At 58.7% G+C, this 57,671-nt stretch carries 48 protein-coding genes (2 of these 48 cut by a window edge); 28 read left to right on the top strand and 20 right to left on the bottom strand.

All coding sequences use genetic code 11. From position 1 onward, the window contains the following. The 4 genes from efeB to WC811_RS08290 form a co-directional block, all read left to right on the top strand. Positions 1–966, top strand: the 3' portion of a protein-coding gene (gene efeB / locus WC811_RS08305; RefSeq protein ID WP_372642937.1) for an iron uptake transporter deferrochelatase/peroxidase subunit. 366 nt of this gene lie to the left of the window's left edge; 966 of the gene's 1,332 nt are visible here — the last part of the coding sequence; its start codon lies off the left edge, out of view; the stop codon is at positions 964–966. Between the two features lie 41 nt (positions 967–1,007). Beyond that, positions 1,008–1,811, top strand: coding sequence for an iron uptake system protein EfeO (efeO, locus tag WC811_RS08300; RefSeq protein WP_372642935.1), 804 nt, complete (start codon positions 1,008–1,010; stop codon positions 1,809–1,811). Between the two features lie 352 nt (positions 1,812–2,163). Continuing rightward, positions 2,164–4,485, top strand: a complete 2,322-nt coding sequence (locus WC811_RS08295) for a TonB-dependent receptor domain-containing protein (protein ID WP_372642932.1) — start codon at positions 2,164–2,166, stop codon at positions 4,483–4,485. Between the two features lie 112 nt (positions 4,486–4,597). Next, the gene (locus WC811_RS08290; RefSeq protein WP_372643715.1) at positions 4,598–5,680 is read left to right on the top strand and encodes an energy transducer TonB; all 1,083 of its coding nucleotides are present in this window, start codon (positions 4,598–4,600) and stop codon (positions 5,678–5,680) included. Here the strand turns inward: WC811_RS08290 and cydX are convergent. From cydX to WC811_RS08250, 8 genes are all read right to left on the bottom strand, one after another. Further along, positions 5,668–5,811 carry a cytochrome bd-I oxidase subunit CydX gene (gene cydX / locus WC811_RS08285; protein ID WP_372642929.1) on the bottom strand — a complete coding sequence of 48 codons (144 nt, stop codon included), beginning with the start codon at positions 5,809–5,811 and terminating at the stop codon, positions 5,668–5,670. The genes WC811_RS08290 and cydX overlap by 13 nt on opposite strands. Before the next feature lie 24 nt (positions 5,812–5,835). Next, positions 5,836–6,993, bottom strand: coding sequence for a cytochrome d ubiquinol oxidase subunit II (gene cydB, locus WC811_RS08280; RefSeq protein WP_372642927.1), 1,158 nt, complete (start codon positions 6,991–6,993; stop codon positions 5,836–5,838). A 4-nt stretch (positions 6,994–6,997) separates the two neighbouring features. Further along, a complete protein-coding gene (locus WC811_RS08275) occupies positions 6,998–8,575 on the bottom strand; it encodes a cytochrome ubiquinol oxidase subunit I (RefSeq protein WP_372642925.1) in 1,578 nt (525 codons plus the stop codon). 76 nt (positions 8,576–8,651) lie between these two features. Then, positions 8,652–10,340 (bottom strand): thiol reductant ABC exporter subunit CydC, encoded by a 1,689-nt coding sequence (gene cydC, locus WC811_RS08270; protein ID WP_372642922.1) that lies wholly within the window; start codon positions 10,338–10,340, stop codon positions 8,652–8,654. Further along, positions 10,337–12,046 carry a thiol reductant ABC exporter subunit CydD gene (gene cydD, locus WC811_RS08265; RefSeq protein ID WP_372642919.1) on the bottom strand — a complete coding sequence of 570 codons (1,710 nt, stop codon included), beginning with the start codon at positions 12,044–12,046 and terminating at the stop codon, positions 10,337–10,339. Before cydD ends, cydC begins: the two co-directional genes overlap by 4 nt. A gap of 224 nt (positions 12,047–12,270) precedes the next feature. Further along, positions 12,271–13,173 carry an efflux RND transporter periplasmic adaptor subunit gene (locus tag WC811_RS08260; protein WP_372642916.1) on the bottom strand — a complete coding sequence of 301 codons (903 nt, stop codon included), beginning with the start codon at positions 13,171–13,173 and terminating at the stop codon, positions 12,271–12,273. Next, a complete protein-coding gene (locus tag WC811_RS08255) occupies positions 13,170–13,379 on the bottom strand; it encodes a DUF1656 domain-containing protein (protein WP_372642914.1) in 210 nt (69 codons plus the stop codon). The genes WC811_RS08260 and WC811_RS08255 overlap by 4 nt, the downstream gene beginning before the upstream one ends. Beyond that, entirely contained in the window at positions 13,376–15,451 is a 2,076-nt protein-coding gene (locus WC811_RS08250) for an FUSC family protein (RefSeq protein ID WP_372642911.1), read from the bottom strand. Before WC811_RS08250 ends, WC811_RS08255 begins: the two co-directional genes overlap by 4 nt. Before the next feature lie 156 nt (positions 15,452–15,607). Here WC811_RS08250 and WC811_RS08245 point away from each other — a divergent pair, with 156 nt between their 5' ends. From WC811_RS08245 to WC811_RS08235, 3 genes are all read left to right on the top strand, one after another. Beyond that, the gene (locus WC811_RS08245; protein WP_372642908.1) at positions 15,608–16,276 is read left to right on the top strand and encodes a TetR/AcrR family transcriptional regulator; all 669 of its coding nucleotides are present in this window, start codon (positions 15,608–15,610) and stop codon (positions 16,274–16,276) included. Between the two features lie 97 nt (positions 16,277–16,373). Then, the gene (locus tag WC811_RS08240) at positions 16,374–17,417 is read left to right on the top strand and encodes an Atu2307/SP_0267 family LLM class monooxygenase (RefSeq protein ID WP_372642906.1); all 1,044 of its coding nucleotides are present in this window, start codon (positions 16,374–16,376) and stop codon (positions 17,415–17,417) included. 85 nt (positions 17,418–17,502) lie between these two features. After that, entirely contained in the window at positions 17,503–17,817 is a 315-nt protein-coding gene (locus WC811_RS08235) for an EthD family reductase (protein ID WP_372642903.1), read from the top strand. Between the two features lie 113 nt (positions 17,818–17,930). On the opposite strand, the gene WC811_RS08230 is transcribed toward WC811_RS08235, so the two are convergent. Continuing rightward, positions 17,931–18,872 carry a hypothetical protein gene (locus tag WC811_RS08230; RefSeq protein WP_372642901.1) on the bottom strand — a complete coding sequence of 314 codons (942 nt, stop codon included), beginning with the start codon at positions 18,870–18,872 and terminating at the stop codon, positions 17,931–17,933. A 712-nt stretch (positions 18,873–19,584) separates the two neighbouring features. Here WC811_RS08230 and WC811_RS08225 point away from each other — a divergent pair. Together WC811_RS08225 and WC811_RS08220 are read left to right on the top strand one after the other, a co-directional pair. Then, positions 19,585–20,454 carry an ABC transporter permease gene (locus WC811_RS08225; protein ID WP_372642898.1) on the top strand — a complete coding sequence of 290 codons (870 nt, stop codon included), beginning with the start codon at positions 19,585–19,587 and terminating at the stop codon, positions 20,452–20,454. Between the two features lie 21 nt (positions 20,455–20,475). Next, positions 20,476–21,735, top strand: a complete 1,260-nt coding sequence (locus WC811_RS08220) for an ABC transporter ATP-binding protein (protein ID WP_372642895.1) — start codon at positions 20,476–20,478, stop codon at positions 21,733–21,735. 22 nt (positions 21,736–21,757) lie between these two features. Here the strand turns inward: WC811_RS08220 and WC811_RS08215 are convergent, their stop codons facing one another. Next, positions 21,758–22,879, bottom strand: a complete 1,122-nt coding sequence (locus WC811_RS08215; protein WP_372642892.1) for a class I SAM-dependent RNA methyltransferase — start codon at positions 22,877–22,879, stop codon at positions 21,758–21,760. Positions 22,880–23,052: 173 nt separating this feature from the next. Here WC811_RS08215 and WC811_RS08210 point away from each other — a divergent pair, with 173 nt between their 5' ends. Further along, the gene (locus WC811_RS08210; RefSeq protein WP_372642889.1) at positions 23,053–23,505 is read left to right on the top strand and encodes a cupin domain-containing protein; all 453 of its coding nucleotides are present in this window, start codon (positions 23,053–23,055) and stop codon (positions 23,503–23,505) included. 21 nt (positions 23,506–23,526) lie between these two features. Here the strand turns inward: WC811_RS08210 and WC811_RS08205 are convergent, their stop codons facing one another. Further along, positions 23,527–23,814 carry a hypothetical protein gene (locus WC811_RS08205; protein WP_372642887.1) on the bottom strand — a complete coding sequence of 96 codons (288 nt, stop codon included), beginning with the start codon at positions 23,812–23,814 and terminating at the stop codon, positions 23,527–23,529. A 268-nt stretch (positions 23,815–24,082) separates the two neighbouring features. Next, complete coding sequence (locus WC811_RS08200) at positions 24,083–24,211, bottom strand: hypothetical protein (protein WP_372642885.1); 129 nt, start codon at positions 24,209–24,211, stop codon at positions 24,083–24,085. Positions 24,212–25,001: 790 nt separating this feature from the next. On the opposite strand from WC811_RS08200, the gene WC811_RS08195 reads away from it, so the two are divergent. Both WC811_RS08195 and WC811_RS08190 read left to right on the top strand, forming a co-directional pair. Next, a complete protein-coding gene (locus WC811_RS08195) occupies positions 25,002–25,580 on the top strand; it encodes a cytochrome c (protein ID WP_372642883.1) in 579 nt (192 codons plus the stop codon). A 359-nt stretch (positions 25,581–25,939) separates the two neighbouring features. Then, the gene (locus WC811_RS08190; RefSeq protein ID WP_372642881.1) at positions 25,940–27,580 is read left to right on the top strand and encodes a Na+/H+ antiporter; all 1,641 of its coding nucleotides are present in this window, start codon (positions 25,940–25,942) and stop codon (positions 27,578–27,580) included. A gap of 67 nt (positions 27,581–27,647) precedes the next feature. Here WC811_RS08190 and thiS read toward each other — a convergent pair whose 3' ends face one another. After that, a complete protein-coding gene (thiS, locus tag WC811_RS08185; RefSeq protein WP_372642879.1) occupies positions 27,648–27,845 on the bottom strand; it encodes a sulfur carrier protein ThiS in 198 nt (65 codons plus the stop codon). A gap of 134 nt (positions 27,846–27,979) precedes the next feature. Then, positions 27,980–29,254: a formyl-CoA transferase gene (gene frc, locus WC811_RS08180; protein WP_372642877.1), complete on the bottom strand. Its 1,275-nt coding sequence runs from the start codon at positions 29,252–29,254 to the stop codon at positions 27,980–27,982. 330 nt (positions 29,255–29,584) lie between these two features. Between frc (WC811_RS08180) and WC811_RS08175 the strand changes: the two genes are divergently transcribed. The 8 genes from WC811_RS08175 to WC811_RS08140 all read left to right on the top strand — a co-directional run bounded on the left by WC811_RS08175 (position 29,585) and on the right by WC811_RS08140 (position 38,532). Beyond that, positions 29,585–29,722, top strand: coding sequence for a hypothetical protein (locus WC811_RS08175; protein ID WP_372642874.1), 138 nt, complete (start codon positions 29,585–29,587; stop codon positions 29,720–29,722). Positions 29,723–30,207: 485 nt separating this feature from the next. Continuing rightward, complete coding sequence (gene oxlT / locus WC811_RS08170; RefSeq protein ID WP_372642871.1) at positions 30,208–31,509, top strand: oxalate/formate MFS antiporter; 1,302 nt, start codon at positions 30,208–30,210, stop codon at positions 31,507–31,509. 94 nt (positions 31,510–31,603) lie between these two features. Further along, a complete protein-coding gene (locus tag WC811_RS08165) occupies positions 31,604–32,947 on the top strand; it encodes a porin (RefSeq protein ID WP_372642869.1) in 1,344 nt (447 codons plus the stop codon). Positions 32,948–33,186: 239 nt separating this feature from the next. Further along, positions 33,187–33,927, top strand: a complete 741-nt coding sequence (locus tag WC811_RS08160) for a GntR family transcriptional regulator (protein ID WP_372642867.1) — start codon at positions 33,187–33,189, stop codon at positions 33,925–33,927. Between the two features lie 457 nt (positions 33,928–34,384). Continuing rightward, positions 34,385–36,307: an oxalyl-CoA decarboxylase gene (gene oxc, locus WC811_RS08155; RefSeq protein WP_372642865.1), complete on the top strand. Its 1,923-nt coding sequence runs from the start codon at positions 34,385–34,387 to the stop codon at positions 36,305–36,307. Between the two features lie 55 nt (positions 36,308–36,362). Next, positions 36,363–37,613, top strand: a complete 1,251-nt coding sequence (gene frc, locus WC811_RS08150; protein WP_372642863.1) for a formyl-CoA transferase — start codon at positions 36,363–36,365, stop codon at positions 37,611–37,613. A 100-nt stretch (positions 37,614–37,713) separates the two neighbouring features. Beyond that, positions 37,714–38,169, top strand: a complete 456-nt coding sequence (locus WC811_RS08145) for a PAS domain-containing protein (protein ID WP_372642861.1) — start codon at positions 37,714–37,716, stop codon at positions 38,167–38,169. Positions 38,170–38,196: 27 nt separating this feature from the next. After that, a complete protein-coding gene (locus tag WC811_RS08140) occupies positions 38,197–38,532 on the top strand; it encodes a DUF2251 domain-containing protein (RefSeq protein ID WP_372642859.1) in 336 nt (111 codons plus the stop codon). Positions 38,533–38,691: 159 nt separating this feature from the next. On the opposite strand, the gene WC811_RS08135 is transcribed toward WC811_RS08140, so the two are convergent. From WC811_RS08135 to WC811_RS08120, 4 genes are all read right to left on the bottom strand, one after another. Then, entirely contained in the window at positions 38,692–40,836 is a 2,145-nt protein-coding gene (locus WC811_RS08135) for a family 2A encapsulin nanocompartment cargo protein cysteine desulfurase (RefSeq protein WP_372642857.1), read from the bottom strand. Beyond that, a complete protein-coding gene (locus tag WC811_RS08130) occupies positions 40,823–41,734 on the bottom strand; it encodes a family 2A encapsulin nanocompartment shell protein (RefSeq protein WP_372642855.1) in 912 nt (303 codons plus the stop codon). The genes WC811_RS08135 and WC811_RS08130 overlap by 14 nt, the downstream gene beginning before the upstream one ends. Positions 41,735–41,827: 93 nt before the next feature. Further along, the gene (gene epsC / locus WC811_RS08125) at positions 41,828–42,760 is read right to left on the bottom strand and encodes a serine O-acetyltransferase EpsC (RefSeq protein WP_372643712.1); all 933 of its coding nucleotides are present in this window, start codon (positions 42,758–42,760) and stop codon (positions 41,828–41,830) included. Between the two features lie 72 nt (positions 42,761–42,832). Then, positions 42,833–43,837 (bottom strand): sulfate ABC transporter substrate-binding protein, encoded by a 1,005-nt coding sequence (locus WC811_RS08120; RefSeq protein WP_372642853.1) that lies wholly within the window; start codon positions 43,835–43,837, stop codon positions 42,833–42,835. A 227-nt stretch (positions 43,838–44,064) separates the two neighbouring features. On the opposite strand from WC811_RS08120, the gene WC811_RS08115 reads away from it, so the two are divergent. Then, entirely contained in the window at positions 44,065–44,997 is a 933-nt protein-coding gene (locus tag WC811_RS08115) for a CysB family HTH-type transcriptional regulator (RefSeq protein ID WP_372642850.1), read from the top strand. Between the two features lie 271 nt (positions 44,998–45,268). Here WC811_RS08115 and WC811_RS08110 read toward each other — a convergent pair whose 3' ends face one another. Continuing rightward, positions 45,269–46,624: a hypothetical protein gene (locus WC811_RS08110; RefSeq protein ID WP_372642848.1), complete on the bottom strand. Its 1,356-nt coding sequence runs from the start codon at positions 46,622–46,624 to the stop codon at positions 45,269–45,271. Positions 46,625–47,267: 643 nt separating this feature from the next. On the opposite strand from WC811_RS08110, the gene WC811_RS08105 reads away from it, so the two are divergent. The 5 genes from WC811_RS08105 (at position 47,268) to WC811_RS08085 (ending at position 53,828) form a co-directional block, all read left to right on the top strand. Next, positions 47,268–47,870 carry an NAD(P)H-dependent oxidoreductase gene (locus WC811_RS08105; protein WP_372642845.1) on the top strand — a complete coding sequence of 201 codons (603 nt, stop codon included), beginning with the start codon at positions 47,268–47,270 and terminating at the stop codon, positions 47,868–47,870. A 197-nt stretch (positions 47,871–48,067) separates the two neighbouring features. After that, positions 48,068–48,403, top strand: coding sequence for a hypothetical protein (locus tag WC811_RS08100; RefSeq protein ID WP_372642843.1), 336 nt, complete (start codon positions 48,068–48,070; stop codon positions 48,401–48,403). 4 nt (positions 48,404–48,407) lie between these two features. Further along, entirely contained in the window at positions 48,408–50,645 is a 2,238-nt protein-coding gene (locus WC811_RS08095; protein ID WP_372642841.1) for a N,N-dimethylformamidase beta subunit family domain-containing protein, read from the top strand. A 24-nt stretch (positions 50,646–50,669) separates the two neighbouring features. Beyond that, on the top strand, positions 50,670–51,413 hold the full coding sequence (locus WC811_RS08090) for a type 1 glutamine amidotransferase (protein ID WP_372642839.1): 744 nt from the start codon (positions 50,670–50,672) through the stop codon (positions 51,411–51,413). Between the two features lie 402 nt (positions 51,414–51,815). Next, a complete protein-coding gene (locus WC811_RS08085) occupies positions 51,816–53,828 on the top strand; it encodes a DEAD/DEAH box helicase (protein ID WP_372642837.1) in 2,013 nt (670 codons plus the stop codon). Between the two features lie 159 nt (positions 53,829–53,987). Here the strand turns inward: WC811_RS08085 and WC811_RS08080 are convergent, their stop codons facing one another. Further along, positions 53,988–54,530, bottom strand: a complete 543-nt coding sequence (locus WC811_RS08080) for a flavin reductase family protein (protein WP_372642835.1) — start codon at positions 54,528–54,530, stop codon at positions 53,988–53,990. A gap of 235 nt (positions 54,531–54,765) precedes the next feature. Here WC811_RS08080 and WC811_RS08075 point away from each other — a divergent pair, with 235 nt between their 5' ends. Both WC811_RS08075 and rbbA read left to right on the top strand, forming a co-directional pair. Continuing rightward, positions 54,766–55,878, top strand: a complete 1,113-nt coding sequence (locus WC811_RS08075) for an HlyD family secretion protein (protein WP_372642833.1) — start codon at positions 54,766–54,768, stop codon at positions 55,876–55,878. Continuing rightward, positions 55,875–57,671, top strand: partial view of a ribosome-associated ATPase/putative transporter RbbA gene (rbbA, locus tag WC811_RS08070; RefSeq protein WP_372642831.1) — the 5' portion only. 960 nt of this gene lie beyond the right edge of the window; 1,797 of the gene's 2,757 nt are visible here — the first part of the coding sequence; the start codon lies at positions 55,875–55,877; its stop codon lies beyond the right edge, outside the window. Before WC811_RS08075 ends, rbbA begins: the two co-directional genes overlap by 4 nt.

The following is a 57,671-nucleotide window of genomic DNA, read 5'->3' as shown; positions in this document are numbered from 1 at the left end:
CCGAAGCTACCGCCCGCCGATTCCGGCATCCTCGGGCCTGATGTGCTTCCCGATAACCTGACCATCACGGTCGGTCTCGGTGACTCGCTATTCGACACGCGCCCGTGGCTCAAGCCGTTGAAGCCCCGCCATCTCCAGCGCATGACTCAATTCAAGAACGATGCGCTCGAAGCCGAGTGCTGCCACGGCGATTTGTCGTTGCAGTTTTGCTCGAACACCGCCGACACGAATATCCACGCGCTGCGCGACATTCTGAAAAACATGCCGGAATATCTCCTCCCGCGCTGGAAGCAGGAGGGCAGCGTTCCGACCATTCTGCCGGATGCTGACGGCAAGGTGCAAAGCGCGCGAAACTTTCTTGGCTTTCGCGATGGTTCTGCCAACCCCCATTCCGGCGATACGGCGCTGATGGATGAGATCGTATGGGTCGGCAAGGGCCACGACGAACCCGAATGGGCGGTGGGCGGAACCTATCAGGCCGTCCGTATCATTCGTAATTTCGTCGAGCGTTGGGACCGCACCCCGCTCGGAGAACAGGAACGCATTATCGGCCGAGAGAAAATGTCCGGCGCGCCGATGGACGGCACAACGGAAACTGATGTTCCCAATTACGCAAAGGATCCTGAAGGGAGAATCACACGTCTAGATGCGCACATCAGGCTCGCCAATCCGCGCACGCCTGAATCACATAAGAATCTTATGCTTCGTCGGCCGTTCAATTATTCCAGCGGCATCACGAAGAACGGACAGCTCGATCAAGGGCTGCTGTTCATTGCCTACCAATCAGACCTCGAAAGAGGGTTCATTGCCGTGCAGACGCGGCTCGATGGCGAGCCGTTAGAGGAATACATCAAGCCAATTGGTGGTGGTTATTTCTTCGTTCTTCCAGGGGCGCGGGAAGCTGGTGACTATCTGGGCCAAGAGTTGGCCAAGGCCGCGGCGGCGGTACCGCCAACACGATCCTAAAACCCCATAGAACGGAGAGACGACCAATGAGGCGACACTTCATGGCCGCGACAGCACTCGCCGCGGTGCTCGGATACGCAGGGACGGCGTATGCGGAAGAAGACTCCAAGCTCGTAGAGCCGCTTGCCGCGTACAAGAGCTACGTGGCCGACAACACGGAGAAGCTTCTCGCCAACACGATGAAGTTTACCGATGCCATCAAGGCCGGTGACGTCGCGAAGGCCAAGGCTCTCTTCGCTCCGACGCGCATGAATTATGAAGGCATCGAGCCGATCGCGGAACTCTTCTCCGACCTCGACCACACCATCGACGCGCGCGCCGACGACTTCGAAGGCAAGGAGAAAGACCCGAAGTTCTCGGGCTTCCATCGCATCGAATATGGCCTGTGGACTGACAACAGCACTAAGGGGCTCGAGCCGTATGCCGAACAGCTTCTTGCTGACGTCAAGGATCTCAACAAGCGTATCGAGAACCTGACGTTCCCGCCGGAAACAGTTGTCGGCGGTGCAGCCGCTCTGATGGAAGAAGTCGCGGCGACCAAGATTTCGGGCGAGGAAGATCGCTACAGCCACACCGACCTGTGGGACTTCAAGGCGAACTTCGACGGATCGCAGAAGATCTACGAACTCGTGAAGCCGCTGATCGAGAAGGACAACGCCGACTTCGTGAAGAAGGTCGACGGGAACTTCAAGGTCGTCGACGAGACGCTCGCCAAGTACAAGACGGCTGACGGTTACGAGCTTTACGACAAGTTGACGGAAGAAGACCGCAAGGTGCTGGCCGCCAAAGTCAACGCGCTCGCGACCGACCTCTCGACGCTGCGCGGCAAGCTCGGCCTGAACTAAGGTCCGAACGAACCCAACACCGGCGTTCGAAGCAAGACGCTGTTTGCGGCCCTCGGTCATCGGCTTTCGCGCCAAGCGAATCCGATGCCAGGGCCGTAATCGCGTCGGTGCCGGATTGCGCGATGCAATCGATCGATTTTGTGTCCGCAATGCCACAACTTAACAGCGCCTCATTGTTGACTCATAACGTAGACTTTAATAATGTTCGCATCAGCCCGGTAAACGCATCGGGATCTTCATTGTGAGCACCTCCGGGGGAGGATCCGCGAAGAAGAGGCAAGCCCGCCAATGTGCGCTTAAGCGCCCAGCCAGCCAGCCCCGTAACAACTTTGGAACCACGGGGGACGATGGAATGGCTGTGCGCGGCGTTGACGATTTTAAGAGTGCGGATTCGCTAACGACAGGATCGCGACAAATCCCGGTTTGCGGCGGCTTCAGCAAAGCCGCGCTGGCGCTGACCGTTTCGGCGGCCGCGTTGGCATTGACCGGAACCGCATCGGCGCAAGAAACGCAGCTCCCGGGTATCGACGTTCAGGGCGCGAAAGCAAAGAAGAGCAGCGCCGCGAAAAACAAGCCGAAGCCCGCACCTGCTCAAGCCGCCGCGCCTGCCGCTCCGCCGCCTGCGACAACGAATGGCGGCAATCAAGCCGCGAAGATCGATGCGCCATATAATACGCCAGCAAGCGTGAGCGTTGCCGGACAAGGCGAGATCCAGACATTCGGTCAAACGAACGTCCAGGATGTCCTTCGCGCTATGCCCGGCGTCTCGACGGGAAATGATCCGAATAACCCGGGCTTAGCCATTAACATTCGCGGCTTCGAAGGTCAGGGTCGCGTGAATATGATGATTGACGGAGTTCGGCAGAACTTCCGCTTCACCGGACACGATGCCTCTGGCTTCGCCTACGTCGATCCGCTGCTATTGTCGAGTATCGAGGTCCAACGCGGAGCGGTCTCTGGAGTGGGTGGCGCAGGCGCACTCGCGGGTACTGCTGATCTGCATACGCTCGATGTTGACGATATCCTGAAGCCTGGGAGCAACTACGGTGCGCTCACCAGCCTGTCATGGGGAAGCAACGGCGTCGGATTTTCCGAAATGGGTGCAGGCGCCATTCGAAGCGGAGCCGTCAGCGTCGCCGGTGCCATCAGCAAGCACAACGTGGATGATTACGATAACGGCCTCGGGCAGCGAGTGCCGTTCACCGATCAGGACCTGATCTCCGGATTGGCGAAAGTCCACATCCAGATCGACCCGACGCAGCAGCTGTCGTTCGGTACCGTTCTCTACAACAACGACTTCACCGCGAACTCATACAATCAAAGCATCGATTCCAAAATCTATAAGGTCGGCTACGAATACAATCCCGGAAGCGATTTGATCGATTTTCGCGCAAACTTCTCCGGAAGCGATCTGAATATGGCATATCTCAGCCCTGCCAGTGGGCTGACACCAGGTCAAAGTTCCGACTCTTCTGGGCGCCGAATTGAGGATGTCGGATTAGGGTTTGATGTATCCAACACATCCTTATTTGACTTAAGCGGCATTCACGTCAAATCGAACTACGGATACGAATATTTCCACGACGACGTCAGTGCATGGAACAAGCTCGATCCGGATAAAAAGGGCGGTGTGAATCAATCGGGTGACTCGACGATCCGGGGTGCGTTCTCAGAGACGACCTTCTCCAAGAGCATCTTCGATTTCATCGTCGGCCTTCGCTACGACGACTATAATCTCAAGGGTAACGGCACCGTTTTCGTGGATACCCTCAATTTTGGCCCCGGATTTTCATACACTCCGGTGCTTCCGCCGTTTCTTACAACGGGTCCGTATAGTGTTGACAAATCGGATGGTGGATTTAGCCCGACGCTGACATTGGCAGCAAAACCCGCTGAATGGTTTCAGCCATATGTGAAGTGGTCCAATTCGTTCCGCGCGCCATCGGTTTCTGAGACGCTGCTCGGCGGCGTCCATCCGGACACAGGGGGAGATCCCACTCAGTTTGCCCCCAATCCGTACCTGCAACCTGAATCACAAAAAGGTTGGGAGTTTGGCCTCAACTCAAAGTTTGAAGGCCTCTTCCAGCCCGGCGATTCATTCCGTTTCAAGGGCGATTACTACACGATGGATGTAGAGAATTACATCACAGCCAGCACCGTAGATCCTTTGGGCCTACTTTGGTTCTACGCGAACAATCCAGGCATCTCAAAGGTTGAAGGCGTCGAACTTCAAGGTACTTATGATGCTGGATACGTTTTCGCAGGCCTGAGCTATAGCCATAATCACACAACGCTTCCGTCGCAGTTGGACGGTCTCGGCATGCACAGCTATTTGCCGGGCGATATCGCCACCGTTACGGGCGGTTTGAGGTTCTTCGATCAGCGTCTCACCGTAGGTGCGCGCGCGTATTTCACGTCGAAGAGCCAATCCGGCGATCTTAATACAGAGTCGTTCGGTGGGCCTGCATTCTATGATGGCTACTCCACCTACGATCTCTTCTCCGATTACAAAATCACCAACGACATCAACGTCGGGCTGACGGTTACCAATCTCACGGATGTGGCCTACTCACCGGCGCTGAGTGCCGGAGGTACTGGGGGGACCGTAAACAGCGTTCCCGACGACACCGGCCGCGGCCGCACGTTCCTGCTCACCACGAGGGCAAAATTCTAACCCGCGCGACAGTGCGGCTGCACATGACGAGTTAGTTCGGCATCGGCGGAGAAATCCGCCGGTGCCATCACGATTAAAGTTAGTCGATGTCAACGGAGGCGCGCGAAGGGTGATGCTCATCGATCGCAACGACCGGCCCGCGCGGCACGCGCAATCGATAGGGTCGAATCCCTCCGCGTTCGACTCGCGCACGAACGTCGTAGCGATCGACTTTGGCAAGGCGAAGGGCCACGTCGAAGGCGCCGCCGACCGGGCAATCGCTCAACCGAAATTCAAGATCGCCCAAGCGACGGGCGCCGCGAAACCAGCGGTGCAAGTACTTCTCTTTGCCGCGATCGTTTTCTCGGCAGCGCTCCATGGCGGTCTGATCTATTCGATGCTGATGCGCGACTCCGGCGAAGAGTTCGGCACGCTCGCCGACAAGACCGATACGTTCAGTCTCTCGATGGAGCAATCGGTCGTCCTGGAATCGATCTCGACCGAGACGATGCAGACGGCCTCCGCGGCTGCCGCGGCCTCGCAAGCCGGAAGCGTTCAATCCGCTGAATCGAAGCCGCAGGAACTGGCCGAGGTCGAAAACGATCCCGTCTCCGATGAGCCGCCGCCGAAGCCGATAAAAGTGGCCGATGTCACCCCTACGGCAGTTACCCCTACGGACGATCCCTTGCCGGTCATTCGAGGCGGTGGCGCACCCGACGCAGTAAGCGAAATAAAGGCCGACGAGATCTCGGAGACGCCCGTCGAGGAGATGCCGGAGGCGGTCGAGACGAAAGAAGACACGCCCGCGAAGGCCGAGCGGAAAAAAGAAGTCGAGAAGGAAAAGAAAACGCCGCAACAGGAATCGCATCAGCAGGTTGCGGGAAGCTCCACATCGCGATCGAACGCGTCCCAGGCCGCCGCCGAAGGCCGTGTCTCTGCAAGTCGCGGAAACGCCTTAAGCTACGGCGCGAAGATTCGCGCGCAATTGGCGCACAACAAACCCATGGGTAACGGGCTTCGAGGAACCGTCATGGTATCTTTCGGCATCGCGGCCGACGGTGGCATCCTCTATTTGCGGGTTTCCGAAACCTCGGGAAGCGCGACGCTCGATAGCGCCGCGCTTGCCGTCGTCAAGAAATCAGCGCCCTTCGGTGAGCCGCCGCCGGATCTGACACCAAGTCAGCTCGCGTACGTCATTCCGTTTTATTTTCGCTGAGAACTGTCAGTTGCCGGCACGGTCCGCGCACGGGCAACCGCCGCATCCTCCATCAGCTCGTACCACATGGCGTTGAGAACAGCGAAAGCGGCAGCGAGCGGCAGGCCGAGCAGCCAAGCAAAGTACCACATGATCAATCTCTCCTTTCAGGTGCGTTAGTAAGCATGGCCGCTGTCTTCACGAATGGCCTTCTCGTCAACCTTGCCCCACATCACATGATAGACCCACGTCGTGTAGGCGATGATGATCGGCACGAAGATTACCGCCGCGACGAGCATGATGAAAAGCGTCATGTGGCTCGACGAAGCATCCCAAACCGTGAGGCTCGAACGGGGATCGACCGATGACGGCAGGATGAAGGGAAACATTGATACCCCGACCGTCGTGACGATCCCGGCGATCGAAAGCGACGACGCCAGGATTGTCGCGATCTCGCGCCGCGCGCTCATGAACGCGTAAGCCGCGCCTGCACCCACAAGTCCGAACAATGGCGCAAGCATCGTCAACGGATGCGAGCCGTAGTTTTCAAGCCACGCACCCGGCGCCACCGCTGCGGTTTTGGCGAGCGGATTGGACGGCCCGACGGGATTGACAGTGCTCGTGATGTGATAACCGTCGACGCCGATCCAGAGAAAGATCCCTCCGAGAAGAAAGAGCGCGACTGTCGCGAGCGCCGCGATGCTTCCAAACGCCCTTGCCCGATCGGCGACGGGACCTTCGGTCTTCAGCACGAGCCATCCGGCGCCGTGCATCACGAGCATCGCGACCGATACCAATCCGCACAACAGGGCAAATGGGTTTAGAAGCTCGAATAAGGTGCTGCCGTCGTAGAAGATCCGAAGATCGCCGTTGAAGTGAAACGCGACGCCCTGCAGCACATTGCCGACGGCAACGCCGAAGATCAGCGCCGGAACCGCGCCGCCGACGAACAACGCCGCGTCCCACGCCTTGCGCCACGTCGGATTATCGCGCTTCGAACGATACTTGAATCCAACTGGACGCAGGATCAATGCAAACAGGATCGCGAACATCGCGAGATAGAAGCCCGAGAACGAGACCGCGTAGAGCGGCGGCCACGCGGCGAAGATCGCTCCGCCACCCAAGATCAGCCAAACTTGGTTGCCCTCCCACGTCGGCCCGATACTGTCGATCACCACGCGCCGTTCGACGTCCGTTTTCGCAACGAACGGCAACAGCGCGGCAGCGCCGAGATCGAACCCGTCCATGACGGCAAATCCGATCAGCAGGATGCCGAGCAGCAGCCACCAGATGATGCGGAGCGTGTCGTAATCGATGAATTGATGCAGGATCATTGGTCTACTCCGCGGCGACGAGTGAAGGGGAAACGAGAATGGCGTCGGGCGCATCGTCGGGCTGAGGTCCGGCGCGGATGGCTCGGATCATGAGGCCCATCTCGACGATGAAGAGCACGGTATAAAGCGCGATGAACCCGAGAAGCGTGAGGAGAACCGTAAACGCGCCGAGGCTCGAAACGCCGGCGGCTGTCGGCAGAATACCCTCGATGATCCAGGGCTGACGTCCAAACTCCGCAACCACCCACCCCAACTCCGCAGCGATCCACGGAAGCGGAATGGCGAAAACCGCGAGACGAAGCAACCACGGATGCTGGTCGAGCCGCCTCCGCGCCGACAGATAGAAGAAGGTCGCCATCAACGCGATGAAGAAGAAGCCGAGGCCGACCATGATGCGGAACGACCAGAACAGCGAAGGCACGTTCGGCACCGTATCCCAGGCAGCCTGATCGATTTGGGCATCCGTCGCCTTGCGCGGATCATCGACATAGCGCTTCAGAAGAAGTGCATAGCCCAGATCGTTGCCATTCTTTTCCAGCGCATCGGTTGCGGCCTGCGGCACGGTCGCCGGATCGTTTGCCGCGCGAATCTGCTGCAAGGCGTCGAAAGCCACTATGCCTTGCCGGATTCGATCCTTCGCGCGCGCGACCAGATCCTCGATGCCTGGAATCTCGGTCGTCAACGAGCGCGTGCCGATCAAACCCATGACCCAGGGAACGTGAACCGCGAAATGCGTCTCGCGCGCTTTCTGGTCCGGGAAGCCGAACAGCGTGAAAGCGGCCGGCGCCGGTTCAGTTTTCCACATCGCCTCGATAGCCGCGAGCTTCATTTTCTGATGCTCGGTCGAGAGGTAGCCGCTTTCGTCCCCAAGCACGACAACCGAAAGGGCCGACGCAAGACCGAACGAGGCCGCGACCGTCATCGATCGTTTGGCGAGCGCCGTATGCCGATGATTGTACAAATACCAAGCCGAAACGCCGAGAACGAATACTGACGCAGTCACGTATCCGGCGGAAACGGTGTGAACGAATTTCGCCTGCGCGACGGGATTGAATACCACGTCGAAGAAGTTCGTCACTTCCATGCGCATCGTCTGCGGATTGAAAGCAGAGCCGACCGGATTTTGCATCCAGCCGTTCGCGATCAAGATCCAAAGCGCCGAGAAATTCGAGCCGATGGCGACACACCACGTCGCGACGAGGTGCCCGACCTTCGACATTCGGTCCCAACCGAAGAAGAAAAGCCCGACGAACGTCGCTTCGAGGAAGAACGCCATCAATCCTTCGATGGCTAGAGGCGCACCGAAGATGTCTCCGACATAATGGCTGTAATAACTCCAATTCATCCCGAACTGGAATTCCATGACAAGGCCGGTGGCGACGCCGATCACGAAATTGATGCCAAACAGCGTGCCCCAGAACTTCGTCATCTGTCGCCAGATTTGGCGCCCGGTCATGACATAGACCGTCTCCATGATCGCGAGGAGAACCGAAAGCCCAAGCGTCAGCGGAACAAACAAGAAGTGATAGAGCGCTGTCGTCGCAAATTGCAGGCGCGAAAGCGCCACGATATCGAGTTCCATTTTGCCTCTCTCCGACTTTCGGTCGGTCTCATTCTCAGGAAGAAGCGCTGTGATGACGCCGCCCCGTCGTCTATCGTTAGTCCTGTCTTAGTGTTGCAAGCATCACGTCGAACGCCATCTCTCCCCGAGAAGCAGTCGCGATGATGCGTCCGTCTTCGATCGATATCAGTCGATCCGCCATTTCGGCCTCGCGCCGGATATGCGTCGCGATTAGCAGCGTGTGATCTGCGGATTTTGTCGAGAGGCGCTCGATGACATCACGTGCAGTGCTATCATCGAGTCCTTCGGTGGGCTCGTCCAACAGCCAAAGCCGCGTATCACGGAGAAAAAGGCGCGCCATCGCGAGACGGCGCGCTTCGCCGCCCGAAAGTCCGAATCCGCCTTCGCCGAGGCGTGTGTCGAGGCCGTTGGCGAGGCTTGCTACGTACGGGGCGAGCCCAGCGGATTCGATCGCCAGCAACAGTTGCGCATCGTCCGCTTCGGGATCGGCAAGTCTTAGATTGTCGCCAAGCGAGTCCGCAAAAAGTTCGGTGCGCTGTGTGAGAAGCGTGGCAGGCACGGTTTGCACAATGCCTTGCTCGGGCGAAATTTCACCGGCAATGATGGAGATCAGCGTCGTTTTTCCCGAGCCGCTGGCGCCAATCAGGGCCACACATTCACCCGTTCGAAGCGACAGCGAAAGATCATGGATGACCGGTCTCGACGCGTCCGCATGGCGAACCGATATGCCATCGAGCGCACAAGCCGTGCCGTCGGGCGGCGATGGCATCGGCGACCCAGATATTGGCGCGAGACGGGAGCCGACGCGTCGCGCGGCGATGCAGGTTCGTCCGAGTTCGACCGCGCCACGTCGCAATGCCGTGAACGGATCAAGCGCCGCTACCGCCACCAAGATAGCGAGCGCCGCAACCGGCGCGCCGATTTCGCCGTGCCGGACAAGAGCCATGGTGACGAGAAGCGCGGCGGCGATCAGAGCGGAACTCGCTATACCGAACGCTGCTCCGGAGATGGTTTCAATGAGGTTGAGCCGGCCGTCGGCATCGGAGAGTTTTTGATCGGCCGTGGCGATGGCATGTCGCTCCGCATCTATTCGCCCGGCCATGACAAGTTCCGTTTGGCCGGAGACGAGATCGATGACGCGTGCACGTAGGCTTTCGAGCGCGCGAGACCGGCGTCGCGCGAAGCGCTGGGCGAAGCGCGCGGAGACGATCGGAATGCCAAGTCCGAAAAAGAGAAGAAAAATTCCGGACGCAATCCCGGCAATGGGTCGAATGAATCCGAACGTGACGCCAGTTGCCAGCGCAGCGGCGATTGCGGCACCCATGGGTACGATCACGCGGAGATAAAGCGAGTCGAGCGCATCGATATCCTGCGTGAGCCGGAACAGGAGTGCAGCGGGGCGCATGCGCAATTTCTCCGCTTCCCGCATGGCAGCCGAGCCGCGAAACAGCCGCTCGCGAAGGTCAGCGAGCAGACCGAGTGTCGCGTCGTGCGTGACGAGCCGCTCCCCGTATCGGCTCGCCGTTCGCGCCAATGCAAAGAAGCGGATACCCGCCGAGGGCGAAAACACATCGAATGATAATGCCGCCAATGCGCTCAGACCGGCAATGGCAGTCGCCGTGATGAACCAGCCCGACAGGCCGAGCAAAGCCAGCCCGCTGAGCACGGTCGCGGCGCTGAGCGCCAATCCCGAAAGAAGCTTCGCGCGCGGGCCGCGCCAAAAAAGTGCGAGGACGGGCCGAAGATCTTTGAGAATCGCGATCATGCCGCCTTCTCCAGATCCAAATCGCCCAATCGGATGATGCGATCCATGCGCCGTGCGAGTGTCAGATCATGCGTCGCGACGATCATCGTCTTGCCGCGTGCGAGAGCGAGAAGATTGTCCGTTACGTCGCGTGCTGTTTCGGCATCGAGGTGAGCCGTGGGTTCGTCCGCCAGGATCAGTCCGCTATGGGGGTGTGCCGCGACACGAGCGATAGCGAGGCGAAGCGTCTCTCCACCGGAAAGCCCGATGCCGTTTTCCCCGATCGCATCCAGACCACGCGCATGGGCGATGTCGCCGAGTTGGGCAAATTGCAGCGCCTTCGAGACGACCGCGCGATCGGCTGTTCCCCCAATCACGACATTGCTCGCGAGCGTCCCCGCGAAGATGTGCGGACGCTGGCCGATCCAGGCGATATTGCCGCGCAATCCCGGCGCACTTTGAGCCGTAACGGCGTGCCCGCCGATTGCGATGGCGCCCGATGTCGGCGATGCAAGTCCGGCCAAAAGCGCCAGAAGCGTCGACTTTCCCGAGCCGCTCGGGCCGAGAAGAGCAACATGCTCACCCGGCGCGATCGCAAGATCGAAGCGATCGAAAACCAAGGCATCGATATTGCGATATCCGAAGCAAAGACCTTTGACCGAAACTGCGGGCGCATGACGAAAGACGATTGGCTCATGCTCGCTGCCACCATCTGCACCGAGCAAGGAATGATCGAGCGCGGCAAGACGATTGAGTTCTTCGATAGCTGCCTGCCCCGACGCGCGATCATGCCATACGGACGAAAGTTCGCGGAGCGGTTCGAAAAACGCCGGTGCGAGAAGAAGAATGAACAGCCCTTCGCCCAAACTTAGCGGCCCGCCCCAAGTGCCGAAATTCAGTTGTCCGAGCAGATGAAAGCCGACATAAACGGCAACCATCGCGACCCCAAGTGCGGAAAAAAGCTCCAGAACCGCTGAAGATAGGAACGCAATTCTGAGAACGGCCATCGTGCGCGAGCGCAGGGCTTCCGCCGTCGCCCGAAGTCGCTTCGCCGTCACATCCACGGCCCCGAGTGCGCGGATCGTGGCGATTCCACGCAGCCGGTCGAGCAGGAAGGCGTTCATATCGCCGGTCTCGGCGAGTTGCGCTTCGCTTGCCGCTTTCGCACGCCACCCGATCAATGCCATGAAGATCGGAATGAGCGGAGCGGCGACGAGCAGAACGAACGCCGCCGTCCAGGACAGCGACAGAATAAAAAGAAGAATGACGCCGGGCACGACGACGGACCGTAGTCTCGCAATCTCGAAGCGGGCCACATACGGCACGATCATCTCAGCCTGCTCGGCGACGATACTGCCGGCGCGTCCGGATTGGGAGCGTTCGGCATCGAGCGGCGAGCGCGCGGCGAGGCCAGCTACGGCAAGCTCCCTGAGGTGCGTCGCGGCATCACGTCCAGTGCAAAAAGCGAGGCGGCTTCCGATGCCGTCGAGGATTGCTCGTAGAACCCCGATCGACAGCACGCCGAATGCCGCCCACGCGCTCCAGTTCGATATGCGCCCGCTCGCGGCGTCGTTTACTGCGGCGCCAATGAATGCCGCCTGTGCGATCCACAGCAGCGACGCCCCGATCTGAAGCGCCGCGCTCGTTCGATAGGAGATGGACTTTGCGACCGCCGACTGCGACGGTAGTCGCACATTTTCGACAGCCACGGTGGCTTGTGACGCCATTCCTTTGGCCCTTCCCGGCAAAGCCCGGCGGATCATTGGCGTGCAAGCAGCGCAGGAACATTGATCGACGTCAACATGCGCAGCGGGGAATTTTTTCGCCGACAGCAAACATCGGCGGCACGCCGGAGCCCCATCTCGCTTCGATTTGCGATGGACGAGGTTGGCGGCCATGCGCCCCCGTTGTCAACGAGGCAGGACGACAAAACGCCCGGCTTCCGGTCCCGCTACTTCGCGTCCGTGACGCGAGGGGCATTTTCGTCTGGAACGATAACGACCGTCGACGTACGCCCCGCCACCAGACGGACGCCATCCGGAACGTGGTCGAGCGCGATGCGGACCGGTATGCGCTGCGCGAGACGCACCCAACTGAAGGTTGGATTGACGTCGGCAAGCAGGTTTGCGCCGGCGCTGCGGTCGCGGTCCTCGATACCCCCAGCGACGCTCTCGACATGGCCGAGAAGCGGCCTGTCCTCGCCCATCAGGTGAACGACGGCTTTATCGCCGACGCGGATGAGAGGCAGCTTTGTCTCCTCGAAGTATCCTTCGACGCGGAGAGAATCCTGGTCAATCAACGCCGCGACGCCCTTGCCGGCGGTGACGTAGTTCCCGGGCCGCAAATCGAAGTTCGTAATTGGACCGTTGACCGACGCGCGGACTTCTGAACGCTCGAGATTGAGTTTTGCCACATCGCGATCGGCCTCCGCGCGATGCAGGTCCGCCGCGGCTTGCGCCGCCGTCGCGGTAACCTGCTCGACCTTTTGCTCGCTGACGGCGATGGCTGTCATGTTCTTATAGCGAACGAGATCTTTCTGAGCGGCATCAAGTACGGCAACCCGTCCTTCGAGGTTCGCCTCCGCCTGCTTCAGCGCGAGATTGAAGCGGTCGCGGTCGATCCGGAAAAGAACGTCGCCCTTGTGAACGATCTGGTTGTCGTGGGCCGGCACATCGGTCACGAGCCCGGAAACGTCCGGTGCGATCTCGACGATATCGGCGCGCACCCGCCCGTCGCGAGTCCAAGGCTCGAGCTCATAATGAGCCCACAGACGCCATCCCGCATAGATTGCAACGACCGCAAGCGCCAGCGTAACGCCATAGCGCGCGACAATTTTCAGCTGAGTATTAGTCATGGATGAGCCTGAGAAAATAAGAGGACGGTCGCGCCGAGCAGGCAAACGAATATCGATAGATTGAAGAGCGATCTATGCCAGATATATTGATAAGCGCCAGCGGCGCGAAGAACGCGTGAGGCAGCGACCATCAGTATGTAGGAGATGATGGAGCACGCGAGAATGGACGGCACAAAAATGCCGAAAATGCTGATTTCCTCGTTCATTGCGCAGCCTCCAGATATTCCGGCGCGTGCGGCAAGTGAGGGGGTGAGCGATCAGGGAATAGGCTGCGCCGCAGTCCGACGAGGCCAAGTAGGGCATTGCGTGCCGAAGCGCTCCGCTCATTCCGCACGACCGCGAGCGCTCGATTGATCGCCGCAAGTACCAAGTCCGATGCGGACGCATTGGCATCCGATTGGTAGAAGCGCTTCAGCATAAGAAGAACGGCATCGACACGCCGTCTTGAGTAGGGTGTGAGCCCGACGCGAGACCGGCGCAGATCGAGAATATTGAATCCTTCGCGCAATTCACCGATCGCGCCGGGAATCCTATGACCGGCGGCCTTGGCCCTTGGCGCGAGAAGAACCAGCCTGTCGAGCATGAGGCCGGTCAGCCGCGCGTCATCTCGCGAGTTGCTAGCATCTGCGATGTCGGCAAGCGTCGTTCTGTTGGCGTTCGCGAGGCGTCGAATGCTCCACTCGGCTCCAAGCGTGCGAAGCAAGGACGCCGTGACCGCAGCGATGATGACGCCAGCTGCTGTTGCCATGCTGCTATTCCAAAACATTGCCGTATCAACCGCAAACGTCACCTGCAGTCCGATCATCGCGGCCATGCAGATTGCCAAAGCCAATCCGATCAGCAGCGTTTCCGGCTTCGAAATGCACAGCCCAAAGACAACGAGTGCCGGCGCCAAAACCAACGCTAAAGTCTCAAAATTGTGGACGTGAGGAAGAATGGCGAAGACGTAAAGCGCGGAGAGAATGACGGATACCACCGCCCACTTGGCGAACACGACGATCGACGGGACTGGGTTGTCCTGAGCTGAAAAGAGATTGCCGGACACGGCAGCCATCAGGACGGCGAAACCGCCTTCCGGCCAAGCCGTCAAGATCCAGAACGCGCAGCAAATCGATATCGTGGAGAAGCTGACGACGGCCGAAAGAAGTGCGAGGCCGTGATCGTAATGGCGAGTCAGGGTCGCGCGCTCACCAATCGGATAGGAAAACGGCCTTGGCGGTTTGGCCGGCGTTCCCTCGACGCTCCTGAGAACATCGAGGCAATCAGACCGGATCGCAGCTAGATCGCTCAATCGCATTAGAAGACTGAATTCGACGAGTTCTCTCCAACTGCGGTGACCACGGTTTTTTTCTTCAATGCAAGCTTCGATATCCGCCTTCAGGCGATCGAGTTCGTCGATGTTCTCGGAGTTGCCGGTCTCAAGCCATGTGTTCAACCGGTCGACGAGCTTCTGGGCCGCGCTCGATGGCCCTCCGAGCAACGAAAGCTCGTGAAGTCGATCCGCGATCGACGAAAGAATCGGAATTAACATCAGCATTCGCGGCCGAACATCGCGCACATTCTGAAGAAATTCGGGATGTCCGCCCGCGTCGTAGATGAGATGAGTGCCGAGGTTTTCGATTTCGCCCGTGTCACCGGCAAGTCGCAAGCGATGCGCGTCGGCTTCCGGACCCGTCTTCAGTTGCAGAGCGTCGCGTGCGCTAAGGTCGGCGTTGGTGAGCCACGCTTTGAGTCTCTGTGCGATAACCGGAGCGACGCTTCGTGGAAGGATAATACTCGATACAACCGCTGCGCATAAGATGCCGACGATGATTTCTTCTGTCCGCGCTAACGCCACGTCGAATATTGTGCCCGGCACGTCTACGGTCGGAAAACCGATGAGCGCCGCCGTGTAGCCCGCAAGCATGAAAATGTAGCTTCGCGGCGTGCGGTCGAGCAGCGAAATGTAGAGGCAGACAGCCGACCAGCTTGCCAACGCGATGACCAGCATCACAGGTGCGTTCGCGAGATTGGGCACCATCACAATGGCGGCCGACGCCCCGAGCAAAGTTCCGATGACGCGAAAGATGGCCTTCGATCGGGTCGCACCGGATAGCGGATTCGACGCGATGTAGACGGTTGCCAGCGACCAGTACGGATTGGGCAGCGGAATCCAAAGACTGATCAGCAGCGCCAGCAACGCCGCGATCATCGTTTTAAGTGAAAAAATCCACTGATACGGCGCCGGAACGGCCATCGCACGACCTGTAAAGGAGGCAATCACGTTGAGAGCCGACAATTATTCGAACTTGAATATTGCCTCGGTCAGGTATAAATGACTCAGCAGTCACTTTTGTCAAGATAAACGACCATCGCTGAGAATGCGTTGGACGCATGGGTCACCATCGAAATTGGAAGGTATGGATCGCGAAAGCCGAGTCCGAAGAGAGGCGACATGCATAAGAGTACACAATCCGCCGCTACCCGCGTCCTTGAGAACGATCAACCGGTCGTTCGTCGGCGCGGCGCCAGCCCGGAGAAGACGGCGCTGACGCGGCAATCCATCGTCGATGCAGCGTTGGCCGAGTTTCTCGAAAAAGGGTTTGCCAACACCACGATCGAGACCGTTGCGAAGCGCGCCGGTGTCGCCAAGGGGCTGATCTACCGCTATTTCGTCGCCAAGGAAGCGTTGTTCTCCGCGGTCGTGCAGCAGGAAATCGTGAACGCACACATCGACGTTGATGACGCGAAGCGGGCACCGAACGAGAGCGTCGAAGACTTTTTGCGAAGAACGCTCGTCGTTTCAATCTACGCCATCGAGAAGAAGAGCCGCGCCGATATTGCGCGCATGGTCATCGCTGAAGGCTCGCGTTTTCCGGCAATCGCTGAGATCTATCGCCGCGACGTGATCGATCCGCTCCTGCAAAAGGTCAAACGCTTGGCGACGGCGGCACGGAAATCGGGAGAACTTGAGAACGATCGACTAGTCAAGAATCCTTACCTGCTTCTGGCGCCGATCTGGGCGGGCATCGTGATCAACAAGTTTCTTGATCGGGCTCACCCAGTCAACATCGGCGAGTTGTTCGAAATGCAACTCGATGCCGTCTTTGCCAAAGCGCCTTGACCCAGGCAGCACTCAGGGCCGTGATCTGTTAGAGGAGTGGCCACGGCCCCGCACATGCGAGCGGTTCGATGAACGAGGCCTCCCGGAAAGAACCTGAATGGAAATTGGCGTAGACAGTTTTGCGGCGATCATGCCGGGAGCGACCACGGACGCGACGGTCTCACCTGCTGATCGCCTTGCGAATTTGCTTGAGGAAGTCGAAATCGCCGACAGTGTCGGGCTCGATGTGTTCGGCATCGGCGAGCATCACCGTCCCGAATTCCTCGATTCAGCACCCGCCGTTATTCTTGCTGCGGCTGCGGCGCGCACAAAATCGATCCGATTGACGAGTGCGGTAACGGTATTAAGCGCCGCCGATCCCGTCCGCGTGTTCCAGGAATTCGCTACGCTTGATCTGATCTCGAAGGGACGCGCCGAGCTTGTCGTTGGACGGGGATCGTTCGGCGAAGCGTATCCGCTCTTCGGCATGCGCTTTGAAGATTACGACGCGCTGTTTGCCGAGAAAATCGAGCTTCTTCTCCAGATTCGTCAGACGAACGACGTGCATTGGTCGGGAAAATTTCGCCCGCCACTGTCTGGTCAGGGGATATATCCGCGACCCTATCAATCCGTGCTGCCCATTTGGCTCGGCGTCGGCGGAACTGCGAGGTCGTTCGTGCGCGCGGGCGAGCTTGGGCTGCCGCTCATAGTTGCGATCATCGGCGGCGAATTTCGCAGATTTCGTTCACTCATCGATCTCTACCGCCAGGCGTACACGCGCGCCGGGCATCCCGAGGACGGCATGCGAGTCGGCGTCCACGCGATGGGGTTTGTCGCGGATACCACCGCCGAGGCGAAAGACATCTTCTTTCCGGGTTGGGCTCGGATGTTCACTGAGATCGGCCGCGAACGAGGATGGTCTCCGGTCTCCCGCGCGCAATTCGAAGCCCAGTGCGGACCGGGAGGCGCCTTCCTAATCGGCGATCCGGAAACTGTCGTAAGGAAGATCATCGACGCGAGCGAAGCGCTCGGCGGCATCTCCCGTTTCACTTTCCAGATGAGTTCGGCTTCGCGGGAATATAAAGAGATGAAGAGATCCATCGAACTTCTGGGTAGAGACGTTGCGCCAGCCGTTCGTTCCCTGCTCGCTGAACGGACGTGACGACACGATATTTCCCGGAATGCCGGATCGAGCCGAGCGTGCTATCAAGCCTTGATATCCAAGCCGTAAATGAAAGGAATTCCCCGTGATCAAAGTCAGTGTCATGTATCCGAACGAGTTGAACGCACGGTTCGATCACGACTATTATCGCGACAAGCACATGCCCATGGTGAAAGAGAAGATGGGTGATTTCTGTAAGTATTATACCATCGATAAAGGCATGTTCGGCGGAGCGCCCGGCACGCCGCCGACCTATATCGGCATGTGCCATCTCTTCTGCGACTCGGTCGAGGCGTTCCAGGCGGGTTTTGGCCCTCACGCCAAAGAGATTCTGGCGGACATTGCCAATTACACGGACCTGACACCTATCCTCCAGACCAGTGAAGTTGTGGTTGGCTGAGTCTTAGGTCCGCATCGCCTCTCGATCGGCAGGCGTCGGTGAAGACGTCGGAGATTGAATTCGAAATCCACGACGGATTGGGTGGCGCCGCCGCTTCGGGAGACTGAGCGCCGCTACGGCTGCTGGGACTGCGGTGGAGGCGGCGCTCCCAGGAAGAAGAGAATAGGCGGCGGCGGCAAGTTCGGTTCTTGTTGTGTGATCGTCGGTTGAGCCGCCGCCGATGCCGTCATCTGATTGACCGGCGCGGGGCGCCGCTTCTTTTGCGCAACAACTTTCTTGCGTCGTGGAGCTTGTATCTCTTTCGCCGTCGGTGCCGGAGTGACCACAGGGACATCGTTCTGGGCGACGGTCTGGCGAACGTCCATTAAGTCGGACATCGCGATTTCGGCGCGGAATGAGCCTCCGGGCGTTTTTGGAAAGTCCGCCGGCGCATAGCGCTGACTGCCGAAGGGCAAGCTCCACTTTCGATCGTCCAATATGACTCGCGGTGGTACCGGTGCATCCGCATCCGCCACAGTCGGCGGCTGGCTCACGATTGGTGGTGCTTCGGAGCGCCCGCCATCTGTGTCGAGCGGAACTGGGCCCTTTAAGCTCAGCGCGATGGCATTCGAGAGCAAGCGATCGCGAAGTCCCTGGGCAAACGCGAGGCGCACTTCCTGGTCGAACACCGGCGGCGTGGGCAACGATACGTGAACGGGACGCGGTGCTGGCGTGTCGGTTGGAGGCGCGCGGCCGGGGGTCGCGAGAAGCAGCAGCGGCGCAACGACGGCGATGAGCGCTATCCGCGAGGTTTGCTCTCTCATGGTATGCCGTTGCCAAATGCCGGGTAGATCGCGCGATTGCTGCCCGAGCGAATTCAATCGATCCTTGGCATCGAGATAGCGGGCCGACAGCGATGCGGACAATTCCCCGGTGGCGAGCTTAATCCGGCTTTGAAAGTCGGCTGCGGGAGCGGGCGTTTCTTCAATAAGCGGCTCAGTCCGGTTGGAATTAACCAGAAATGCCGGCCAGTCGTGAGATCGCGCTTCGATCGAACGCAATTTCTGCGGTTGCAAAAAACGCGTCTTTCGCAATCGGCGCGCTGCGGCGCTCCCGCCGCCGTTATCACTCTCGCCCACCACGATGAATGCGTTCCTATTGATGAAAATGCTCAATTCACGAGTAAATTATGAGAAAATGCGACGCTCTCTCTCAGCCTTAGACTGGCAAAATCAACAGTGCAGGCGAATTATCCGTCAATGTTGACGTATCGTTTCTAGGTGTCCGACAAAGACCAGATACGGGTCTGATTTGTTAAAATCGATTACCTTGATCGATCTTGGCCGAATGGTTTTGCCGCTCTAAAGTTAATTCCGCCGCGCCTCGGATTATCGAGGATAAAAAAGTGTATACGGACAATATGTACAGGGAGAATTGGCTTTGCGAGACGCAACGCGATGACGTGGTAAACATCGCCGAATAGTGGCGTTGTTCTTGCCGCCAGAAAAGGCCGCCCGCAAGGTTCTGATGCGCGGTCGCCGGGGCTGAAGTTCTTTGCGATATTCGCTGTCGCGGAAAAAATTATTGACGGTACGCGCTATCGTCTGCAACAAATGCAACTGTAGGCTGTGCATCGATTCCACCGCGGGAATTCGCGGAGCATTGTAGCCTCGACGTCAAGCCGGGTGAAGTGATTCACCCGCAGTTCGGTAGATTTTTCATTAAATCAGCGAATTCGCTCTCCGGCATCCCCGGGGCATCGGCTGCGCGCGCCATCCCCGATCCAGAATGACTTCAAACAGAAAGAATCGCGTCATTTCCCCAACCGATAGAACGACGCGTCTGCTCGTCCTCGAAGCCGGACGTGCCGAGCGCAACTACTGGTCCGACCTCTGGCACTATCGCGAGCTGTTCGCCATCCTCGCGTGGCGCGACATCACCGTACGATACAAGCAGACCGTCATCGGTGTCGCGTGGGCGATCATCCGCCCGCTCCTGACGATGATCATATTCACAGTCGTTTTCGGGAAGCTCGCAAAGTTGCCGACGGACGGCGACGTTCCTTATCCGATCCTGGTATTCGCGGGTATGCTGCCTTGGTTTCTGTTCTCAAGCATCCTGAGCGAGGCGTCGAGCAGCATGATCGGCAGCGCTCACCTCATCAGCAAAGTCTATTTCCCGCGCCTGATCGTACCGGCATCCGCTGGTGTCGTGGCGCTGGTGGATTTCCTCGCCAACTTGACCATCCTCTTCGCCCTCATGGCTTGGTTCCGGTATCTGCCGAATTGGCACGTCGTGTTTCTGCCGTTGTTCATTGCCTTGGCAATTCTGGCGAGCCTTGGTCCGGCGCTGCTGATCACCGCCCTCAACGTCAAATACCGCGACATGCGGTATGTCATACCGTTCGTGGTCCAATTCGGGCTTTACGTTTCGCCGGTCGGCTTTTCGAGCGAGATCATCCCGGAAAACATCAGGATTTGGTACAGCCTCAATCCGGTCGTCGGCGTTATCGACGGCTTCCGCTGGTGCCTCCTCGGCGACGCCAGTAGGCTTTACGTCCCAGGATTGCTGGCAAGCCTCGCCATGACCGCGCTTATGCTCTGGATCGGCGTTAAATACTTCCGCGGAACGGAGCGCTCATTTGCCGATCTTGTCTAAAGCTCCAGGAAAAACGAATCTATGAGCAACACCGTCATTCGCGCCGAGAGGCTGTCGAAAAGATACGTGATCGGCCGTCATCGGCAGGAGCGCTATTCGGCGCTGCGCGACGTCGTCGTCCGGAGCGTGACGCAGTGGGCACGCACGGGTTTAGACGCCGCACGAGGCCGACCATTAATTTCCGGCGACGAAGTCGAAGATTTCTGGGCCCTTAAAGACCTTTCCTTCGAACTCAATTGCGGCGACGTCGTCGGCATCGTTGGGCGCAATGGTGCCGGAAAATCGACGCTGCTGAAAATCCTGTCGCGGATCACCGAGCCGAGCGCGGGCAGGGTCGAGATCAAGGGCCGTGTCGCAAGTCTCCTTGAAGTCGGAACCGGCTTTCATCTCGAACTTACAGGCCGCGAGAATATCTATCTCAACGGCGCCATTCTCGGGATGAAGCACGCCGAGATCCGCCGCAAGTTCGACGAAATCGTCGCATTTTCGGAGGTCGAGAAATTTATCGATACGCCCGTGAAGCGCTATTCGAGCGGCATGTATGTCCGCCTCGCGTTCGCGGTGGCGGCACATTTGGAGCAGGAGATCCTCGTGGTCGACGAAGTTCTCGCCGTTGGCGACGCAGAGTTTCAGCAGAAATGTCTCGGCAAGATGAAGCACGTCGCAGGACAAGGTCGAACGGTCCTCTTTGTCAGCCACAATCTCGCTGCCGTCAGGGCACTTTGCAACCGAGCCCTGTTGCTCGCGGATGGAAAAATCGTCGCTGACGGTCCAGTCGAAGCCGTCGCCCGGCGGTATATCAGCACAAGCAACTCCACCGATGCGATCTCGTTTGCCTCGAACCCCGCGCAGCCATCGATCACCTCGATCGTCGTCGATCGCGAGGCCCTGAGCACAGGAAACCTGATTGTCGATATCGCCTTCGTCGCCCCGAGGCCGCTTCCAACGGCAGTCGGCGGAATAATGCTTCGTGCCGATACCGGACAGCCATTATGGGGCTCCAACAGCCGCTTTCATTCGAGCGGCGAAATTGCGAAAGGCCTTACTTCCGGAATATTGCGATGTGAGGCGCCGGGCCTGCCGATTACGCCGGGCACGTACCATCTGTCGGCGTGGCTCGCTGACTGGCATGAAGAACTCGATTCAAAGCAGGATGTTCTGAGTATCCAACTCGGAGGGGAATCCGCCGATCCGCTCAGGCTGTCGTCCTCTCTTGTCGGCCATGTCGATTGGCCAGCGACGTGGCGATCCGTCCGGAGAGAAGATGCTTCGGCGGCCTGATCCGCGAATTGCATTTCCGCCGCTAAGGTTTCAGCGGGGCCGTGAGATAAAGCGTAACGCGTAACCCCCCGTGCGATATCGGACCTATCGGGGCGGCAAACGGCAGGCCCGTGGCGGAGGCCAGCGACTTTTCATTCGAGATGATGCCGACACGCCATCCGGCGAAGCGTGACTGCAGCGTCTGCCCCAGCGAACGATAAAGCGAATTGAGATGGTTTTTATCGCCAATCCGATCTCCATAGGGCGGATTGACGATCACGAGTCCCGGCGGGCCATCGGGCGCGATAAGATCGCTGATCGCATGTTGTTGAAACGTGGTGAGTTCAGTTACGCCGGCGCGCTCCGCGTTGGCGCGGCTCATGCTGATCGCGCCAGCATCACGATCGCTGCCGTAAAATCGCACGGTGGGCTTCGTCGCAGCCCGGGCGTCGCGCAGACGTTTCCACGCAGCGCCGTCGAAGTTCGCTAACTCCTCAAACGCGAAATGCCGAGAGCGGCCTGGCATAAGCCCCGCAGCGATCTCAGCCGCCTCGATGACGAATGTTCCCGATCCGCACATCGGATCGACGACTGGCTCACGGCCGCTATATCCACACAGCTGCAAGAAGAGCGCGGCAAGCGTTTCCCTCATCGGCGCTTTATTGACCGCCTGCTTGTGTCCGCGCTTATGCAGCAGATCGCCGGACGTATCGATGCCGATCGTGCAGATGTCGTTCTCAATGCGCGCCCTGACGCAAACCTCCGCATCGGGATCGAACGGAGCGCCAAGCTCCTCGCGAATGGCACGCTCGACGCGTTGCTCTGCGGCGCCGGAATGATAGATGCGGGAACTCGCGCAGGAAGCCTCGACGCGGAACGGTCGATCGCGGCGCAGAATGCTGCCCCATGCAACTCGCCGCGCACGTTTGTCGAGTTCCGAAAGATGCGAAGCTCTGAACGCGGCGACGCGCGCGATCACGCGGCTGGCGCCCCGCAGCTCCAGATTAGCCCGCCAGACATCGTGCCAGCCGCCGCGCACCGTAACGCCGCCTTTGGTGATGGCCGCCTTCTTGAAGCTATTTGCCCGCGCTTCATCGCGAAGTGCCGGCTCAAGGCCCGGTGGAACGATAAGAAATATCTCGAAATCGCCGTCAGTGATGGTCATGCGGCCTGCATATCGGGAAGCCATGCGGGTATCGACACATTTTTTTCGGTCCCAAAACGGCTCGGCCGCCGGATCGCGCTAACTCTCGCAGGATAAGGACTGGCAAATTGCGGCCTTGCCCCATAGATTCGTCAAATAGCCGGCGCGGATCTTGAGATAAGGAGACGGTTGAGATGGGCAATTCTTCGGAGCAGACCTGCTACCTTGTGCGGCCCAGCGATACCTATGACGGCAAACAGGGGCTCACCTATTTCTGCGGTATAGCCACCGAGACCGTCGGCTCAAAAAGTATTTGCATGCATTTACTCACCATACCGCCGGGCGGCAGGGCCAAGGCGCATATGCATGAGAACCACGAAACCGCCATCTACGTTTTGGAGGGCGAGGCGATAGCCCTGTATGGCGACAAACTTCAGCATCACACCGTAACGAAAGCCGGGGACTTATTTTATATTCCGGCGGGCATTCCCCATCTTCCCGTCAATCTTAGCAGCAAACCCATATCGGCGGTTATTGCCCGTACGGATCCGAACGAACAGGAGAGCGTCGTGCTCTTGCCGGAACTCGAAGCGTATGCCGACAAAGAGATCGCCGGACTTACGGCGATGTTGCCCGCCACGTCCTGACGACGGCGCCGCGCGGGAATTCTAAGCTTCTGGTCTCAAAGGGCCGGGGGGATGGCTCGGTTCTTTATGAAAATATTTGAGGGTCACATAAGCGCCGACCCACGATCCAACGACCGCAAATCCGACGTACACCCAATTGTTCGTGTAGCTGATGACCGCAAACGACGACAGCATATACCAAACGCCGCTCCAGTTGGCGGCGGAGAGGGGGCGTCGGGCGATGACGGATGACGTGAACATAACATAGGCCGCATCGGTCGCGGCTGTCGCGATCAGAACTCCGGCGCCGATCCAGATATCGAAACTCATCGAGAAACTCCCATGAGAGCGTGTGGAACCGTTGTCGTTCTTACGACCGGCGCCGGGCAATATCTCTCAAGGAAGTCGCAAACGGATCAAAAACAAAGCGGAAAAGATTTGCCGTTAAGCTTTATCAATCGAGGTTTCGTGCCGTCTGAAAGACGCGAAACGGTGCGAGCCATGCTTCAACGAGCTAGAATAATACCGGCAGGAGTCCCGCACGCACCTGCCGGTACACAGCCTCTTCGCCCCAATGGGGATACGAAGGCCGATGGCATCAATTGCCGTACGAGTTGCCGCCGAATACGCCGTGAACGGAAAGAGCGCTATTGTCGGATGGAGCAGCAATGGCGGCAGTGCTGACAGCCGAGAACGCGACGACGATTGCGATAGCGATAGATTTCATGGTGAGTCTCCTGAGGGTTTGTGTTCAAGTTTTCAGATCGGCAAGAGCGAGTGCTCTCGGTGTTTCCGATGATGATTTCGTAAGGGCGCTGCAAAACGTTACCCGCGACAAACCGACCAAGGATCTAACTCGCGCGTCGGGCCTCTAGCTGAAAGCTCAGGCCAATGCCCTCGTCGCCGTCGCATTTCTGTCTCTCGGAGTCGGTTGGCATTCAATGCACGCGGCCCCGCGCAAATCGGTTCACCGCGGAGGCAGCCGGACCGGCCGCTTCGTGTAACGACATCCATTCGCAAATGGAGGGGATTGAAATTTCGCCCCAAGGAAGGAGCCAAGAACGCTCCCGTCGCAAAGGGTCGTCGGCGTGCCGAGCGGGTAGGGCGACGGTGAACGCAAGCGGCGAGCCGGAACTCGCATCTCAGGCGGTAGCCCTGCCAATTTTTTCCACATCGCGGTCTTTCGAAATATGGGAAAAAAAACGGCATCGCGCCCTAAGCCGGAGCAATAGGCGCCAAGCCGCGCCGGGGGGCGTGGACTCCAGTGATGCACGGGGATGACGGTGCCGGAACGCCTTTGCACGCAACCGCCAACAATTCCTGGCCACCTGGCGACAGCGCGATAAACTGTGTCTATAAGGTGCTCACAAACACTCGCAAAAAGAGGATGGCCGATCGGCGGTCACACACAGCAGATGATGGCATTCACCCGTTGGCTGAATTATCCCGAAGCGCTTCATGCGCGCCCGATTCGTTCTTCACTCTCTCGCTTATCGAAATTGGCCTTGGCGGCGTCGATGATAGCGCTGCCACTCGTCTCGGCGCCGCGCTCAGCGCTTGCCGATTCGGTCGAGGATACCGCGCAGGTCTGCTCCGGCTGCCATGGCGAAGCCGGTGTTCCGATTGACAAGACGATTCCGGTCATCTGGGGGCAGCGTCGCGAATATATCCTGAAAGAGCTTTGGGATTTCAAAACCGGCCATCGCAAGAACGAAACGATGGCGGGGATCGTCGATTCATTGACGAGAACCGATATGGAAGCTCTCGCGACGTATTATTCCAAGCGGACGTGGCCCAACCTCGGCCAGCCGGCGGCCACCGAAGATGTAAAGGCCAAGGCGATCGACATCATCGGCCAAGTGAATTGCAGAGGCTGCCACCAGGACCATTTCCAGGGTGACTACGTCAGGCCAAGCCTTCGCGGCCAGCAGGAAGAATACCTCGTCAAGACGATGACGGATTTCCACTCTGGCGAGCGAGCGAATTTCCCTCCAATGCAGGCGCTCATGAGGTCGTTGAGCGAGGACGACTTCAAACCGGTCGCCACTTATCTTGCGGGCCTTAATCCTGAAGTTCCGGTCATCGGACAGAAATAAAGACACGACGTTCGATCGTGGGAGGCCGTGCACCGGCCTCCCACGCGTCGTACACCCAATCATTGGCTGTCCCGAAGGTTGGGCCATTCATTCATAACAGCATTGTTCCCGCCCTCGTCGGAATCGCTTCCCACGCCGCGACGACGTTGAGAAGAGCCCGTGGGGTGCACGGCGCGGGACCGTGACCACCAGCGCTTCTGACGTATTAGGTGGGCAAAGATACCTAGGCCGCATCATGCGCGCCTCCGTGGTATCAGCCCTGAGCGAAACAGCGCTATTTCAGCGCGAAATCGATCATTGAGCGCCTTGCTTCTGTCCCGTTCGCTAGAGAAGCGCCGTCAAGTCCGTTGGAGTCCGCATTGGAAGTCGTCATCATCATTTTGCTCTTTCTGGCTGCGGTCGTCGTAAGCAGCGTGATCCAACGCGCAGCGCCGATTTCATTGCCGCTTCCCCTGGTTCAGATAGCGCTCGGTGCATTGATTGCTTCGACGCTCGACTTCCACATCGCGCTCGATCCGAAGGTGTTCTTGCTGCTCTTCATTGCGCCTTTGCTGTTCCTCGATGGCTGGCGCATTCCCAAGCAAGGCCTTTTTAGGGATAGGTGGACGATTTTGGCGCTCGCCTTCGGTCTCGTCCTGTTCACGGTCGTCGGCGCCGGGTTTTTCATTCATTGGATGATTCCCGCCATGCCGCTGGCAATTGCCTTCGCACTTGCTGCGGTTCTGTCTCCGACCGATGCCGTCTCGGTTTCCGCCATAGCCGCGCGCACGCCCATCCCCAAAAGACTGATTCATATTCTCGAAGGGGAGTCGCTCCTCAACGACGCTTCGGGCCTCGTGTGCATGCGCTTTGCGGTCGCCGCTGCGCTCACCGGAACCTTCTCGATTGTCGACGCGACCGGAACCTTTCTTTGGCTCGCGATCGGCGGAACGGCGATCGGCGTCGCCGCAACCATGCTGGCGAACACGGCAAAGGATTGGATCTCGAAACAATTCGGCGAGGAGACGGGGTCGCAAATCCTGATCAGCCTGCTCATTCCATTCGCCGTCTACGTCTTGGCCGAGCATCTGAATGCGTCGGGAATCCTGGCGGCCGTCGCCGCCGGAATCGTGATGAGCTATGAGGAGCGCACCGGCCGAGCCCTGGCGGTTACGCGCATTCGCCGCGCTGCGGTGTGGGATGCCGTCCAGTTCGCTGGCAATGGCGTGATCTTCGTGCTTCTCGGGCAGCAACTTCCCGGCATCATCGCCGGCGCGGGACGGGTCGTCCGCGATACCGGGCATCGAGACGAGCTTTGGCTGCTTGTCTATATTTTGGCCATCAGTTGCGTTCTAGCAGCTCTGCGGTTTCTCTGGGCGTGGACTTCGCTCGGTCTCATCTTATTTCGCTCGTCACGCCGCGGGCAAAAGCTCGAGTCGCCCGGCTGGCGCCTGATAGCCGTCACGTCGTTGGGTGGCGTGCGTGGCGCGTTGACGCTCGCCGGCGTGATGACGCTCCCTCTGACATTGCTGGACGGATCCGCTTTTCCCGCGCGTGATCTCGCCATTCTTCTCGCGTCGGGCACGATCGTGGTGTCTTTGATCGCTGCGAATGTCGGGCTGCCTTATCTTATGAAAGGCGTCCGGTTGCCTCCTGAGACGACGAGTCAGCAGGAGGAGGACGACGCACGCCTCGCAGCGGCGCAAGCCGCGATCGCGGCGATCGACCGAAAGCTTCACGAGGCGGAAAAGGAAGGACATGACGCCGATCTTTACGTGCAAGCCGGCACCCGGATCGCCGCGAATTACCGTGAGCGGATCGAGGTGCGGTCCACCAAACGCAAAGACCTCGATCTCGCCCGCAAAATCGATGAAATCGAGCGAAAATTGCGCCTTGTCGCCCTCAATGCCGAACGCGATGAGCTTTATCGCTTTGCTCGTACCGGCAAGCTGACGGACGACCTCACCCGGATGCTGGTCCGTGAGGTCGACCTGCAGGAGTCACGCTTCAGAACCGTCTAGCCGGTGGTTGTCGACGGCTGCCTTGACGTCAGTGTCGTAATGCGATGCACATGCCTCTATCTCTTTCTCAGCCGCCCTGCCTAGGCGCCACGACTTCGAGCATATCGCCTTCCTTTAATAAAACAGAAGCGCGTTTCCGTACCGGCACGAAGCGCCCGTTGACGGCCGTCGCGATCGTTAACTGTCCGTAGCCGAGCTCGATGAGAATTTGCGACAGGGCGAGATTATGAACTTCGTGCTTTCTGCCGTTGCAGACGATGGTCATTCGTTACTCCGCTGCGGCCTGTCGTTGATGAAATTCATGGAGGCAAAGTAAGCTCGGCGTGCGGATGACGGCTCTCGAAAGCGGCGGCGGAAGTCCGGAGGACGTACTTCCACCGCCCAAGTCCTTGCAGACGGTCACTCGGCGGCGATCGGAACCCACTCACCGAGGGCGCCGCTCGCTTCGATCTCGCGAATGCGACGCTCATCGAGCTTGAGCACGTCCCGCAAAATTTCTTCCGTGTGCTCGCCGAGAAGAGGAGAGCGCTCGACCTCGGTGGGGCTATCGGACAGTTTGATCGGATTGCCCACCGACAGATATTTGCCTCGAATAGGATGATCGACTTCGACGATGGTTCCGGTCCGCCGCAGCGACGGATCTTCTGCGATTTCCTTCATCGACAAGATCGGCCCACATGGAATGTGGTAGGTATTGAGGATCGCCATGACCTCATATTTGGTCTTGGTCACCGTCCATTCCTCGATTGTCGAGAAAATGCTTTTGAGGCGCGGCAGGCGCGAGGCCGGCGTCGCATAATCGGGGTGAGCGATCCATTCTTCCTTGCCGATCACCTTGCAGATGTCGGCCCAAACCGGTGCCTGCGTAATGAAGTAAATGTACGCGTTGGGGTCGGTCTCCCAATCTTTGCACTTGAGAATCCATCCCGGCTGACCTCCGCCCGAGGCGTTGCCCGCGCGGGGCACGCTGTCGCCGAATGTGCCGTTGGGATACTGCGGATATTCGGTTAGCGGACCATGCTCGATGCGTTGCTGGTCGCGGAGCTTGACGCGGCAGAGGTTCAGCACGCCGTCCTGCATGGCGGCATCGACGCGTTGTCCGCGGCCCGTGACCGTACGCTGAAACAGTGCCGTGACGATGCCGAGTGCGAGATGAAGGCCTGTGCCCGAGTCGCCGATCTGCGCTCCCGTGATCAACGGCGGCCCATCATCGAAGCCAGTTGTCGAGGCGGCGCCGCCAGCACATTGCGCAACGTTCTCATAGACCTTGCAGTCCTGATACGGACCCGGCCCGAAACCTTTGATCGAGGCAACGATCATGCGCGGATTGAGCTCTTGGACGCGCGACCAGGAAAACCCCATTCGGTCGAGCGCGCCGGGAGCAAAGTTCTCGACGAGCACGTCGCAAGTCCGGATGAGTTCCTCAAGTACGGCCTTGCCCTCGGGGTTCTTGGTATCGAGCGTAATCGACCGCTTGTTGTGGTTGAGCATCGTGAAGTACAGGCTGTCGGCATTGGGCACGTCACGCAATTGCGTGCGCGTCACGTCGCCAATGCCGGGCTTCTCGACCTTGATGACGTCGGCGCCGAACCACGCCAGAAGCTGGGTGCAGGCCGGGCCAGATTGCACGTGTGTGAAGTCCAGGATGCGAACGCCTTCAAGCGCCTTGCCCATCGGGTCTTCCTCCTAGGTCGTCTTCTTCTTGTTGGACCGGCATTCGCACCTGGGGCGAGGAGTCCCTTGCGAAGCGTCGTGTGCGCCCAGCCGCTTTCATCGGAATGGCCAAGCCGCCGCACATCAAATCTGGCATACCAAATACCAGACTGTCAAACAGAGACGCGACGTTTGGTCCTACATTTTCGCGGGGCAATCGTCTGAACTCATGCATTCAGCGCATCGCTGCGATGCAGCAGAAAACTGGAAATACCGTATCTGGTATGTTAAATACCACTCGTGAGTTCAGGCCGGTAGGAGCCTTTGACGGCGATTGAGGAGATAGAAATCATGACTGCCACTGTATTGCGCCGCACCATCGCACAGCGTTCGTTGTCTTCCAGAGTTTGGGCCGCAATCTCGGCCTTTCTGGAGAAGATCGCTGAAATCCAGAGGCGCAATGGTTCGGTTGAACCATTCGGACTGTGATGAACGAGCACTGATGGCCGGCGGCATTTCTCGCCGGCCCATATTTTATTCGGACCCGCATTCCATTTCGACGTGTGCTGAGCGAATCGGCTGCTTCAACATCAGATAGCCGGAAACGAGCGGTTATCCGCACGCGCATAAGCAGCCGCCTAACCGCAATCCAACCGCTTCACGGCGGGGCGAGGTGGGCGTTTTGCTCACCCCCCGCAGTAGATTCCAAATTTTTTTTGAAGTTTTTTTTGGGCTGCGCGGCCTCAAATGAGTTCGCGGCGGATAGTCGTGACTTATGAGCTTATTGCAAAACCGGCGGCCGGCGTTTTGACGTCCATCGCGCACGCCATTTCAATCCAATTTCTGAGCCGAAAACACCTGCCGTGAGATTTCCCGTCTTGCCTTCTGGTATTCAATATACCAGAATGACGCTGTGACATCTTAGACTTCGGCAACCCTCAACAACCTCCAACAACAACACAAGGGGGAAGTAAATGGCAGGAACTCAAGGAGAAATTGGTGTTCAACCGGTAGCTGACAGCTACCGCTGGCGCCAGCTCGCAATCGGCGTCGTCTGCATGGTGATGATCGCCAATCTGCAATACGGCTGGACATTCTTCGTCCCAGACATCCAACAAAAATTCGGTTGGGATCGCGCCGCGATCCAATGGGCTTTCACGCTCTTTGTATTGGCCGAGACGTGGCTCGTGCCCGTCGAAGCATGGTTCGTCGATAAGTATGGTCCACAACGCGTGGTCTTATTCAGCGGCTTTCTTTGCGGCGTCGGTTGGATCGTAAATTCTTACGCCGAAACACTGCCCATGTTCTATCTGGGCCAGATCCTGGCGGGTATCGGCGCGGGCGGCGTATACGGTACCTGCGTCGGCAATGCTCTGAAATGGTTCCCGGACAAACGTGGTCTTGCGGCAGGTATCACTGCGGCTGGCTTCGGTGCCGGTTCCGCTCTCACCGTCGCGCCCATCCAATGGATGATCGGCACGCACGGCTTCCAGCATGCATTCTTTTATTTCGGACTGGGTCAAGGCTTGGTCGTCATGATCTTCGCGATGCTGATGGCGTCGCCGAAGCGTGGCCAGGTACCGGAAGTCACCACCAACCAGAATGTCCTCCAGACGAAGCGAAACTACGCACCGACAGAAGTGCTGCGCCAGCCGATATTCTGGCTCATGTACTTCATGTTTGTCATCGTCGGTGCCGGTGGCCTCATGGCGACAGCCAATCTGAAGCCGATCGCCCTCGACTTCGGCATCGACAAAGTTCCTGTCACGTTGTTCGGCCTCACGATGACGGTCATCACGTTCGCCGCGACGATCGATCGAATTCTCAACGGCTTGACCCGGCCCTTCTTCGGTTGGGTTTCGGATCATATCGGCCGCGAGAACACGATGTTTATTGCCTTCGCGATGGAAGGCGTCGGCATCTACTTGCTTCACTTGTGGGGTCACGATCCGATCTGGTTCGTGATCCTGAGCGGCTGCGTGTTCTTCGCCTGGGGTGAGATTTACAGCCTCTTCCCGTCGACCTGTACGGATACGTTTGGCAGCAAGTACGCCGCCACAAACGCCGGCCTGCTCTATACCGCAAAAGGCACAGCCGCATTGCTCGTTCCCTTTGCCAGCACGCTGCAGGAATCGACAGGCTCCTGGGACGCCGTGCTGATCATCGCCGCCAGCGCCAACATTCTAGCCTCGGTACTCGCGATCGCGGTCCTGAAGCCCTGGCGAGCAGGCGTCGTTCGCCAGAACGGAATCCAGGAAGGACGCGTCCTGGCCTGATCTCTCCAGAGACGCGGACGGATGGCGGTGAATTGCCGCCATCCGCAATTGAAAACACATAAATCCGGTCAAGCAGTTGGGGGACTGAAACCAAATGAAACTCGCATCGGGAATGATGGGCGCGTGGCGATACGCGACAGCGGCACTTTTAATTGGCGGTTGGGCGATGCCTGCGACCGCTGCGGATCTCGGGGGAGATTGTTGCGCCGATCTCGAAGAACGCGTTGCGGAACTCGAAGCAACGACGGCGCGCAAAGGCAACCGGAAAGTCAGTCTAACGATATCCGGTTGGGTCAACGAAAACGTACTTTGGTTCGATGACGGCTCTGAATCCAACACCTACGTCGGCACGAACCCCGTCGAGCAATCGCGCTTCCGCTTCGTCGGCGAAGCAAAGATTACACCCGACTGGTCGGCGGGCTATGTGCTTGAGATCGGCGTCTGGGGTGGCAATTCGACGGCGTGGAATCAGGACAATCCTGACGGTTCGCCCTCGAACAACACGCTCTTGGTTCGCAAAAGTAGCTGGTACCTGAAGAGCAGTACCTACGGCAAGCTGACCGTCGGACAGGATAGCACCGCGACATATCACTTGCTCGACGACGCAGACACGACCATGACGCGAAACTTCTACGATGCCGAAGGCGCGCCCGACTATGCGCGGCCCTTCTTTCTTCGCGACAAGTCAGGGGGCACCATCGGTTCGGGTGCCGGACTGAAATGGAGCGACGTGCTGCGTGGCTTTACCAACTCGACGCCCGGAGACAGCGGCCGCCGCAACATCGTTCGCTACGACACTCCGACCTTCGCCGGCTTCAGCATCGCGACGACGTGGGGCGAAGACGATATGTGGGACATGGCCCTCGTCTATAAGAACAAGTTCAACGACTTCGACTTCAACGCCAGAGTTGGCTACGGCGCTTCAGGCGATGGTGTCGGTTCGGCTTGCCACGGCTCGACGTCGTCGCCCGACAACGCCATCGATTGCGAATGGTGGGGTGTGGCGGCCTTCGTCCAACACACGCCAACTGGTCTCTACGCGTATGCCGGTTACGGCGACCAGAACGACGGTTCGAAAAACGCCGCGGTCAATGCCGCTCTGGTCGACAAGGATTCCCGGACTTGGTTCATCCAAGGCGGTATCGAGAACAAATGGTTTGCGCTCGGAAAGACCAACCTCTTCGGCGAGTACCGGCGTGACGAAGCGGGATCGAATGTCGGCATCAGCGGCACGACGGGGGCCCCGACCTTGGTCACCGACGGTGCGAACGTTGATTTCTGGGCCGTCGGCGCGGCTCAGAGCATCGAAGCCGCGCAAGCGACTCTCTACCTCGTCTACCAGCACGTCGACGGTGACGTGACGCTGGCAGGCGCTTCAACGGCAACGGATATTCATGCGCTCCAGCAAGTCATCGGCGGCATGAAGATTAACTTCTGACGCGCTGGGTTGCCTTAGGCCACAACGGCATCTGCCACGCCCGTCGAAACTGCGAGAAGGGTGACCGTCGCGTCCACCTTCTCGCGGCGGGCAGCTCTCTAGATCGTTACTCGGAGCCTGACGCTCTCCTGCGATACTCAGCCGCTACAAGATAGCGGCTCAGCCGATTGGGATATGGTCCCGCGCTGGTCTATAGTATACCAGAATCGTATGCGACGCGTTTGGAAAGAGAGAAAACCGTGGCTGAAAAAGCCGAAGCACGAGCAAGCTGGGCGCTCGCTGAAACGTCCACGCCGGATCTTGTCCTTAAGCCTTTTGCGCAAGAGGAAACGTATAAGGCCAAAGCCTACAAGGCTCTCAAGCGCGCCATCATCGACATGGACATTTACAGCTCGCCCGAGCAGGCGTGGCTCGACGAGCGCCAATTGTCGGAACAACTCGGCGTGAGCCGGACTCCGGTGCGCGAAGCGATCCTCATGCTTGAGCAGCAGGGCTTCGTAAAATCGATGCCGCGCCGCGGGATCATGGTTATCAAAAAGACCAAACGCGAAGTCATCGAAATGATTCAAGTTTGGGCGGCGCTTGAGGGCATGGCGGCGCGCCTTGTTTCGCAAAGCGCCAGCGATGCCGATATCGCGCGGCTGCGATTGCTTTTCAGAGAATTCAATTCGAGCCACAAGCCCGAGGATTTTCTCAGTGAATATTCGACGGCAAATATCCGCTTCCATCAAACGATCATAGAATTAACCGGCTCCGCGCTTCTTGCCGAGATGACCGAGAATCTTCTGCTGCACGTGCGCGGCATCAGGCAAATAACGATCGGACGCGACGACCGCGCGGCGCGCTCCATCGAAGATCATCTCAAAATCATCGAAGCTCTGGAAAAGCGCGATACGGAACTCGCCGAAAAGTTGGCGCGTGACCATACATTGGGCCTTGCGGCATACGTCGAAGAGCACAGCGAAGGCATTTTCGATTAAGCGCGGACGAAAATTTCACTGCCGCTCCCGATGATCGAAAGACGATCCTTGCGCGAGTGATCATCGGAGACAGCGGTCGTGCGCACCCCCTACGATCAGAGCCGTTGCCAAGAAAAAATCAAATCAGGTGAATTGCTTGGTTGCCGTGCCTCGTGCCCACCGCGCGATCGCGCTGGGGCGGCATCCGGACTGGGCGTTTACGCCGAAGCATAGCCCCGCTCGGTTCAGGCGCGTGTGGGTCTGACGGTCAACAGGCCTCTCTCCAAAACGATCGCAAATTTTCCACGGCGTACGCCCACCGAAACCTTGCGTCCGTCTGCGTATCTGGTATATCATATGCCAGATAACAAAGACCACGTGCCTAGAAGCGAGCAAGCAGCAAGGGCCCGCGACCGTCGTCGCGGAAATTCTTCAGGTCTCGACTGGCAGGAACACGTCCAAAAAAGGGAGGAATGCCATGAACATTCTTACGGCGATGATTCCGAGGAAATCTGCTTCGGCAAGCGTGGAGGAATCCGTTTCCGCGCCAATTCCCGCATCTACACCCCCCGCTTATCTTCCTGCGTCATACCCGCTCGGCATCTCGAAGCCAGCGTCCGGTGACAAGGCCCCGGCCTTCGTGCCGGCCGCGTATCCACTCGGCATCGAGGCTAAGGCGCCGGCGGCCGCCACGCCGGCGGTGACGGAAGTATCCGAGCTGACGGATGGCTTTCATCTCGTCATCGACGCGCTGAAGCTCAATGGCATCGACACGATCTACGGCGTGCCGGGCATTCCGATCACGGATCTCGGTCGCCTCGCGCAGGCCCAGGGAATGCGCGTGATCTCGTTTCGCCACGAACAGAACGCAGGCAACGCCGCCGCGATCGCCGGCTACCTGACGAAGAAGCCGGGCATCTGTCTTACGGTTTCAGCTCCCGGCTTCCTCAATGGCCTCACGGCTTTGGCGAACGCCACGACCAACTGCTTCCCCATGATCCTGATCAGCGGCTCGTCCGAACGCGAGATCGTCGATCTGCAGCAGGGCGACTATGAGGAGATGGATCAGCTCGCAATCGCCAAGCCGCTCTGCAAGGCGGCCTTTCGCGTTCTGCACGCCGCCGACGTCGGCATCGCGGTCGCGCGGGCGATCCGCGCCGCAGTCTCGGGGCGCCCGGGCGGCGTCTATCTCGATCTTCCCGCCAAGCTGCTGTCTCAGACTTTGGCCGCGACGACGGGACAAAAGTCGCTCGTCAAGGTCATCGATGCTGCACCGGTCCAGATTCCGGGCAGGGACGCCGTCAACCGCGCGCTCGATGTGTTGAGAAGCGCCAAGCGCCCGCTGATCATTTTCGGCAAGGGGGCCGCCTATGCACAAGCGGACGACGCGGTCCGCTCGTTCGTCGAAAAGAGCGGCATTCCCTTCCTGCCGATGAGCATGGCCAAGGGCCTGCTCCCCGATACGCATCCGCAATGCGCCGGTGCGGCGCGGTCGACGGTATTGAAAGACAGCGACGTCGTGGTGCTGGTCGGCGCCCGGCTCAACTGGCTCTTGTCGCACGGCAAGGGCAAGACCTGGGGCGATGCGCCGAAGAAATTCATTCAGATCGACATCGAGCCCAGGGAAATGGACTCGAATATTGAAATCGCCGCGCCGCTGGTCGGCGATATCGGTTCGTGCGTCGCTGCCTTGCTCGATGGCATCGAAGGCGGATGGCAGCAGCCGCCGGCCGAATGGATCAGCGCGGTCAAGGCCAAGAAGGAAGAGAATATCGCCAAGATGGCGCCGCGGCTGATGAACAACAAGTCGCCGATGGACTTCTACGGTGCGCTCGGCGCACTTCGCACGGTCATCAAAGAACGGCCCGATGCGATCCTCGTCAACGAGGGCGCGAATACCCTCGATCTCGCACGCGGCGTCATCGACATGTACCAGCCGAGGAAGCGCCTCGATGTCGGCACCTGGGGCATCATGGGCATCGGCACGGGCTTCGCCGTTGCGGCCGCCATCGAGACCGGGAAGCCCGTGCTCGCGATAGAAGGCGATAGCGCCTTCGGCTTCTGTGGCATGGAGGTCGAGACCATCTGCCGATACGAGCTGCCGGTGTGTATCGTCGTCTTCAACAACGATGGCATTTATCGCGGAACCGACGTCGATCCGACGGGCCGTGACCCGGGAACGACCGTCTTCGTCAAGGGCTCGCGCTACGACAAGATGATGGAAGCCTTCGGCGGTGTCGGCGCGACGGTCTCGACACCCGACGAACTGAAGCGTGCCGTCGACACCGCGATGGACAGCGGCAGGCCCACTCTCATCAACGCGCTCATTGATCCCGCAGCCGGCACCGAGAGCGGCCGTATCGGCAATCTCAATCCGCAAAGCGTCCTGAAGAAGAAATAGGTCCGGATCATCCGGGTCATTCCAAGAAACTTGTCTACCAAGGAGATACGCACCGATGACCAAAGCTCTTGAAGGCATCAAGATCATTGACTTCACCCACGTGCAGGCAGGGCCCGCATGCACGCAGCTCCTTGCCTGGTTCGGCGCCGACGTGATCAAGGTCGAACGCCCGGGCTCAGGCGACGTGACACGCGCTCAGCTTCGCGACATCCCGGAGGCCGACGCGCTTTACTTTACGATGCTGAATTCCAACAAGCGATCGCTGACGCTCGACACCAAAAAGCCCGAGGGCAAGGAAGTCCTCGAGAAGCTGATCAGGGTCTCCGACGTGATGGTCGAGAACTTCGGTCCCGGTGCTCTCGATCGCATGGGCTTCACTTGGAAGCGCATTCTCGAACTCAACCCGAAGATGATCCTCGCCTCCGTGAAGGGGTTCTCCGACGGCCACCACTACGATGATCTCAAGGTTTACGAGAACGTTGCCCAGTGCGCGGGCGGCGCGGCTTCGACGACCGGGTTCTGGGACGGCCCGCCGACCATCAGCGCCGCTGCACTCGGCGACAGCAACACCGGCATGCATCTCGCTATCGGCATCCTGACCGCGCTTCGCCAGCGCGACAAAACCGGCAAGGGCCAGAAGGTTGCGGCGTCCATGCAAGACAGCGTGCTCAATCTCTGCCGCGTCAAGCTGCGCGACCAGCAGCGCCTAGACCGGGTCGGCTATCTCGAGGAATATCCGCAGTATCCGCACGGCTCGTTCAGTGACGTCGTTCCGCGCGGCGGTAATGCTGGCGGCGGCGGTCAGCCAGGCTGGATTCTAAAGTGCAAGGGCTGGCAGACCGATCCCAACGCTTACATCTACTTCACGATCCAAGGCCATGCGTGGGAGCCGATCTGTGACGCTATCGGTAAGCCCGAATGGAAGACCGATCCGGCTTATACGACAGCGCGGGCTCGACAACCGCATATCGTCGAAATCTTCGAAACGATCGAGGCGTGGCTTGCCGACAAGACGAAGTTCGAAGCCGTCGACATCCTGCGCAAATTCGACATCCCCTGCTCGCCGGTGCTGTCGATGAAGGAGCTCTCCGTCGATCCGTCGCTGCGCGAGAGCGGCACGATTGCCGAGGTCGACCATAAGGTACGCGGCAAATACCTGACGGTCGGTAGCCCAATCAAATTCTCCGACATGAAGATCGAGATCACGGGATCGCCTCTGCTCGGCGAGCACACCGAAGAGGTGCTGTCCGAGCTTGGCTACACCAAGGACGGAATCCAGCAGCTCCATACGGCGAATGCCGTCTAATCCTTCTACCTAGCGCGTGCCTATCCTCCCCGACCACTGGCGACGCCCGCAAGGGCGTCGCATTTTTCCCAAGTTCTGTTTCCGATTGAGGAGACCGAATATGCAAACGACGGTTGATCTCAGCGAACTCGTTTCGGCGGTGGGCGATGCTGTTGTCGTCAGCGACGTCAACGGTGCGATCACGTTGTGGAACAAGGCGGCCGAACGGATGTTCGGCTATACCGAGGCCGAAGCGCTCGGCAAGTCTCTAGACATCATGATCCCGGAGCGGCTGCGCCAACGGCACTGGGAGGGCTACGACAAGACCATGGGGACCGGCGTCACACGCTACGGCACGGAGGTGCTGCAGGTTCCTGCGGTCGACAAAGCCGGGCGTTCCTTCTCGATCGCATTCACGGTCGCTCTGCTCCATTCGGCTGACAACAAGGTTTCCGGCATCGCGGCCGTCATTCGCGACGATACGCGGTGGTTCGAAAAGGATCGCGCACAGCGTAAGAGAATTTCCGAACTCGAATCTCAAGCCAATCCGGCAAGCAAGTCGGCGGTCCTGAATTGAAGCGGCAGGCAACCAGGAGCAAGCACCATGGAGAAGGACATATTCGAAAGTTCCGTGCGCTCTCTTGGAGACCTTGCGGGCGTCTTTGAATGCGATGGCGATGACGGCTACTTTTTTCTATTCGACTTGAAGAAAGCGAGCGGAACGCAGGGTTCCGGAGTCATATACGTCAATTCGGCGAGCGCGGATTTTGGCGCATCCGACGTCTCCATCAAATGGAGCAAATCCGAGGACGTAGTTGGCCTGTATATCCGCGGCATCTTATGGGCCGCGTTCGATCAGCAGGGCAGAAAATTTGGCGGCGACTACGGAACGCAAATAGCGCCGAAGATTCCTAACAGAGTCGTTGATCAGTTTAATTAGCGCGCGCCGCCAGCCCGGCGGACGACCGGGATCGAGCCCGCGACTGGAGAAAGTGCCGGATGCTCAACGCCGTCGACGCGGAGCACCCTTCGTGTCAACGAGTTCATGCACGAGCTTGGCTATCCGCGGGGCTGGCATGCCGAAGCGCAAGTTAGGCGCTTAAAGCTGAGGCATTGAAATTTCTGCCCGGATATCCTTGAGCGCGCCGACCAGCACGTCGATCTCTTCGCAGGTATTGTAGAATGCGAACGACGGCCGCACCGTCGTCTCCTGGCCGAAGCGGCGCAGGATCGGCTGGGCGCAGTGATGGCCGGAGCGGACGGCTATTCCATATTTATTGAGCCGTGAACCAACCTCTTCGCTTGGGATGCCTTTGAGAGTCAGCGAAATGACGCTCGCTTTTTCCGGCGCCGTTCCAATGATGCGCAAACCCGGAATTTTCTTGAGCCGTTCGGTCGCGTAGACGAGAAGATGGTGCTCGTAGTCCGCGATATTATGCAGGCCGAGCCGCTCGACATAATCGATCGCGGCGCCGAGGCCGACCGCATCGGCGATATTGCCCGTGCCGGCTTCGAATCTTTGCGGCGACTTATGGAACTCTGTCCTCTCGAACGTCACGTCGCGGATCATGTTGCCGCCGGTTTGATAGGGCGGAAGCGAGTCCATGAGATCTTTCTTCCCGTAGACGACGCCTATACCGGTCGGCGCAAAGAGCTTGTGGCCCGAGAAGACTAGGAAGTCGGCATCGAGGTCCTGCACGTCGACTTTCATATGCGAGACCGACTGCGCGCCATCGACGAGCACCCGGGCACCGACGCGATGCGCCATTTCTATGATCGTCTTCGCAGGTGTGATCGTGCCGAGAGCGTTTGAGACCTGCGTGAATGCGACAAGCTTCGTGCGAGCGTTTAACAGCTTGCCGAATTCATCAAGGAGCAGCGCGCCGAAATCGTCGACCGGCGCAACGCGGAGCTTAGCCCCCTTCTCGAGGCAGAGTTGCTGCCAGGGGACGATGTTCGCATGGTGCTCGAGATGCGTAATGACGATCTCATCACCGGGTCCGATATGCTGCCGACCAAATGTTGCAGCGACGAGATTGATCGATTCCGTCGTTCCGCGCGTGAAGATGATTTCTTCTGCCGATCCCGCGTTTAGGAACCGCGCAACTTTATTGCGCGCCCCTTCATAGGCGTCGGTTGCTCGCGCTGCCAACTCGTGGGCTGCGCGGTGAATATTGGAGTTTTCATGCTCGTAGAAATATTTAAGCCGCTCGATGACTGACCGAGGTTTTTGTGTCGTTGCGGCATTGTCGAACCATATCAGCGGACGCCCGTTGACGGTCTCGTTGAGGATCGGGAAGTCGCGTCGGACAGCATCGACGTCGAGGCCGCGCCCGCCCGCAGGTGCGGATGTCGGTGCGGTGGCGCCGTCTAGGTTCACGTCTTTGCCCGTAGGAACTGGCGTCGAGTTGAGAAAATAGAATGACGATCCCGTCTCGCCTAAGAATGCACTCACCGGATCGGCTGCAAGCGGCGCGAGCAACGACCTTAGCTCCGCCTCAAAGGGAATCCCGATAAGATCGAGATTGTAATCGGTTCCGGCCGAGCGCGGCGCTTCAATGCCCGTGTGGTCATTGAGGATTTGCGGCGGCGGCGTCGCGGCTGGCGGTTGCGGAGGCGATGATCGATCAACACCGGGAATCGCGTTCGCGGAACTCGTGGTTTCCGGGCGCGCAGGAATGCCTTTCGACGCCCCATGGCCGGAAAGAGACGGACCAGCGTCGACGCTCGCAGGAAGAGAGCCCGTCGGTGTTCCGAGTAGGGCATTAACGCTCGCGAGATCGACCACAGAAACATCTCGCGTCGGCATCGACTCGGCAGATGCCGCAGGCGCTGCAATGCCCTGGGTGCCAGAGTCGATGGGTAGCGACGACGGTGCGACCTGCCCGCCTCCTCCGATCAACCCCACGAGTACCCCCTGGTCCAACGACGGGACGTTCGATGGCGAAGAACCGGCGATCGACGTCGCGCCGGGAACGGGTGCGGGCGAAACCGCAGCTGCCGCGATATGCGGAGTTGCGCTGCCGCCGACGTCCGTCGGCGACGCGCCGAAGCCACTATTCGACGGCCCCGCCGGATAGGGAACCGATTGTCCCGGCAGCGCGGCGAACAACTCATTCGCGAGCTTGGTCAACGTCGCGACGTCGGGCAACCCTGCGGGCGGCCGAGCACCATCGCCTTGACCGAGCGCGGCAGCAGCGAGCCCGTCGAGGCTCGCGCTACGTCCGAGATCAGCTATAGGCATGATACTTCGTCACATCCACGTTCTCGAGAACACCTACGGCGTCGTCCGTGAGGATTGCGAGCGAGCAATAGAGCGACACGAGATACGATGCGATCGCCTGATCGTTGATGCCCATGAAGCGAACGGAAAGGCCTTTCGACAGCTCGCCGGGAAGGCCCGGTTGGAACAGTCCGACGACGCCCTGCTTGGCTTCGCCCGTCCGGATCAAAAGAATGTTCGTCTTGCCCGCCTTCACCTCGATCTTATCCGATGGGACCAGCGGAATTCCCCGCCACGTGAGGAAGGGCGAGCCGAACAACGTGACCGTCGGCGGCGGAACGCCGCGACGCGTGCATTCGCGACCGAAAGCGGCGATCGCCTGTGGGTGGGCAAGAAAGAACGCCGGCTCCTTCCAGACCCTCGTAATGAGCTCGTCGAGATCGTCCGGCGTCGGCGCGCCGCTACGTGTCTTCATTTTCTGCGAGGCCGCAGCGCTCGGAATGATGCCGTACTCTTTATTATTGAGAAGTTCGCTTTCCTGACGTTCCTTCACCGTTTCGATAATCAATCGCAGCTGCTCTTTGATTTGATTATGCGGAACGCTGTAGAGATCGGAAACGCGCGTGTGGATGTCGAGAACGGTCTGTACAGCGCTCAGCAAATACTCGCGTGGATTGTCGACGTAATCGACAAAGGTCTGCGGCAGAACGCGCTCGTCGCGCAACGAGCATGCAACTTCAACGCTGTCGGCATCCTTGACTTTGTTCACACGGTAAATGCCCGCCTCGACCGGAACCCAGCTGAGAAAATGCACCAGCCATCGCGGCGTGATGCTCGACATTTGCGGGACCGTTTTCGTCGCGTTGGCCAATTGCCGGGCGGCGATATCACCCAAGGCTGTTTGAACTGCGTCTGCCATAGCCTACCTATCGTCTGCTAAAATGGAGAATTAAATTCTTCATATATGCTTATTCACAGAAGTAATAAACGCGTCAACGACGTTATATTAGAATTATATACCGGCGCCGTTGTCGAAGGTTTCGCTGCGCGCCTGCGCTTGCACGATCGTGCTCCAAGGCGGCACGCTCCGCGTCAGCCATACGTTCCCACCGATCGATGAGCCGCGTCCGATGGTGATCCGCCCCAGGATGGTCGCGCCCGCGTAAATCACGACGTCGTCTTCAACGACCGGATGGCGGGGTTCGCCTTTGACGAGCGCGCCCTGCTCATCGACGGAGAACCGCTTCGCTCCCAATGTCACTGCCTGATAGATTCGTACGCGCTCACCGATGATCACTGTCTCGCCCATAACGACACCGGTGCCGTGATCAACGAAGAAACTTCCGCCGATTTCCGCGCCGGGATGAATGTCGATACCGGTCTGAGAATGCGCGAGTTCTGCGATAATGCGGGCGACGATGGGGGCGCCCAAGGCATGCAACGCGTGCGCAATGCGGTGGTAGATAATCGCTTTCACCCCGGGAAAACTGAGGAGCACCTCCTCCGTGCTGCGAGCCGATGGATCGCCATCATATGCTGCCCGAATATCGGCCTCTAAAAGTGTGTAGATGCTAGGGAGCCTCCGAGCAAAATCTGCAACGATCGCTTCAGCTGGTCGAGGTTTGCTATCGTCTTCCCTTCGCGAAGGATCCACGAAACCATGCTCGCGCCTGATTTGCTCGACTAAAAGGAGCAGAGCTTCGTTCAACGTGCTGCCGACGAAAAACGCGAGCCCTTCCTCGCTGTGATCGACAGCACCGGCGTGGCGCGGAAACAGCGATGCATAAAGCCTAGTCACTACCTGCTGAAGCAATTCCGGAGATGGTATCGGGGCACGGCGATTGCCGGCAGTCGTCACGCGAGGACTTCGACGCCGCGCATTCCGCAATTCCGAGACGATTGTCTCGATATCCCATTGCGAGGTGCCACGGTCGCCGAAGCTAATCTCGTTCTCGATGTTGACGGTTAGATCGTTGGGCACATTCACATCCGCTGCCGCAGTGTCGGTCTGCAAATTTCAGTTCTGCTTCGTCGTGATCTGGTCGTAGATGCCCCCATCAGAGAAATGGATCTTCTGCACCTCCGCCCAGGGACCGATCTTGTCTTCGACGTTAAAGGTCCGGATTTCCGGCAGGTGCGCCTCTTTGAGAATTTCCGCGTTCTGCGGGCGGAAATGATGCTTTGCGATGATCTTCTGTGCGTCGTCGGAATAAAGAAAATCGAGGTAAGCCTTGGCGAGCTTTTCGGTTTTTCGCTTCTCGGCTACCTGCTGAACAACCGCGACCGGCGGCGCTGCTTCAATGCTCAGCGACGGGTAGACGATATCGAAATTGCTTCCGTCCACTTCCGCTTTGATGAGGGCTGCTTCGTTCTCGAACGACACGAGGACATCGCCAATACCGCGCTGTGTGAAGGTCGTGGTCGCGCCGCGACCGCCACCATCAAAAACCGGAACGTTGGCGAAAAGCTTCGCTACAAACTCGCGAGCCTTATCATCCGATCCGAACTTCTCTTTCGCGTAACCCCACGCAGCCAGGTAGGTATAGCGCCCATTTCCCGATGTCTTAGGGTTCGGAACGACGACTGAAACGCCCGACTTGGCCAGGTCATCCCAGTCTTTAATCCCTTTGGGATTGCCCTTTCTTACAAGAAAGATGCTGGTGGTCGTGTAGGGCGCGGCTGCGTGTGGAAATTGCTTGCGCCAGTCGGCGCTGATCACGCCCTTCTTCGCGAGGAAGTCCAGGTCTGTAGGCTGGTTGAGCGTGACGACGTCGGCCTCGAGACCCTCGGCCACGGCTTGCGCTTGCTTGGTCGATCCGCCATGCGATTGCTTTACCGTTACATCCTCGCCTGTCTTTTTCTTCCAGTCCGCCGTGAACGCAGGGTCGACATCCTTATAAAGCTCGCGTGAGACGTCATAGGACGCATTGAGAATGGTCGTTTCGGCGGCGGATGCTGCGGGAGCCATCGAAAAAAGAACCGTGGCCACGCCAAGTCCGGTAGCAACACGTCGAGTGATCATAGGGAGATGTCCTGATTTCAAAATTCTTCTGCGCTGCAATGTTCCAAAACCGCTGCTGCAAGCAAACGAATAAAAATTTACAAGCTTAGATAGCGGAGCACGGCCTAAGCATCAGTCTTCATAAGCAAAGAAGAATTTGTTCATTACCGACTCTGCAAAGGCGGATATTCTGTGAACATGCCGGATGTCTGACCTCGTCAGCCGCGAAGCCAGAGGCCATTTCCCTAATGAATTTTCAGCAGCTCAGGATCATTCGCGAAACCGGGCGGCACCGGTTCAATCTAACCGAAGCAGCCAATGTTTTGTTCACGTCGCAATCGGGCGTCAGCAAACATATCCGCGATCTCGAGGAGAAACTCGGTGTCGAAATTTTTGTACGTCATGGAAAGCGGTTGCTCGGTCTCACGGAGCCGGGAAAGGAAGTCGTAAAACTGGTGGAACGCATGCTCGTCGATGCGGAAAATCTCGCACGTGTCGTGGCGGATTTCTCCCAGGGCGATGAGGGGCTGCTGAGAGTCGCAACAACGCACACGCAAGCGCGATATACGCTGCCGCCCGTTATCGCGAGGTTCAAAGCGGCGTTTCCCGGCGTACGGCTCAATCTTCAACAGTCGAGCCCCAAGGACCTTCCGACTATTCTGCTCGAAAGCGACGCGGATATCGCGATCGCTACGGATACGCTTGACGATCATCCCGGAATTATCACGTTTCCCTATCACACGTGGCATCATTCGATTGTCGTCCCGCGCGGGCATCCGCTGACCAAAGAGAAATCTCTTACTCTGTCCGCCATCGCGGAATGGCCCATTATTACGTATGACGATGGGCTGACGGGGCGCAGGCGCATCGATGAAGCTTTTGAAGCGGCGGGTTTGACACCAGACATTTCAATTACGGCTCTAGACGCCGACGTGATCAAAGCCTACGCGGAATTGGGGATGGGTGTTGGTATCATTGCGTCGATGGCGTACGACCGCGATTACGATAGGAAGCTTGTGAAGCTCGATGCTCCGCGAATTTTTCGACCGAGCACCTCAAGCATTGCGGTGCGTCGAGGACGACTGCTGCGCCGGTACGCGTATCGCTTTATCGAGCATTGCAATCCTGAGATTACCGAGGATGCCATAAAATCTGCCGACAGCGATCGAAACTCCGACTAACGGGTAATGTCGGAGCGTTTCGATGCCGCATGAATATTTGCAGGTGCTTGGGGCGTAAGGAAGGGTTGCGTCAATCTCTCCGCAAGTTGCGTACACTGCGCGCGAATGTCGGGAATGCCAGTAATTTCCCAGAAGGCTCCGCGCGTCAACGGCCCAGCCGCAAACATGTCGTGTGCTGCATCGCCTCGACGATCTATGAGAGCCCCCGTCCCATCGACATCAAGTCCAAGACTGAGCCGATCGGACCGGGCAAAACCTTGGTCGAGTAGCCTTATGATTGAGGATCGCCGCCGTGCCACCGTGCATGGTGGTGCACATGCGTAGGCAGGTAAGCGCCTGGCTTGAAAAGCGCATCATAGTACTCGGTGTCGATGTGGTGAGCCTGCAGGTACATCAGAATGTATATCGACGGGATCGTCGCCGGAAATTTTCCAAACGTACCGTACATATATTGCGCTTGCAGTGCGATGAGCCGCTTGAAGCGTTCGTCGTGAAGTTGCGCACTTGCTCGTACTGCCGGGCTATCTTTCCACGGGCCCGGTGTTTCCGGATTGAATGGGCCGCCGGCCCCGAATTTGCGCTGAACGAGCGCCTCCACCGCCTCGTACATATCTTTGTAATGCGGCGGTGTGAATGCGGTGAACACACCTTCGAGACCAGTCGGATTGGGCTGCGGCCATCTCGGATCGGAATCGTAGCGGAAGCCGAGCCCGGGAACGTCCGGATCGCCGCTGGCGCCAAGAATCGTAAGACGGTCGATGCCGTCGTAGATCCATCCGCCAAGCCCAAGCGCTTGCAAGAGCAATTGGCCCGCGAATGGTCCGATTGCGAGTTCCGCGGATAGTTCCGCTAACGAATACTGATCGAGGAAGGACAGCGGATAGGGATTTTCGACGTCGACGATGTCTTTGAATTCCTCGATCCCGGGAATTTTACGCTTGTTGATGTCGTCGTAAATTGTGAAGCCGTTCTGCGCGTAGAACGCAATGTTGAGAAGAACGTGTTGAGCCAAATCTCCGGTCGGAAAAATCAGCAGAGAACCGGGTGCGTTTCCGACCCAAGTGTTGTGCCCCTCCATGTACGGCTCGCGATTCGGGATATGGATGCGCTTGTCCGAGAGCTTATGGATTTGCGATTTATGCGCCGCCAGAAGTCGCTCTAGCTCGACACCGCCGTTGTCGTCCCGTTCAACAGGAACAGGTGTATCTCGCGTCTCGAAAATATATGTGCCGCTGTCGTCCGTGAAGAAGACTTCGGCCGTATGAAAGCCCGCAGCCGAAGGAAATGTCCGCCCGCCCGCCGCGCCTGGATAATTCGAGAGATGCGGAGCATAGCGATCATGCCGCGTGACACTTTCATGCCACCCTGTTTTCCCGGCGACTGTCGTGACGAGTAGAAGCCGCTCCAATTCCGATAGAGGTTCCGGTTTGAAGCGAGATTTGAATTTGAGCGTCCCGTCAGGAATTTCAGCGCCGCGAAAGAAACGGCGAGAGCGGCGCTGAAAGATGGCTTCCGTCAAAGGATACTGGACAAGCTCTTTTAAGGCTTCGCGCTCCCACGCTGTGAGATGAAGCCCATCGGCGCTTGCCGCATCGGCTTGGGATTTCTCAGGTGCGCCCGTGTTCATTCAAAGCCCTTTTGAAAAGTGGACACGCCGCAGCATCCCGTTCCTCCTCAGCTGGCCTAAATGCTAACCGAGAAGTTCCGTTATGTAATCTAACAATCTCCGGATCTCGATTATTTCGCGGAAGCCGTTCGCTCATTCTGCGGTGCCGTAGGTTTCCAGATCAACTTCACTGAAGACCTGCCGAATATCGCAAATGATGATCCGGCGGTCGTCGGGATCGAACGCCTTGTCGAGGGGATAGAAGCAGGCAAGCCTTAGCGGCGAGCAACACGTCGCAGCTTCCGCTGGCGCGGTAGATCCCGGAGGTCTGCGAGAGTTTGGCTATCTAGAACGTCCGAGATCGCATTGCGAACGTTGAGCATAGTCAACCGAACAGCGCAGACATCTTCATCGACGCAGTCGTCGCACCTTTCAGCCCGTATTTTCCTTTTTTTGTCAGCATGGCTCAGAAGGGGGTGTCGGCATCGGAACGATATCGCTGAAGACCACAAATTCGATGATTAGCATAGAACAAAAAAGTATATGCGCTTGAACCACGGCTGGAATTATTTGCGCGTCGCTCCTGCGCAGTCCGTTACGGCTCGAAAAGGCTCGCGAGCGGCGCTTTTCTATCCCTTTCCACAACGACCTTCAGAGCGAGAGCATGATCCTTCCCGGCAATTCGGACTTCACTAGCACTGTGACTGTGGCCAAAGTGGTTGTTGTCAGTGGAAGTTGGAAAACTCCATCGAAGACGCGCACCTTGACGGACGCTGTCGCGGATGCGCTTCGGAAGCTCAGGCGTATCGAAACAATAAAAATCGACTTAGCGGAGGTTGGAAGTCAAATCGCTCAATTGACCACGACAAGCGATGCCGATCCAAAATTGACATCACTTTTCTCCGCTGTCGCGTCCGCGGATCTTTTGATCGTCGGATCTCCAATCTATAAGGCCGCGTACACTGGACTGTTTAAGCACTTCTTCGATTTAATCGATCCGCACGCTCTTATCGGCAAGCCAGTGTTACTTACCGCGACCGGCGGAAGTTTGCACTATGCCCTCGTTCTTGAGCATCAGTTCCGTCCGCTCTTCTCATTCTTTCGCGCCCAAACTCTCCCGAATACCGTTTATGCGGTGGAAAGTGATTTTGAGAACGGAGTGCTCATCAGCCAGAGCGTGAAGGACCGAATTGAGAAAGTAGCTTCGGAAGCTGAGGGAGAAATCGAAAGGCAACTTCAAAGGTCGATGGCCTCCCGCGTCGCGTAGCTGGAGGCGGCGACCCGGCTGAAAGGCTTCGGCGAGAGCGCGAAACTTCGGAGCGATCGTTGCCACAACCCAACAGGGTATCAAAAACAGAAGCACAGCGGTCAAGTTAGGGTGTTGCGCAGGCGCTAAGTTGGGGACGGCTGGCAATCATTCGAATTGGTCGCCGTGACCTTCACCGCCGAAACGGAAGATCGCCAATGCCCCCGCCATCGATCTATCGCGTAGATCCAATTCGAGATCTTCCCTTCGCAGCCGAATTTATGAAAAAGCCGGTCGGACATCATAGTCCCGGCCTTCAGAGGGTCTTGCATGTGTTCCGGGGTGAGCCTCTGAAGGACAAGTATGTGCTGGTGACGGTCAAGCCTCACGAACAATGGCAGCTTGCGCGGCTCAGCGGTGAGCGCGGAAAGCCTCTGACACGACTCGATGCCTTTTACGCGTGCCTTGAGGAGGCCGAGCGCGACGTTTTTCGCCGCCGCTGGAGAGACGTAACAGGCCGGGAACTGGCAATCCCTGCGGAAGCGGGGGCCTAACGGAATGCTGACGATCACCGGCTACCCGGATCGAATTTACGCGCACCCTTGCGATACCGTGAAATTCATGGTGAGCTGCGAAACCCCAATCACCTACCGTGCCCATCTCGTGCGCATCATCTGCGCCGACGATAACCCCAAAGGTCCGGGCTACAAAGAGGAAGAGATTGCCTCGGAAATTAACGGCGAATATCAGGGGCGTAAGCAGCACATTCATGCCGGGTCGTACGTAACGGTACCTGACGCAAGGCCTCTGAGCAGGCTGGAAAGCTTTACCGTGCAGGCGTTCATCTGGCCGACGACGCCGCAAAAAGGCAAGCAGGGGCTGATTTCGAAATGGTCGGCGAAAGACAATTCGGGTTTCGCCCTCATCATTGACGAGCAAGGCTCGATCGCCCTCGAAATCGGCGACGGCAAAGGCGCAATAGAGCGCGTGTCGGTGCAGCGGGTGCTCCAGCTTAAGCGCTGGTACCGCGTCGGTGCGGCGTATGACGCAACAACCGGTACGATTCTCGTCTATCAGCTTCCGCTCATTCCGGTTCCCGAAATCGCCGATGGCGGAACGATCGAGAAGACGAGTGTCGTCCGAATGGCGAAGAACAAGTCCGCTCTCGTCTTCGCAGCGATGGCGGCGCCCACGCATTCAGGCCTTGATTTCTATTACAACGGCAAGATCGACGGCCCTCGGCTCACCTCTCGAGCGTTGGGCATGTTCGATTGCGAAGCTCTTATCGATCAGATTCCCCAACGGCTGATCCTCGATATCGTGGGCCAGTGGGATTTCTCTCGCAAGATGGACTCGCAGACTGCCTACGACATCTCCGTCAATCGGCTCCATGGTAACGTCGTCAACTTTCCCGCGCGTGCCATGACAGGACGGAATTGGTCCGGCGAAATCATGAATTATAACGAGGACCCCAGCCAATGGGGTGCCATCCATTTCCACGACGATGACGTCTACGATGCCGGGTGGGACGCAGACTTTTCCTTGACGATACCCGCAGCCCTCAAGAGCGGGATCTACGCTGCCCGTCTGCGCTCGGATGACGACGAGGAGCATATCTGGTTCACCATCGGTCCCGAGCCGGACAAGGAAAGCGAGATCGCGCTCCTGCTGCCGACCGCGAGCTACATGGCCTACGGGAACGACCGCCTCGGCATGGATGGCGGCGGCGCGGAACTGCTGAACGATATCTTGAACGTCATCAATCCGCACGAGATCTTCCTCAACGACCACGTCGAATACGGTGGCTCGCTCTACGACGCGCATTCGGATGGTAGCGGCATCTGCTACTCTTCGCGCCTGCGCCCTCTCGTCAATATGCGGCCCAAGCGGCAAGGCACGCTCGGTGGATTCGGAGGATCCAAGCTCTGGCAGTTTCCCGCCGATACGCACATCACCGATTGGCTCGAAGCCAAGAACTTCAATTATGATGTGCTGACGGACGATGAACTGCACGACCGAGGCTATCAACTTCTCGCGCCATACAAAGTTCTGATCTCCGGCACGCATCCGGAATACTGGTCGACGGAAATGTGGGATGCGTTCGACGCCTTTCGTCAACGCGGCGGCCGCATCATGTATCTCGGCGGCGATGGATGGTATTGGCGCGTAGCCTATCATCCCGACTACCCCGGCATCGTCGAGCTGCGCCGCACGGAAAGCGGGGTTCGTGCATGGCCGGCGGCGCCTGGCGAGTACTATCAGAGCTTCGATCGCCGCCAAGGCGGGCTCTGGTCGCGCTTGGGACGTCCACCACATGGCCTCGTCGGCGTCGGCTTCGCCGCGCAGGGTTTCGATATTTCTAGTTACTACAAGCGGCTCCCAGACAGTTACAAGCCTGAGGTTCGATTCGTCTTCGAGGGCGTCGGAGATGAAAAGATCGGCGATTTCGGCTTGATCGGAGGCGGTGCCGCTGGGCTTGAAGTCGATCGGTCGGGAGCAGATGTCGGCACACCATCCAACGCCTATATTTTGGCCCGCTCGGAAAACCATACGAACACATATCTTATCGTGCCCGAGGAATTTTTAGAAACGGCCCCGGGTCTTGGAGCGGAAGAGAACGTGTTAGCGCGCGCCGATATCGTTTTCTTCACGATGCCCAATGACGGCGCGGTTTTTTCCGTCGGGTCCATTGCCTGGGCAGGTAGCCTTTCGCACAACAACTATCGAAACAACGTCTCGCAAATCACAGAAAATGTCTTGCTGCGTTTTCTCGATCCAACGCCGTTCGCCACCTGACGCGCAAGTGAGGAAGAGCAGCACGTGAGCATCCTCGTGTTTCAACATGCCGCCGCTGAGAACCCCGGCTCGTTTCGCGATCTCTTCCGAGATGATGGGTTCGCAACACACACCGTCGAATTCGATCGTGAGCAGGAAATACCCAATCTTGAAGCGTTCGATTTCATGCTGGTGATGGGGGGGCCTCAGGATGTCTGGCAGGAAAATGAGTATCCCTGGCTGAAACGCGAGAAGGCCGCCATTCGGAAATTCGTCGTCGAAATGCGCCGGCCGTTTCTGGGTATTTGCCTCGGCCATCAATTGCTCGCGGAAGCAGTTGGCGGCAAAGTCGCTCCGGCCAAGACGCCGGAAATCGGCGTCTTCGCAAATTCAAAAACAGAATTAGGCAGGCGCGATCGAGTCTTTGGGACGCTCCCGGACCCGTACAAGGTATTGCAATGGCATGGCGCGGAAGTGACTGCGCTGTCGGAAGGTAGCGATCTTCTCGCGAGTTCCGCGGCCTGCCGCGTGCAAGCCTTTCGCTACGGTGACCGCGCCTATGGTCTGCAAGGCCATGTCGAAGCAACACGCGACACCGTTCCAAATTGGGCAAGAATTCCTGAATATGAAAATTCGAGCGATCCTGCTTATCAAAAGGACGCCATCGACAAACTCTCAAGGGACGTAGAGTCGAACCTCGCTCATATCAATTCGGTCGCGCGCTCGCTGTATTTGAACCTCATTTTTCCAGCAATCGGCGGCATGTTTCACCTTGGTTCCGCGCGCTAGAAATCCTCGCGGCTTCCGAAGCATCGGCTTCTGGTCGTCAATTGCCACCGGCACCGATGAGCAGGGCGGGGGCCTCGGCCTAGCCAGATCGCATCAGCGGCTTTTTTTGCGGAGGTTCGCCCGAAAAAGGTCCGCACATCATTGAAAGCGGTCATAGGCTGTGATTGGCCCAGGCGAGTGCAGTCACGCCGTCAAGAGGCCGCTATCGGGACCTTCCAGCCGAAAAATTATATATCCAAAGTTTGGCGCAAACTAACCAACATGCGAAGCGCGCCAACATGGCTGCTAGCGGCGACGCCGAATACCGGCTAGGTGTGCAAAATCACGATAATCCTGGCGACGTGCGCCTGCCACTCGAATAGAGCCCGGCGGGCTTCCTCCATTCGAAAAGTCTTTCCTATCATGACCTTCCCGTCGGCTCATTCCGCGCTCGGACGCGCCCTCGTGGCGCGCGGCTACTCGGTCCCGACAGCCGTGCAACTCGCCGTTCTCGAGCCTGAGACGGTGGGGCGCGATTTGCTGGTCTCGGCCCAGACGGGCTCCGGGAAAACGGTGGCCTTCGGACTTGCCATCGCCCCGACGTTGCTCGGAGAAGCGGACCGTCTACCGCAAGCTGCGGAACCGTTGGCCCTGATCATCGCGCCCACGCGTGAACTTGCCATGCAGGTCCAGCGCGAACTCGACTGGCTCTATGCCGACACGGGGGCACGTATCGTAGCTTGCGTCGGCGGCATGGACGCGCGTGCGGAAGCACGCGAACTCAGCTCCGGCGCCCATATCGTGGTCGGCACGCCCGGACGCCTGCGTGACCATTTGGAGCGGCGGCGGCTTAACCTGACGAAGCTCGCAGCCGTTGTGCTCGACGAGGCCGACGAGATGCTCGATCTCGGGTTCCGCGAGGATCTGGAATTCATTCTCGACGCAACCCCTGAAACTCGCCAGACACTCCTGTTCTCGGCCACCATGCCGCGCGAGATCGAAGCGCTGGCGCGGCGCTACCAACGCGACGCCGTGCGCATCGAGACGGCAAAGCGCAACGAGCAGCACGCTGACATCGACTATCGCGCCATTCGCGTCGTGCCCGGTGACACTGAAAACGCGATCGTCAACGTACTGCGGTTTCATGAGGCCGGCGCCGCACTTGTGTTCTGCTCGACGCGCGAAGCCGTGAAGCGGACGCACGCCCGCTTGTTGGAACGAGGCTTCTCCGCCGTGGCCCTTTCGGGAGAGCTGACACAGCAGGAGCGCACGCATGCGCTGCAAGCGCTGCGTGATGGCCGCGCCCGTGTTCTCGTCGCGACCGATGTGGCGGCGCGCGGGCTCGACTTGCCGGCTCTCGCGCTCGTCATTCACGCCGATCTGCCCAACGATGCCGAGACGCTCCTTCACCGTTCGGGTCGCACCGGCCGGGCCGGCAACAAGGGCCTGTGTGTGTTGATTGTTCCCTTCAATCGCCGGCGCAAAGCCGATGCTCTGCTCGCCGGTGCCAAGCTCAAGGTCACATGGGGACCGGCACCGACCGCCGAGGAGATTCGGGCACGCGATCAAGAGCGCTTTCTAGCCAGTTCGATCTTCACCGATCCCGCGACCGAGGAAGATAAGAAGCTTGCGCAATCCCTCCAGGCCAGTCGCACGGCGGAAGAGATTTCTCTCGCCCTCATCCGTATCCACCGTGCCCAGCTTCCAGCGCCCGAAGATCTGACAGAGGACACCGGCCCGCCGCCGCGACGCGATGACCGTGCGCGAGTGCCACGGGAGCGGGTCGAGCATAGGCATGTACGCAGTCATGTGTCGCAAGACCGGGACGAGCGCGCGAGCACGCGTCCGAGCGAAAGCCGCTCCACGCGCCCCGTTCGGGATCATGGCCGCGAGATGGTGTGGTTCCGGGTCGATATCGGCCGCGAGCGCAACGCCGATCCCCGCTGGCTGCTGCCGCTTCTCTGCCGCGCCGGCGATGTGACGAAGGCCGAGGTCGGTTCGATCAAGATCTTCGACCGCGACACGCGCTTCCAAATCGCCGCCGAATTCGCAGACAAGTACGCGGATGCCGCGCGCTCCATGAAGCCCAACGAGGGGCGGATCTCGCGCATCGGCGCCACCATGGGGGACGATGCTGGGGCAGGGGACAATCCGACCCACGCGCCGCCGGCGCGAAAATACGACGCTGCCCGGCAGCGGAAAGACAACGAGGGCAAAGGCACAACCTCGCTCAATCCTCAAACGGATCCACGCGCAAAGATGCCATGGCGAGATCGAAACAAAGAGAAAGCCGGCGCCCATTCCCATCGCAAGGGTGACGCAACGAGACCGCATTCCAAGGGCGCTGGGCCGCATCCCGGTTCGTCGAAATCAAACGGCGCAAATAAGCCCGTATCAAAATTCTCTCATAAGAAGAAGCACCGCCCGGCCTCGTAGACTGAGGAAACGATTTCCCCGCGCTCTGGTGGATCATGCTCGCCGGAGAAGAGCCTGGTCCGGGCGGCAAACCGACGATGATGCCGGGACGCCGGGACTGCGGATCTTTGGGTTGAGGAAGCTCGAATACGTGCCCTCGCGCCAGCGGTTCGCCTGCGCCTAGAGGCCCGGCGGCAGTTTCGAGGCCATCATCTTCTTGCGGTCGAATTTACGCCCATCGACGACGAACGTGCCGTCGCCGACGGCGTGAATAGTGCGCTTCTCTTTTCGCGTGGCGTCAATGTGGGCCGCAACAGCTTCAAGCACGACAATGCTGTGATTGGAGACGACGTCGACGACCTTGCACTCGATGTTGGCCACGCACTCCGCGATCAAGGGCGCCTTGACGATCTTGCCGGCGACAGCCGTCAGGCCGAACTTCGCGAACTTGTCGGTGTCGGCACCGGAGCACGTTCCAATCCCAACGACTCGATCAAGCAGGTCGACAGCGGGAATGGCGATCACGCACTCACCGGTCTTTCGCAAGGCGGTGAAGGAGTAGTTCCAATCCCCCGTGGTAATGGCGAACACTGGGGTAAAGTCTAGCACCATGGTCCACGAAATGGTCATGATGTTGCTCTTGCCCACGTCGTGCGTCGTGACAAGAACCACAGGGCCTGGCTCGATCAGAGTAAATGCCCTGCTCAACTTCAACTGGCGCACGGAAGTATTCTCCTGGGGCCCGCGTGGGCGAAAACGGCGATATCCGGTGTCAGGTAAAGTGGCATCGGAACAACGTTGGAATGTTGCGCCACATCAAAGCCCTAGTGCGCGGACTGAACGATGTTGCCCTCTCATAAGGGTTAAACAGCGACCGGCCGCAGCCCAGGCAAAGCTGCATGCATGCCGGGCGCTAGGGTGGCCGCGAGAGTTCTCCATTCCCGAAGGGCCAAAGCAGATGAAGCAGAGCAGCGATGTTGACGGCCAGGTCGTCCTGCCGTCGAAGGACGTCGTAGTAGCGCCATCGCAGCCGATCGCCACGTCGGACGGCGACCAGCTGCCGGCGGCTTTGCCAGACAGTGCGGTAAGGAAATCAATCAGCTGGAGACGAGTCGGGCTCGCGCTTTTGATCATCGCGGGCGGCGCGGGTGGAGGGCTCTATTGGTGGCTGCATCAAGCTCCCGCACTTCCGATCGGCATTGCAGCGGGCAACGGCCGGATAGAAGCCGATCCGATAGACATCGCGACGAAGTTCGCGGGACGCATTCTTGAGTTGCGCGTCGACGAAGGCGACAGAGTGACGGGCGGCCAGGTCGTTGCGGTTATGGATACGCGCGATCTCGACGCTTCCTTGAAGAAGTCCGAATCGCAAGCTGAGTCTGCAAAAAGAGCGATTGCCGAAGCGCGCGCTAACGCCGATCAAGCGCATTCGCAGGTTGTTCTCGCCCAGCAACAGATCGACCGGGCGAAATCGCTGCTCATAGATGGATGGGTGACGAAAGAAGTTTATGACCAACGCCAGCAAGCGCTTGAGGGAGCGAAAGCTGGCGAATTGGCGGCGCAAGAACGAATAACGGAAGCCGAGCACGCACTCGACGCGGCCAAACACGATTCCGAACTCTATCGCGTGAACATTGCAGACAACACGCTCGTCGCACCTCGCGATGGCCGCATAGCTTATCGGATCGCAAATACCGGCGAGGTGCTTCCTGCTGGCGGCAGGGTCTTCACCATGCTCGACATCGGTTACGTCTATATGGACGTCTACTTGCCGACGCTTCAGGCCGGACGAGTGAAAATCGGTGATGACGCGCGGCTCGTTCTCGACGCCTATCCCGATAACCCCATTCCGGCGAAAGTTACCTTCATCGCTGATCAGGCGCAGTTCACGCCTAAGATGGTCGAGACGCAGACGGAGCGCGACAAGCTGATGTTCCGGATTCGTGTCCGCATCGATCCCGATCGATCCAAGGCACATGGGGATTCTATTCGTAGCGGATTGCCGGGAATGGCTTATGTGCGCACCGATCCCAAGGTCGAGTGGCCCGCACGCCTGCAGGTCAAGCCGTGAGAGATGCCCGCGCCGACTGCGCCGCCCGCCTTAAAAACGTGACGCAGAAATATGGGAGCGTCTTGGCTCTCGATGACGTCAGCTTGAGCTTCCCGAAAGCTTGCGTCGTCGGTCTGATCGGCCCCGATGGTGTTGGAAAATCGTCTCTTCTTTCGCTCATTGCCGGCGCGCGGCATATTCAAACGGGTTCGGTCACCGTGCTTGGCGTGGACATGGCGAAGGCCCGTGACCGCGAAACGATCTGCCCGCGGGTCGCATACATGCCGCAAGGTTTGGGCAAGAACCTCTATCCCGATCTCAGCGTGCGCGAGAATATCGAGTTCTTCGCGCGACTCTTCGGGCAGGGGCGCGGAGAGCGTGAGGCTCGCATCGCGGATCTCCTGCAAAGCACCGGCCTTACGCCATTCGCGGGCCGGCAAGCGAAGAACCTTTCAGGCGGCATGCGGCAGAAGCTCGGGCTTTGCTGCTCGCTCATTCATGATCCCGATCTCCTGATCCTTGATGAGCCGACGACGGGCGTCGATCCCCTATCGCGGCGGCAGTTCTGGGAACTGATCGCACGCATGCGCGAACGGCGGATCGGCATGAGTGTGGTGGTCGCGACCGCCTACATGGAGGAAGCCGAGCAGTTCGATTGGTTGGTCGCGATGAATGCGGGAAAGATTCTAGCTGCCGGATCGCCTGATGACCTCAAGGAAAAAACCTCATCCAAGACGATCGAGGAGGCCTTCATCGCGCTTCTGCCGGACTCTCAGAAGGCCGGCCATCATGCGCTCGAAATTCCGCCGCGAGTCGATACTGGCGATAAACCGGTCATTTCCGCCCGCAATCTGACCCGGCGTTTCGGAGATTTCACCGCGGTCGACCATGTGAGCTTCGACATCGAGCGCGGTGAGATTTTCGGATTTCTCGGCTCGAACGGCTGCGGAAAAAGCACGACGATGAAAATGCTGACGGGGTTGCTGCCATCGACCGATGGCAATGCCACGCTGCTCGGCCGGGCCATCGATGCAAGCGACATAAACTCCCGGATGCGGGTCGGATACATGTCGCAGGCATTCTCTCTCTATACCGAACTCACTGTGCAGCAGAACCTTGAGCTTCACGCCCGCCTCTTTCATTTGCCGCCCGACGAAATGGACGAGCGCATAAAGTATCTGCTCCAGCGCTTCGACCTTTTGCGCTACGCGGATCAGCTCGCGGAAGGCTTGCCACTCGGAATTCGTCAACGGCTATCCCTGGCCGTCGCGGTCGTACATAAGCCCGAAGTTCTCATTCTCGACGAACCGACGTCCGGCGTCGACCCCATCGCGCGGGACAATTTCTGGGAATTGCTGATCGACCTCTCGCGCAAGAATGGCGTCACCATCTTCGTCTCTACCCACTTCATGAACGAAGCCGCGCGGTGCGATCGGGTGGCGCTTATGAATGCGGGAAAGGTGTTGGCGCTGGACAAGCCCGGCGGCCTCGTTGCCGCGCGAGGGGCGGTCTCGCTGGAAGAGGCATTCATCGGATATCTGGAAGAAGCGGCGAAATCGGCGAGCGGCGCGCAGGCCGCGGATGTTGGTCCGCGCGCCCCGATACAAAGCGATCATGGAGGAGAAGCCACTGCTGTATCCAGCGTTTTCTCCGCACGCCGAATGTTCGCCTACACGATTCGGGAATCTCTCGAGCTTCTGCGCGATCCAATCCGGTTGGGCTTTGCACTCGCCGGTACGGCATTCTTGATGCTCATCATCGGCTTCGGCATCACCACTGACGTCAACTCGCTGTCGTTCGCCGCTCTCGATCGC

Origin of the sequence: Hyphomicrobium sp. (assembly GCF_041659645.1) — a bacterium.
Taxonomy (GTDB): Bacteria; Pseudomonadota; Alphaproteobacteria; order Rhizobiales; family Hyphomicrobiaceae; genus Hyphomicrobium_B.
This window is presented reverse-complemented; position numbering and strand designations above follow the sequence as displayed.

Excerpts from the sequence above, each read along its gene's own strand:
- WC811_RS08240 (WP_372642906.1), top strand. The coding sequence starts at position 16,374 with ATGGAAATTGGCGTAGACAGTTTTGCGGCGATCATGCCGGGAGCGACC.
- thiS (WP_372642879.1), bottom strand. The coding sequence starts at position 27,845 with ATGACCATCGTCTGCAACGGCAGAAAGCACGAAGTTCATAATCTCGCC.
- WC811_RS08135 (WP_372642857.1), bottom strand. The coding sequence starts at position 40,836 with ATGCCTATAGCTGATCTCGGACGTAGCGCGAGCCTCGACGGGCTCGCT.
- WC811_RS08120 (WP_372642853.1), bottom strand. The coding sequence starts at position 43,837 with ATGATCACTCGACGTGTTGCTACCGGACTTGGCGTGGCCACGGTTCTT.
- WC811_RS08195 (WP_372642883.1), top strand. The coding sequence starts at position 25,002 with ATGATAGCGCTGCCACTCGTCTCGGCGCCGCGCTCAGCGCTTGCCGAT.
- WC811_RS08145 (WP_372642861.1), top strand. The coding sequence starts at position 37,714 with ATGCAAACGACGGTTGATCTCAGCGAACTCGTTTCGGCGGTGGGCGAT.
- WC811_RS08260 (WP_372642916.1), bottom strand. The coding sequence starts at position 13,173 with ATGACTAATACTCAGCTGAAAATTGTCGCGCGCTATGGCGTTACGCTG.
- WC811_RS08225 (WP_372642898.1), top strand. The coding sequence starts at position 19,585 with ATGACTTCAAACAGAAAGAATCGCGTCATTTCCCCAACCGATAGAACG.
- WC811_RS08215 (WP_372642892.1), bottom strand. The coding sequence starts at position 22,879 with ATGACCATCACTGACGGCGATTTCGAGATATTTCTTATCGTTCCACCG.
- frc (WP_372642877.1), bottom strand. The coding sequence starts at position 29,254 with ATGGGCAAGGCGCTTGAAGGCGTTCGCATCCTGGACTTCACACACGTG.
- frc (WP_372642863.1), top strand. The coding sequence starts at position 36,363 with ATGACCAAAGCTCTTGAAGGCATCAAGATCATTGACTTCACCCACGTG.
- WC811_RS08245 (WP_372642908.1), top strand. The coding sequence starts at position 15,608 with ATGCATAAGAGTACACAATCCGCCGCTACCCGCGTCCTTGAGAACGAT.
- WC811_RS08075 (WP_372642833.1), top strand. The coding sequence starts at position 54,766 with ATGAAGCAGAGCAGCGATGTTGACGGCCAGGTCGTCCTGCCGTCGAAG.
- WC811_RS08275 (WP_372642925.1), bottom strand. The coding sequence starts at position 8,575 with ATGGAACTCGATATCGTGGCGCTTTCGCGCCTGCAATTTGCGACGACA.
- cydB (WP_372642927.1), bottom strand. The coding sequence starts at position 6,993 with ATGATCCTGCATCAATTCATCGATTACGACACGCTCCGCATCATCTGG.
- WC811_RS08115 (WP_372642850.1), top strand. The coding sequence starts at position 44,065 with ATGAATTTTCAGCAGCTCAGGATCATTCGCGAAACCGGGCGGCACCGG.
- WC811_RS08210 (WP_372642889.1), top strand. The coding sequence starts at position 23,053 with ATGGGCAATTCTTCGGAGCAGACCTGCTACCTTGTGCGGCCCAGCGAT.
- efeO (WP_372642935.1), top strand. The coding sequence starts at position 1,008 with ATGGCCGCGACAGCACTCGCCGCGGTGCTCGGATACGCAGGGACGGCG.
- WC811_RS08255 (WP_372642914.1), bottom strand. The coding sequence starts at position 13,379 with ATGAACGAGGAAATCAGCATTTTCGGCATTTTTGTGCCGTCCATTCTC.
- WC811_RS08105 (WP_372642845.1), top strand. The coding sequence starts at position 47,268 with ATGATCCTTCCCGGCAATTCGGACTTCACTAGCACTGTGACTGTGGCC.
- cydX (WP_372642929.1), bottom strand. The coding sequence starts at position 5,811 with ATGTGGTACTTTGCTTGGCTGCTCGGCCTGCCGCTCGCTGCCGCTTTC.
- WC811_RS08110 (WP_372642848.1), bottom strand. The coding sequence starts at position 46,624 with ATGAACACGGGCGCACCTGAGAAATCCCAAGCCGATGCGGCAAGCGCC.
- WC811_RS08175 (WP_372642874.1), top strand. The coding sequence starts at position 29,585 with ATGACTGCCACTGTATTGCGCCGCACCATCGCACAGCGTTCGTTGTCT.
- WC811_RS08220 (WP_372642895.1), top strand. The coding sequence starts at position 20,476 with ATGAGCAACACCGTCATTCGCGCCGAGAGGCTGTCGAAAAGATACGTG.
- oxlT (WP_372642871.1), top strand. The coding sequence starts at position 30,208 with ATGGCAGGAACTCAAGGAGAAATTGGTGTTCAACCGGTAGCTGACAGC.
- WC811_RS08205 (WP_372642887.1), bottom strand. The coding sequence starts at position 23,814 with ATGAGTTTCGATATCTGGATCGGCGCCGGAGTTCTGATCGCGACAGCC.
- WC811_RS08100 (WP_372642843.1), top strand. The coding sequence starts at position 48,068 with ATGCCCCCGCCATCGATCTATCGCGTAGATCCAATTCGAGATCTTCCC.
- cydD (WP_372642919.1), bottom strand. The coding sequence starts at position 12,046 with ATGGCGTCACAAGCCACCGTGGCTGTCGAAAATGTGCGACTACCGTCG.
- oxc (WP_372642865.1), top strand. The coding sequence starts at position 34,385 with ATGAACATTCTTACGGCGATGATTCCGAGGAAATCTGCTTCGGCAAGC.
- WC811_RS08130 (WP_372642855.1), bottom strand. The coding sequence starts at position 41,734 with ATGGCAGACGCAGTTCAAACAGCCTTGGGTGATATCGCCGCCCGGCAA.
- WC811_RS08085 (WP_372642837.1), top strand. The coding sequence starts at position 51,816 with ATGACCTTCCCGTCGGCTCATTCCGCGCTCGGACGCGCCCTCGTGGCG.
- WC811_RS08095 (WP_372642841.1), top strand. The coding sequence starts at position 48,408 with ATGCTGACGATCACCGGCTACCCGGATCGAATTTACGCGCACCCTTGC.
- WC811_RS08295 (WP_372642932.1), top strand. The coding sequence starts at position 2,164 with ATGGCTGTGCGCGGCGTTGACGATTTTAAGAGTGCGGATTCGCTAACG.
- WC811_RS08200 (WP_372642885.1), bottom strand. The coding sequence starts at position 24,211 with ATGAAATCTATCGCTATCGCAATCGTCGTCGCGTTCTCGGCTGTCAGC.
- cydC (WP_372642922.1), bottom strand. The coding sequence starts at position 10,340 with ATGATCGCGATTCTCAAAGATCTTCGGCCCGTCCTCGCACTTTTTTGG.
- WC811_RS08165 (WP_372642869.1), top strand. The coding sequence starts at position 31,604 with ATGAAACTCGCATCGGGAATGATGGGCGCGTGGCGATACGCGACAGCG.
- WC811_RS08140 (WP_372642859.1), top strand. The coding sequence starts at position 38,197 with ATGGAGAAGGACATATTCGAAAGTTCCGTGCGCTCTCTTGGAGACCTT.
- WC811_RS08290 (WP_372643715.1), top strand. The coding sequence starts at position 4,598 with ATGCTCATCGATCGCAACGACCGGCCCGCGCGGCACGCGCAATCGATA.